Origin of the sequence: Streptomyces sp. NRRL S-87 (assembly GCF_000719335.1) — a bacterium.
Classification (GTDB): domain Bacteria; phylum Actinomycetota; class Actinomycetes; order Streptomycetales; family Streptomycetaceae; genus Streptomyces.
Window position 1 is genome coordinate 1 of sequence record NZ_JOGB01000032.1, and the last position, 57,517, is coordinate 57,517.

Consider the following 57,517-nt stretch of genomic DNA (forward strand, 5'->3'; position numbering starts at 1 on the left):
TGGCCGCAGGCCAGGGGCGGAGCCCCCTTGCCCCAGGGGTGGGCCTGCCGCTGGGGGCACCTCCCAGCGGTAGCTGGGGGAGGCCTGCAGGCCATGACGCCTCAAGAGGCGAGGGGACCCACACACCACGGGACGGCCCCACGAAGCGAGAGCCCACCCCGACACCGGCCCACGAACCGCAGCCCCGGCCAGCCCGGCCCGCCCCGGCCGACCCCGCCCCCCCGCCCACCCCGGAGCGGCCCGCCCCGGTCAGCCCTGGTGGCCGTCGGCCTCCGCGGCGGCGTAGCCGCGGCGGAGGATGCGCTGGAAGGTGCGTTCGGCCAGGTCGTTGCCGGCCCGGTGCACCTGCTCGTCCTTCTTGGTGGCGTTCTTGTTGCCGGTGAAACCGGTGAGCGTGACGTACAGGTAGCGGCCGTAGGCGTTGGCCGTGCGCCGGCAGACGACCTTGGGGGCGCAGAACGGCTTGCTCTTGGACGCGGGCAGGGCCTTGACCCCGCCGTGCGCGTCGGCCTTGGCCGCGGCGGCCTCGGCGGCCGTGTCGAAGACGGCCACGCCCACGGTGACCTGGACGTCGGAGCGGGTGTAGTTCGCCCGCATGAAGAGCGTGCAGTGGTGTGCCGCGAGCACCTTGCCGAGGGTGGCGTCGGTGTTGCGGGTGCAGTCCTTGGTCGTGTCGCCGTCGCTCAGGGCGTACGTGCGGTCGGCGACCTCCGCGGCCCTGGTGCCGAAGAGCAGCCCGCCCCGCAACGGGGCGGTGTCCTTGCGGGCGTCGGACAGGTACACCAGCGGATCGGACATCGGAGAGGGGTCTCCGAAGGACGGCATGGCGTCGGCCGCCGCGGAGCGGTCGTCGGTCCCGTCCTTCGGCCCGGGGTCCTCCGCGCCGCCGGTGGCGAGCAGGACGGCCACCACGGCGGCCACGGCGGTGGCTCCGGCGGCCCCGCCGCCCCACAGCAGCCGCTTCCTGCGCCGGTGCTCGGCCGCGTTCGCCTCGGCCAGCGCCTCCCAGTCCGGATGCGGCGGCAGCGGCTCCGGAACCTGTCCCTCCCCATAGGTCATGCGGCGCATCCTAGGCGGCCGTCCGCGGGTGCCGGTACGGGCGGTGGGGGCCCGGACGGATATCGGGTTGGGCGGGAGCGGGGCGGCCCGTCAGAATGCCGGGCATGGGACATCTGGAAGCCGGCCACCTCGAGTACTACCTCCCGGACGGGCGCGTGCTGCTGCCGGACGCCTCCTTCCGCGTGGGGGAGGGCTCCGTGGTGGCCCTCGTCGGCGCGAACGGCGCGGGCAAGACGACGCTGCTCAAGCTGCTCTCGGGCGAGCTGCAGCCGCACGGCGGTTCGGTGACGGTGAGCGGCGGGCTCGGCGTGATGTCGCAGTTCGTGGGCTCGGTGCGGGACGAGACGACGGTGCGGGACCTGCTCGTGTCCGTGGCGCAGCCGCGGATCCGGGCGGCGGCGAAGGCCGTGGACGAGGCCGAGCACCTGATCATGACGGTCGACGACGAGGCCGCGCAGATGAAGTACGCGCAGGCCCTGTCCGACTGGGCGGACGTCCAGGGGTACGAGGCCGAGACCCTGTGGGACGTGTGCACGACGGCCGCGCTGGGGGTCCCGTACGACCGGGCCCAGTTCCGCGAGGTGCGCACGCTCTCCGGCGGTGAGCAGAAGCGGTTGGTGCTGGAGGCGCTGCTGCGCGGCCCGGACGAGGTGCTGCTGCTCGACGAGCCGGACAACTACCTCGACGTGCCGGGCAAGCGGTGGCTGGAGGACCAGCTGCGGGCCACGCGCAAGACGGTGCTGTTCATCTCGCACGACCGGGAGCTGCTCTCCCGGGCCGCACAGAAGATCATCGCGGTCGAGCCGGGCGTCGACGGGTCGGACGTGTGGGTGCACGGCGGCGGCTTCGACACCTTCCACGACGCCCGCAAGGAGCGCTTCGCCCGGTTCGAGGAGCTCAAGCGGCGCTGGGAGGAGAAGCACGCCCAGCTGAAGAAGCTGGTGGTCACGCTGCGGCAGGCGGCCGCGGTGAGCCACGAGATGGCCTCGCGGTACGCGGCCGCCCAGACGCGGCTGAGGAAGTTCGAGGAGGCGGGTCCGCCGCCGGAGCCGCCGCGCGAGCAGGAGATCACGATGCGGCTGCGCGGCGGACGTACCGGGGTACGGGCGCTGACCTGCGAGAAGCTGGAGCTCACCGGTCTGATGAAGCCCTTCGACCTGGAGGTCTTCTACGGCGAGCGGGTGGCGGTGCTGGGCTCGAACGGCTCGGGCAAGTCGCACTTCCTGCGGCTGCTGGCCGGGGACGCCGAGCGGCCGGTGCCGCACGAGGGCGTGTGGAAGCTGGGTGCGCGCGTCGTGCCGGGTCACTTCGCGCAGACCCACGCGCATCCGGAGCTGTTCGGCCGCACGCTCGTCGACATCCTGTGGACGGAGCACTCCAAGGACCGGGGCGGAGCCATGTCGGCGCTGCGCCGGTACGAGCTGGACCGGCAGGGCGACCAGCCCTTCGACCGGCTCTCCGGCGGCCAGCAGGCGCGGTTCCAGATCCTGCTCCTGGAGCTGGCGGGCACCACGGCGCTGCTGCTGGACGAGCCGACGGACAACCTGGACCTGGAGTCGGCCGAAGCCCTCCAGGACGGGCTGGAGGCGTACGAGGGCACGGTGCTGTGCGTGACGCACGACCGCTGGTTCGCGAAGTCCTTCGACCGGTACCTGGTCTTCGGCTCGGACGGGGTGGTCAGGGAGACCACCGAGCCCGTCTGGGACGAGCGCCGTGTCGAGCGCAAGCGGTGATTCCGGGGCGCCCTAGTCTCTGGCCATGCGCTGGGAGAAGAGGGGCGAGGGCGCCTTCGGGGCGTGGCTGCTGAGGCCCGCCCCGCTGATCTGGCAGCTGGCCGGGGCGGGCGTGCTGGTGGCGGTGGCCGTGTCGGTCTCGGTGCGCACCGCCGACGGGGGCATGGACAACGCCTTCGTCGTCCGGGCGGCTGACGCGCTGCTGGACGGCAGGTCCCCGTACGCCGACAAGCGCTTCCTGTACTTCCCGAGTGCGGTCCTCATGGCCGTGCCGGAGGCGCTGGTGCCGGTGGGCGCCCTGCGGGTCCTGGTTCCGCTGGGGACGTCGGCGCTGCTCGCCGTCGGATGGTGGGGGGCGCTGCGGATCTTCTCGGTGCCGCTGCGCAGCCGGTTCGGGGTGCTGGGCCTCGCCGTTCTGGCGTCGGCCTACCGGCCGTACGCCAACCTGGTGCTGCTGGGGAACTGGACCTGCCTCGCCGCGGCCGCCCTGCCGCTGGCCCTGCTGGCCGCGCACCGGGGCCGCTGGGTGCGGGCCGGGCTGGTCGTCGGCGCGGCCGTGGCCGCGAAGCCGATGCTGGTGCCGGTGGGCCTGCTCTTCGTCTTCGCCCGGCGGTGGCGCGGGCTGGCCGCCGTGGTGCTGGTGCCGCTGGGGGCCTCGCTGCTGGCCGCGGCCCTGATGCCGCGGCCCTCGCTGTTCTTCACCAGGACGCTGCCTTTCCTGCTCCGTGGCCAGGACTCCTTCGCGCGGCCCTGGGACGCCTCGCCGGTCGCGGTCCTGCCGCGGCTCGGCGTACCCCAGCCGGCGGCGGTGGCGGTCGCCGGGCTGCTGGCGGCCACGGGGCTCCTGTGCGCGTGGCGGCGCTGGCGGCGTGCGGACGAGGGGCCCCAGCGGCTGGTGGAGACGGCCTGCATGGTGATGCTCGCCGCATTCCTGGTCTCGCGACCGTCCTTCGACCACTACCTCCTGGTGGTGCTCCCGCTGCTGCTGGCCTCGGGGGCCCGGGACGGCTCGCTGCCGCGCTCCCCTTGGTTCTGGCTGGCCCTGGTGCCCCAGACCGCGGGCATTCCGTGGCCCTCGGAGTTCGAGAACAATAAACGGGCATTCCGGGACATAGCGACCCTCTGTTCACTCGCAGGTCTGCTGGCCGGTCGTGCGCTGCGCGCGCGTCGGGTTACTCTGGAGCCCGTAACAACTGCGGGGTCCCCACCCAGGACCGAACCGGAGTGCGCCGCGACGCCAGTTCCATCGGCATCGCGGACCGCGTTTTGACCCGTTTGGGTCCTCATGGGTATCCTGCTGGTTTGTTATGCGTATGGGCTGTCTCATTCTCACGTGATAGGTCCTTACGCCGGTCCACCGGACCGATGACCAGCAGTTCAAGCCGTTCGTACGGGTTGCGTCCCCGATGCGAACGAGGGCTGTCGTGATCGTCCGTGGTGACCCTGTCAGGACCCGTCTCGCGGGGCTAGCGCCCCAGGGGCGACCCACCACTGAAGAAGCGAAGGCATACGCGTGCGTACGTTCAGCCCCAAGCCCGGCGACATCTCGCGCCAGTGGCTCGTCATCGACGCCCAGGACGTCGTCCTCGGCCGTCTGGCGACTCAGGCCGCCACTCTCCTGCGCGGCAAGCACAAGCCGACCTATGCCCCTCACATGGACATGGGCGACTTCGTGATCATCGTCAACGCCGACAAGGTCCACCTGTCCGGCAACAAGGCCGCGCAGAAGATGGCCTACCGCCACTCCGGCTACCCGGGCGGTCTCCGCAGCGTCCGCTACGACGACCTGCTCCGGGACAACCCGGAGAAGGCCGTCGAGAAGGCCGTCAAGGGCATGCTCCCGAAGAACTCGCTGGGCCGCCAGATGCTCTCGAAGCTGAAGGTCTACCGTGGCGCCGAGCACCCCCACGCTGCGCAGCAGCCGGTGGCGTTCGAGATCACCCAGGTCGCGCAGTAATCCCGGCCACCACCTAAGACCGTAAAGAATTCTGAGGAGCATCGTGGCCGAGACCACCCCTGAGACCCCCGTTGACGAGTTCGAGGGCGTCGAGGAGTACACCACCGAGACCGTCGTCGAGTCGGAGTACACCTCCGAGTCGCTCGCTTCCCGCTTCGGCGACCCGCAGCCGGCCGCCGGCCTGGGCCGCCGCAAGAACGCCATCGCCCGCGTCCGGATCGTCCCGGGCACCGGCAAGTGGAAGATCAACGGTCGCACCCTCGAGGACTACTTCCCGAACAAGGTGCACCAGCAGGAAGTCAACGAGCCCTTCAAGGTGCTCGAGCTCGACAACCGCTACGACGTTGTCGCCCGCATCGCGGGTGGCGGCGTCTCCGGCCAGGCCGGCGCCCTGCGCCTCGGCGTGGCCCGCGCCCTGAACGAGGCGGACGTGGAGAACAACCGCGGTCCGCTGAAGAAGGCCGGCTTCCTCTCCCGCGACGACCGTGCGGTCGAGCGCAAGAAGGCCGGTCTCAAGAAGGCCCGCAAGGCCCCGCAGTACAGCAAGCGCTAATCTCCGCCTGCTGCTCTGCACGTATCCGCCCCGGCGGCACGCTCTGTGCTGCCGGGGCGGTTCGTTTAGCGCCACAAGCGTCGTATATCTGTTCCAAGCTCCACAGCGCGAACTCGGAGGACAAAAGTGGGACGACTCTTCGGCACCGACGGTGTACGCGGCGTCGCCAACGCGGACCTGACGGCTGAGCTGGCGCTCGGCCTGTCCGTGGCGGCCGCGCACGTGCTCGGCGAGGCGGGTACGTTCGAGGGCCACCGCCCGACCGCCGTGGTCGGCCGCGACCCGCGCGCCTCCGGCGAATTCCTGGAAGCCGCCGTCGTCGCGGGCCTGGCCAGCGCCGGCGTGGACGTCCTGCGCGTCGGTGTGCTGCCCACCCCCGCGGTGGCGTATCTCACCGGTGCGCTGGGTGCCGACCTCGGCGTCATGCTCTCCGCCAGCCACAACGCCATGCCCGACAACGGCATCAAGTTCTTCGCCCGCGGCGGCCACAAGCTGGCCGACGAGCTGGAGGACAAGATCGAGGCCGTGTACGAGCAGCACCGCACCGGTGCTCCGTGGGAGCGCCCCACCGGCGCCGGCGTCGGCCGCGTCCGCTCGTACGACGAGGGCTTCGACCGGTACGTCGCCCACCTGATCGGCGTACTGCCCAACCGCCTCGACGGCCTGAAGATCGTCCTGGACGAGGCGCACGGCGCGGCCGCCCACGTGTCCCCCGAGGCCTTCGCCCGTGCCGGGGCCGAGATCGTCACCATCGGTGCCGAGCCCGACGGCCTGAACATCAACGACGGCTGCGGCTCCACCCACCTCGACCTGCTCAAGCGCGCGGTCGTCGAGCACGGGGCGGACCTGGGCATCGCCCACGACGGCGACGCCGACCGCTGCCTCGCGGTGGACGCCGACGGCAACGAGATCGACGGCGACCAGATCCTCGCGGTGCTCGCCCTCGCCATGCGCGAGGCCGGCCACCTGCGCGGGAACACGGTCGTCGCCACCGTCATGTCGAACCTGGGCTTCAAGCTGGCCATGGAGGCCGAGGGCGTCGAGCTCGTCCAGACCGCGGTCGGCGACCGGTACGTCCTGGAGTCGATGAAGGAGCACGGCTACGCGCTGGGCGGCGAGCAGTCCGGCCACGTGATCGTCCTCGACCACGCCACCACCGGCGACGGCACCCTGACCGGCCTGATGCTGGCCGCCCGGGTCGCGGCCACCGGCAAGTCGCTGGCCGAGCTGGCCGGGGTCATGTCGCGGCTGCCGCAGGTGCTGGTGAACGTCAAGGACGTCGACAAGTCCCGCGTCGCCACCTCCGGCGAGCTGGCCGCGGCCGTCGCCGAGGCCGAGCGCGAGCTCGGCTCCACCGGGCGGGTGCTGCTGCGCCCCTCCGGCACCGAGCCGCTCGTCCGGGTGATGGTGGAGGCAGCCGACATCGAGCAGGCCCGCTCCGTCGCCGGCCGGCTGGCGGACGTGGTGAAGTCGGCGCTGGGTTAGTCGGCTGGTCGGCCGGCCGACTGGCCGGCCGGTCGGGTCGGTCGGTCTGGTCGGTCCGGTCGCGTCGTCACGCGGCCACGCGTCCACGCTTCGTTCCGGCGCATCCAGCGGCCCCGCTGGGTGCGCCGGAGTCGTTTCCGGGCGTAGAAGGCCGGCCTGTCATCCGAAGGTGCGGCACGGCCGCACCCCCGGTGCTCCGGTGGTGCTCGGCGGCGCTCCGGTGGTGCTCAGAGCTTGCGCAGGCTCAGTCGTTGCACCTTGTGGTCGGGGCCCTTGCGGATGATCAGGTTGGCGCGGCCGCGGGTCGGGGCGACGTTCTCCAGCAGGTTGGGGCGGTTGATGGTGCGCCACATCGTGCGGGCGTAGTCCATCGCCTCCTCCTCCGACACCTGGGTGTACTTCCGGAAGTAGGAGAAAGGATTCTGGAAGGCGGTCTCGCGCAGCTTGCGGAAGCGGTTCAGGTACCAGCGCTCGATGTCCTCAGGACGGGCGTCCACGTACACGCTGAAGTCGAAGAAGTCGGCGAGCCCGACCCGGGTGCGGCCGTCCTTGCCGGGCAGGGCCGGCTGCAGGACGTTCAGCCCCTCCACGATCAGGATGTCGGGGCGGCGCACCACCAGGCGCTCGCCCGGCACGATGTCGTAGATCAGGTGCGAGTAGACGGGCGCGGTGACCTCGTCCTTGCCGGCCTTGATGTCGGCGACGAAGCGGGTCAGGGCGCGCCGGTCGTAGGACTCGGGGAAGCCCTTGCGGGACAGCAGTCCGCGCTCCGCCAGCTCCTTCATCGGGTACAGGAAGCCGTCGGTGGTGACCAGCTCCACGCGCGGGTGCTCCGGCCAGCGGGCCAGCAGCGCCTGGAGCAGGCGGGCGACGGTGGACTTGCCGACGGCGACGGAGCCGGCCACCCCTATGACGAAGGGGGTGCCCTGCTGGGCGCCGTGGCCGTTGCCGGCGTCACCGAGGAAGGTGTTCAGCGCCCCGCGCAGGTTGCTCGTCGCGCCGACGTAGAGGTTGAGCAGGCGGGACAGCGGGAGGTAGACGTCCCGGACCTCGTCGAGGTCGATGACGTCGCCGAGGCCGCGCAGCCGCTCGACCTCCTCGGCGGTGAGGGGGAGCGGGGTGCGCTCGCGCAGGGCGCTCCACTCGGCGCGGGTGAGGTCGACGTAGGGGGAACCCTCTGCCCGGCGCGCGGCGCTTCGTGGCGGCGAAGTGATCACACTCCATTGTCGGCGCTGCGGGGCCCGCGTGGGTGGTGGGCTCGGTCACGTGGGGCGGCTCCCGGGCGTACGGGGGAGCGGGTTTCGCGGGGCTGGTGGGGGTTCGTGTCACTCCGGGGGCCGGAGGGTTGTACGGGAACGTGTTGCGATCGGGCCCAGGTGCTGTGTCGCGGTGGTCACGATTGGCCGGAGCGGCCGGAAATCGCGGGCGGACCGGGCGCCGATTGGTGATCATTACGGGGTCCGCGTGGGGGAGCTCCACTCCGAAGCGTCACGCGGGGGGGATTTTTTCAGCACTTCTGGAGAGATGCAGCCATGCGCACCGCCATTCGCCGTACCGCCGCGCGCCGTAGCGCCGTTCGTCGCACCGCCGTCGCCGTCACCGTGGCCTCGCTTGCCCTGGTCGTCACGGCCTGCGGTTCCTCCGGCACGTCGACCGACGAGAAGGCCGAGGCCGGCACCGGCAAGGCGGCGGCCAGCAGCGCGCCGGCCGAGCCGGCGGCCCGTCCGCTGTCCGCCGCCGAGCTGGAGCAGCTCGCCGTCGCGCAGGCCGACCTGCCGGGTTACAAGGTCGAGGACAAGCTGAAGAACCCGCCGGCGGAGGCGGGCAAGGCCGTCTCGGACAAGCCGGCCTGCCAGCCGTACGCGGACGCGATCGCGGGCGTCATCGGGAAGCCCGCCGCCAAGGCGCTCCGCTCGGCCGTGGCCCTGCCCAAGGACGCCGGCACGGCGCAGACGCCGGAGCAGAAGGCCCTGGCAGGCCTGAACGCCCTCAAGTCGCCCGCGACCCGCGTGATCCTCGCTTCGTACGAGGGGGACAAGGCGGCCGAGCACGTACTGACCCTGAAGAACTCGGGCGCCGACTGCATGCAGGGCTTCACCGTCACCCAGGACGGCGAGAAGACCAAGATCAAGTCGATGACGCCGATGACGCTGGACGCCGGTGACGAGGACTCGTCCTGGTCCTTCGTCATGGACATGGACGGCCAGCCCGCCGAGTTCAACATCGCCCTGATGAGCAAGGGCACCACGCTGGCCAGCTTCTACACCTTCAGCCTCGGTGGCTCGGTCAAGGAGCTGCCGGAGCCGATCATCGACGCGCAGGAGAAGAAGCTCGCCTGAGCGATGCGTCGGATGTGATGCGCCTCATGCGCACGGCGCGCCGCGGGCCCACGGGGGTGGCTCGCGGCGCGCTTCGCGCAGGGGGCGCGTTTCGCGTGTGAGACGCGGGGGTCGGTCGGCGGGCGCTCGGGCGGTGGGTGCCCTGTCGGACGGCGCTCGGTTGGTGGGTGCTCGGGCGGTGGGTGCGCCCCGCGGGGGGGCAGCGAGGAGTGAGGGGCGCGTAACGGCGCACGGCGCGGGTCCGCGCGCTCCCCGGTGACGGCCCGAGCGCGGCGTAGGCTGCGGCCCATGTGCGGAATCGTCGGTTACGTAGGAGCGCAGTCCGCGCTCGAAGTCGTCATCGCAGGACTCAAGCGGCTCGAATACCGCGGCTACGACTCGGCCGGGGTCGCCGTGCTCGCCGACGGCGGACTGGCCGCCGCCAAGAAGGCGGGCAAGCTCGTCAACCTGGAGAAGGAACTGGTCAGCCGTCCGCTGCCGAGCGGCTCCACCGGCCTCGGGCACACCCGTTGGGCCACGCACGGCGCGCCCAACGACGTCAACGCCCACCCCCACCTCGACAACTCCGGCCGGGTCGCGGTGGTCCACAACGGCATCATCGAGAACTTCGCCGCCCTGCGCGCCGAACTCGCCGAGCGCGGCCACAAGCTCTCCTCCGACACCGACACCGAGGTGGTCTCCCACCTGCTGGCCGAGGCCTTCTCCTCCGCGGGCGACCTCGCCGAGGCCATGCGCCAGGTCTGCCGTCGGCTGGAGGGCGCCTTCACCCTGGTCGCCGTGCACGCGGACGAGCCCGACGTGGTCGTCGGGGCCCGCCGCAACTCCCCGCTGGTGGTCGGCGTCGGCGAGGGCGAGGCGTTCCTCGCCTCCGACGTGGCGGCCTTCATCGCGCACACCCGGTCCGCGATCGAGCTGGGGCAGGACCAGGTCGTCGAACTGCGCCGCGACGGCGTGGTGGTGACGGACTTCCACGGCGCGCCGGCCCACGTGCGCGCGTACCACGTGGACTGGGACGCCTCCGCCGCCGAGAAGGGCGGCTACGACTACTTCATGCTCAAGGAGATCGCCGAGCAGCCGAAGGCGGTGGCCGACACCCTGCTGGGCCGCATCGACGCCGACGGCGTGCTCTCCCTCGACGAGCTGCGGATCCCCGACTCGGTGCTCCGCGAGGTCGACAAGGTGGTCATCGTCGCCTGCGGTACCGCGTACCACGCCGGCATGATCGCGAAGCTGGCCATCGAGCACTGGACCCGCATTCCCTGCGAGACCGAGCTGGCGAGCGAGTTCCGCTACCGCGACCCCATCCTCGACCAGCGCACCCTGGTCATCGCCATCTCGCAGTCCGGCGAGACGATGGACACCCTGATGGCGCTGCGGCACGCCCGCGAGCAGGGCGCGAAGGTGCTCGCCGTCTGCAACACCAACGGCTCGACCATCCCGCGCGAGTCGGACGCCGTGCTCTACACCCATGCCGGTCCGGAGGTCGCGGTCGCGTCGACCAAGGCGTTCCTGACGCAGCTGGTGGCCTGCTACCTGGTCGCGCTGTACCTGGGGCAGGTGCGGGGCACCAAGTGGGGTGACGAGATCCAGGCCGTGATCCGGGAGCTGTCGGCCGTCGAGGGCGCGGTGGAACGGGTCCTGGAGACGATGGAGCCGGTACGGGAACTGGCCCGGTCGCTCGCGGACAAGGACACGGTGCTGTTCCTGGGGCGGCACGTGGGCTACCCGGTGGCGCTGGAGGGCGCGCTCAAGCTCAAGGAGCTCGCGTACATGCACGCCGAGGGGTTCGCGGCGGGCGAGCTCAAGCACGGGCCGATCGCGTTGATCGAGGAGGACCTGCCGGTGGTCGTGGTCGTGCCGTCGCCGCGGGGGCGGTCGGTGCTGCACGACAAGATCGTCTCGAACATCCAGGAGATCCGGGCCCGCGGTGCCCGTACGATCGTGATCGCGGAGGAGGGCGACGAGGCGGTGGTCCCGTACGCCGACCACCTCGTCCGGGTCCCGGCGACGCCGACCCTGCTCCAGCCGCTGGTGGCCACGGTGCCGCTGCAGGTGTTCGCGTGCGAGCTGGCGACGGCCCGGGGCAACGAGGTGGACCAGCCGCGCAACCTGGCCAAGTCGGTGACGGTGGAGTGATGTTGGCGGGTGGGGCTTTCGTGGGTCCGGCTTTTGTGGGTCGGGCTTTTGTGGGTCGGGCCTTCGTGGGTGGGGCGGGCTCGGGTGGGGTCTGCTCGGGTGGGGTGCGGGGGTGCCGCGCGTGATCATCGGCGTGGGTATCGACGTCGCGGAGATCGACCGGTTCCAGGAGGCGCTGAACCGTCATCCCGGTATGGCCACCCGGCTCTTCCTGGACCGGGAGCTCATGCTGCCCAGCGGCGAGCGGCGCGGGATCGCGTCGCTCGCCGCCCGGTTCGCGGCGAAGGAGGCCCTGGCGAAGGCCCTGGGCGCACCGCCCGGGCTGCTGTGGACCGATGCGGAGGTGTTCGTGGAGGACACCGGGCAGCCGCGGCTGCGCGTCTCGGGGACGGTGGCGGCTCGGGCGGAGGCGCTGGGGGTGAAGTCCTGGCACATCTCGCTCAGCCATGACGCGGGTGTCGCGTCGGCTGTGGTGATTGCGGAGGGGTGAGGTTCGGGGCGGGGTGAGGTTCGGGGTGGGGGCGGTGTGCCCTCCGCCGTGCGTGGCAGGCTGGCTGCCATGCGTACCGCTTACAGCGTGGAGACCGTACGGGCCGCCGAGCGCGTGCTGATGGACCGGTTGCCGGAGGGGACCCTGATGCAGCGGGCGGCCGCGGGCCTGGCCGCCGCCTGTGCCGGCCTGCTGGGACGGGTGTACGGGGCCCGGGTGGCCCTGTTGGTGGGGCCGGGCGACAACGGTGGGGACGCGCTGTACGCGGGCGCCCGCCTGGCCCGGCGGGGTGCCGGGGTGACGGCCGTTCTCATGGATCCGGAGCGCGTGCACGCGGGCGGGCTCGCGGCGCTGCGCGCGGCCGGCGGGCGGGTCGCGGAACGGGTGCCCGCGCGGGCGGACCTCGTCGTGGACGGCCTGCTGGGCATCGGCGGCAGGGGCGGACTGCGGCCGGCGGCCGCGGAGTTGGCCGGTCAGGCAGCCGCGGCCCGGGCGGCCGGGGCGACGGTGGTCGCGGTGGACCTGCCGAGCGGGGTGGACGCGGATACCGGCGAGGTGGCCGGGGCTGCGGTGACGGCGGACGCCACGGTCACCTTCGGGGCCTACAAGCCGGGCCTGTTGGTGGACCCCGGGGCCGGGCGCGCGGGCGCGGTACGGCTGGTGGACATCGGCCTCGTGCTGCCGGCCGCGGCGGCCCTGGAGGCCCTGCAGTACGCGGACGTGGCGGCCCGGCTGCCGGTGCCGGGGGCGGCCAGCGACAAGTACCGGCGGGGGGTCGTGGGCGTCGTCGCCGGCTCGGCCCGCTACCCGGGCGCGGCCGTCCTGGCCGTCGCGGGCGCGCTGCGCGGGGGCGCCGGGGCCGTGCGGTACGTCGGCCCGGCCGCGGACGCGGTGCTGGCGCGCTATCCCGAGACCCTCGTCCATGAGGGCCCCCCGTCCAGGGCGGGTCGGGTGCAGGCCTGGGTGGTCGGGCCGGGGCTCGGCGAGGACCGCTCGGCGGTCGCGGACGTGCTGGGTGCGGCGGACGTGCCGGTGCTGGTGGACGCCGACGGACTGCGCGGGCTCGACCCGGCCCTGCTGCGGGCCCGGCCGGCCCCGACCCTGCTGACTCCGCACGCGGGCGAGGCCGCGGCCCTGCTCGGGGTGGCGCGCGAGGAGGTGGAGGCGGGGAGGGTCCGGGCGGTCCGCGAACTGGCCTCCCGCTTCGGGGTGGTGGCCCTTCTCAAGGGGTCCACCACGCTGGTGTGTGAGGGCGGGGTGGGTGTGGTCGGTGGTTTGGGTGGTGTGAGGGGCGCATCCGGTTTGGGTGGTGGGGGTGGTGTCCATGGTGCGGGTGCTGAGGCGCGGTTGCGGGTGAATCCGACGGGGACCGCCTGGCTCGCCACCGCGGGTAGTGGGGACGTCCTGTCCGGGCTGGCCGGCTCGCTGCTGGCCGCGGGGCTGTCCGCACTGGACGCGGGATCGGTCGCGGCCCATCTCCACGGGCTCGCGGCGCGGCTGGCCGCGGTGGGGCGGGGGGTTCCGAGCGCTTCGAGTGCCTCGGCCGCCTCGGGGGGTGTGGCTGCTGGGGGCGCCGTCGGCTCCGTGCCCGGGGGCGGGCCGGTTCTGGCGCATCAGGTCGCGGAGGCGCTCCCGGACGCGTGGCGGGAGGTCGCGCGGGGCTGAGCCCGGCGCGGGCGGTGCCCCGAGTCGGGGCGGGCTCGCTTCGGGGGCGGGTCCCGTGGTGTGTGGGTCCCCTCGGCGCTTGACCAGGGGCGGCCTGCAGGTCCAGCGGCACGCCCACCCCAGGGGCAAAAGGGGCTTCGCCCTGGCCTTCGGCCACCCCTGGCCCGGGCCTGCCTCCGGTCCAGCCTGCCACCCCTGGTCAAGCGCCTCCCCCACACACCCCGGGACGGCCTGCCGGGGCTGCGCCGGTGTCGGGGAGCCAGTTGCCGTGGAAGCCGAAGGGGACGCGGGTCGGGAGGTGGACCACGGCGACCGGTGGCGCCCCGAGGTCGTCGGCGGCCAGGATCACGAGGTCGCTGCGGTCGGTGGCGGCGTCGTGGACGTACGTCATGAGCCAGCCCGTGGAGTCGGTGGACGCGGCGAAGGCGGCCTCGCCCGGGGTGCGGCCGGGGGCGAAGCGGTGGGTCGTGGGGACGCCCGTGCGGAGGTCGTAGCGGACCAGGGAGTCGCCGCAGGTCACGTGGCCGAAGCGGGACTCGTGGCCGGTCAGGCGGTCGTCGATGCGGGGGAACTCGCCGGGGCGGTCGTCGACCTGCTCCTCGCGCACGGTTGCGGTGGCCGGGTCGAGGGTCCACTTCCACAGGACGGCCCGGTGGGTGCGGTCGACGGTGCCCTCGGGGGTCCGGCGCCACAGCTCCGGGTAGCGCATGACGTGCAGGACGATCGTTCCGTCCGGGGCGTCGTACGCGTTGAGGGTGTGGAAGACGTAGCAGGGGAGGACCGGGAACCAGCGGACCCGGCCGTAGGGGTCGTCGCGGCGGAGCACGCCCAGGCGGGCGCCGTAGGCGTCGTCCCAGCGGTACGGCATCGTGTCGGCCAGGGCGGGGTCGAGGACGACGGGCAGGTCCATGAAGACCACGTGCCCGGCGGTGAGGCTGACGTCGTGCATCATCGTCGGTCCGGGCACCTCGATCGGGCGGCTGACGACCAGTTCGCCGTCCGCGTCGGCCCGGTGGTAGGTGAGGTGCGGGGCCTCGGTGGTGCCGTAGCCGAAGAAGTGCAGTTCCCCGGTGGCCGGGCAGGCCTTGGGGTGCGCGGTCATCGCCGTGGTCAGGCGGCCGCCGAAGGTGTGGGGGCCGAGGGTCTCCAGGTCGGGCGTGAGCTCGTAGGGCAGGGCCGTCTCGACGAGGGCGAGGGTGCGGCCCGCGTGCCGGACGACGTGGGTGTTGGCCGGTCCGGCGGTCAGGTCGCGGCGGCCGTGCGCGTCGTGGGCGCGGGCCCCGTCGGTGAGGGTCCGGGTGCGCACCCAGCGGTTGCGGTACGAGACGGCCCGGCCGCCCTCCAGGCGGACCCCGTGCACCATGCCGTCGCCGAAGAACCAGTGGCCTGAGGCCGCGGCGGCCGGGTTGGGGCCGTTGCGCAGGTACCAGCCGGTGAGCTCGGGCGGGACCGCGCCGGTGACCGGCAGGTCGTGGGCCGTCAGTTCCTCGTGCACGGGGGCGTAGTTGCCGGCGAGGTGGCGCGGGGGAGCGGTGCGGGCGGTCATCGGGTGGCCGCCGCGGCGACGTAGCGGACGGTGAAGAGCATCGGCAGGGCGAAGCCGGCCACCTGGACCAGCGTCGCCGTCGTGGAGTGGCCCTGGCCGGCGTGGGCCAGCAGGGCGAGCAGGAGGGCCGTACCGGCGAAGGCGGCGGTCCAGACGGCCGTGATGACGGCGTTCGCGCGGCGGAACGGCTTGAGTCCCCACACCTCGCGCGGCGTGGTGCGCTTGGCGATGCCCAGCGTGAACGGGCGGCCGATGAGCAGGGACACTCCCGCGATCAGGGCCAGCACGGCCGAGGACAGGGCCGCCGAGTACGCGTGCACGGCGGAGTGCGGGTCGGCGAGGGCCACGGCCGCCAGGGCCGCGAAGAAGGCCGCCGAGCCGAGTTCGATGACCAGGGCGTCGAAGCCCGTCCCCGCCCGGCGCTGCTGGGCGACGAGCGCGACGGCGACCACCAGGGCGGCGAGCGAGGCCGACTGCCACTGGGCGGACGGGAAGACCGCGAAGACGATCCACGGGAGGAAGGTGCGTACGTACGACATGGCGGGAGCCCCTCGGTTCGGCCTGGCGGATATTCCTGTTGTGACATGTCGAAAGTAGAAGCTGTGGGGGTGACATGTCAAGACTGGAAGGTAGGGTGGGGCCATGAGCCTTCGACACGCCCTGCTCGGCCTGCTGTCCGAACGCCCCGCCAGCGGATACGACCTGCTCAAGAGCTTCGAGACCTCGCTGGCCAACGCCTGGCCGGCCACGCAGAGCCAGATCTACACGGAGCTGACCAAGCTCGCGGACGCCGGACTGATCAGCGTCACCACGGAGGGGCCGCGCGGCCGCAAGGAGTACGCCCTCACCGAGGAGGGGCTGGCCGAGCTGCGCCACTGGCTGACCGGGACCGCCCCGCAGCGCAACACCCGCAGTGACGTCCTGCTGAGGGTGTTCTTCCTCGGCGTCCTCACGCCGGAGGAGGCCCGCGGCTACCTCGGCCGGCTGGTCGAGATGTCGGACCAGGGCAGCGAGCACCTGCGCGCGCTGGAGGCGTCCGTCGACTGGGGCGAGGACGGGTTGTCCGTGTACGGCCGGATCGCGCTGGAGTACGGGCTGCGGTTCAACGCCATGCGGCGCGAGTGGGCCGAGTGGGCCGCGACGCAGCTCCCGTAGCTGCGGTGACCGTGCCCGCAGGGGGTCGGGCACGCGGGGCGGCGGCCGGAGCCGGGCCCTCCGGTGCCCGGATGAGAGACTGGGCGCGATGAACGAGACACCGCCGCGCGTACGCGCCGAGATCGACCTGGCCGCCGTACGGGGGAACGTGCGCGCACTGCGCGAGCGGGCTCCCCGGTCCGAGCTGATGGCCGTCGTCAAGGCGGACGCCTACGGTCACGGGGCCGTCCCCTGTGCCCGCGCCGCCCTCCGGGCGGGCGCGACCTGGCTCGGCACGGCCACCCCGCAGGAGGCCCTCGCCCTCCGCGCGGCCGGCATCACCACCCGCACCCTGTGCTGGCTCTGGACCCCCGGCGGCCCCTGGCGCGAGGCGATCGAGGCGGACGTGGACGTGGCCGTGTCCGGCATGTGGGCCCTCGACGAGGTCCTCGCCGCCGCACGGGCGAGCGGCCGTACCGCCCGCGTCCAGCTCAAGGCCGACACCGGACTCGGGCGCAACGGCTGCCAGCCCGCCGACTGGCCCGAGCTCGTCCAGGCGGCGCTCGCCGCCCAGAGCGAGGGCGCGATCAAGGTCACCGGCCTGTGGTCGCACTTCGCCTGCGCCGACGAGCCCGGCCACCCGTCGATCGCCGCTCAGCTCGCACTCTTCCGCGACATGGTGGGCTACGCGGAGAAGGAAGGCCTGGAGCCGGAGGTGAGGCACATCGCCAACTCGCCCGCGACCCTCACGCTCCCCGATTCGCACTTCGACCTCGTCCGCACCGGCCTCGCCGTGTACGGCGTCTCGCCCGCACCCGAACTCGGCACGTCCGCCCAGCTCGGGCTGCGCCCCGCCATGTCCCTCAAGGCCTCGGTCGCCCTGGTCAAGGGCGTCCCGGCCGGCCACGGGGTGAGCTACGGCCACCACTACGTCACCGGGCACGAGACCAACCTGGCCCTGATCCCCGCCGGTTACGCCGACGGCATCCCGCGGCACGCCTCCGGACGCGGTCCGGTGCTCGTGGGCGGCAAGGTGCGGACGGCGGCCGGGCGCGTGGCCATGGACCAGTTCGTGGTCGACCTCGGCGCCGACACCGTGCGCACCGGCGACGAGGCCGTCCTGTTCGGTCCGGGCGACGCCGGGGAGCCCACCGCCGAGGACTGGGCCCGGGCCGCGGGCACCATCGCGTACGAGATCGTGACGCGCATCGGTCCCCGCGTTCCGCGCGTCTACCTGAACGAGGATCCCGGATCCGAAGCGACGTCCTGAACCGCCCGACGACCTGACCCTTCCCTGACGCCTCCCGGCAGCGGTCCGGTGGTCCAGGGCACGCAGTACCGCGTACCCCCGCACGGGGGCGCGCCGGCACGTGGCAAGGAACGCAGCTAAGCGACCCCCCGCAGAGGTGGCAGAGGTGAGTGCCGTGAGCGAGAACTGGCGCAAGGCCGGCCTGGCCGGCGCCGCGATCGGCGTCATAGCCGCCGGCGCGGCGGCCGGCGTGGCCGTGGAGCGGCTGACCGTCGGGCGCGGGATGCGCCGGCAGGCGCGGCTGGCGCTCGACGCCGCCGGCCCGTACGGGTCGCTGCGCGGCGCTCCCGGCCGGGTGCGCGCCGAGGACGGCACCGAGCTGTACTACGAGGTCGACGAGGCGCCGGAGCCCAAGCGCGGCCGGCTGCGCCGCAAGGCCGCGCCGGCGCCGACGGTGGTGTTCTGCCACGGCTACTGCCTCAGCCAGGACGCCTGGCACTTCCAGCGCGCCGCGCTGCGCGGGCTGGTCCGCACGGTCCACTGGGACCAGCGCAGCCACGGCCGTTCGGGGCGGGGGCTCGCCCAGGCCGACGGCGTACCCGTCAGCATCGACCAGCTCGGCCGCGACCTGGCGGCCGTCATCGGGGCCGCCGCGCCCGAGGGGCCGCTGGTGCTCGTGGGGCACTCCATGGGCGGTATGACGATCATGGCCCTGGGGCAGCAGTTCCCGGAGCTGGTGCGCGAGCGCGTGGCGGGCGTGGCCCTGGTCGGGACCTCCAGCGGGGGGCTGGGGGAGGTCACGTACGGCCTGCCGGCGGCGAGCGTGCCGGTCGTACGGCGCGTCCTGCCGGGGGTGCTGCGCGCGCTCGGCGCCGAGGTGGACCTGGTGGAGCGGGGGCGGCGGGCGACCGCGGACCTGTTCGCCGGGATGATCAAGAAGTATTCGTTCGCCGGGAAGGACGTCGATCCGGCGGTGGCGCGGTTCGCCGAGCGGATGATCGAGAACACCCCCATCGACGTGGTCGCCGAGTTCTACCCGGCCTTCCACGCCCACGACAAGACGGCGGCGCTGGACGTGTTCGACGGGGTGCCGGTCCTGGTGCTGGCGGGTGAGGGGGACCTGATCACCCCGCTCGCGCACAGCGAGGTCATCGCGGGCCGGCTCCCGGAGGCCGAGTTGGCCGTCGTCCCCGAAGCCGGGCACCTGGTGATGCTCGAGCACCCGGAGACCGTCACCGGGCGGCTGACGGGGCTGCTGGCGCGGGCGGGCGTGCTGCCGGCAGCGGCTAACGTTGGCACGTATGGAAGCACCGCACATCCGGCCCGCTGAGGCCGACGACCCCGTCACCGGGATGGAGCCGCTCACCGGGCCCGACCAGGAGCCCGCGCCCGCCGTGCGCGTCACCGTCGACTCCCCCGAGCGGATGCAGCGGCTCGGCCGCGCCCTCGCGGGTCTGCTGCGCCCCGGCGACCTCGTCCTCCTCACCGGCGAACTGGGGGCCGGCAAGACCACGCTGACCCGGGGTCTGGGCGAGGGGTTGGGCGTGCGCGGGGCCGTGACCTCGCCGACGTTCGTGATCGCCCGGGTGCACCCGTCGCTGGCCGACGGGCCGCCGCTGGTGCACGTCGACGCCTACCGGCTGGGCGGGGGGCTCGACGAGATGGAGGACCTGGACCTCGACGTCTCGCTGCCGGACTCGGTGGTCGTGGTGGAGTGGGGCGACGGGAAGGTCGAGGAGCTGTCGGACGACCGGCTGCACGTCGTCATCGCGCGGGCGGTCGGCCACGAGGAGGTCCTCGACGACGTGCGCGAGGTCCTCGTCACCGGTGTCGGCGCCCGCTGGGACGCGGCCGAACTGACGCGCCTCAGGGACGCGTAGGACCCGCCCGCTTCGCTCCGCCCTGCCCCGGCGCGCCTTACGCGGCTGCCGCGGGTGGGGCGGGGCGGGCGGTGCGGGCGGGGTGTCCGGGGGCGTCCGGCGGCCCGGGGCGTACGGCGGGCCCGTCGGACGGCGGCGTCGAGACCGCGGTCGCGGCGGCGCAGGAGGCCAGCAGGTCCCGCATGGACGGTGCTGACGTCACGGGGCGCGGCGGACGGCGGTGGGGGTCGTCTTCGTGCTCGCGCTGCGGTGCGGGCATGGTCGCCTCCTGCGCCCCGGAGAGCCGAGGTTAGGTATACCTAACCGGGTCGTGGATACCATGTCACCACGGGTGCGGGGCGCTGCGCAATATGTTGCCGACGAGTTGTCGGGAAAGGGCGCGGGCCGACGGGCCCTGCGGGGCGACCTCCCCGGTGCTCCGCGCCCGGGTGTGCTCGAACGCCCCGCGGGCCGGAGTGGCCTGGGGGCGCGGTTCGGACGCCGGGGGCGTCGAGGGGGTGGGGCGGTACTCCGTACGGGTGGACGGTGTTTACGGGTGGACAGTGTTTACGGGACCACGACGACCTTCGACGAGACCGTCGCGAAGCTCCACATCGCGTCACCGTCGGGCCGCGTCATGCGGATACCGCCCGTCTTCTGCCCGGCCTTCGGCGCCGGCAGCTTGCCGTCCAGCCGCGCGCTGAACCCGATCGCCACTCCGCCCACGCTGGTGAACCGCACGACGTGCTCGATCGGCACCCCGTCCGACCCCTGAACCTGCCCGGACCGCGAGGTCACGGCGTACGTGCCCGGCTTCGGGTGCACCGTCGAGGGCACCACCTCGAAGGTCCTCGGGGCCTTGGCGCCCGGACCGACCAGCCAGACCCGCTTGCCGCCGACCGAGTAGACGACCCGCACGCCCGTGCCGGAGTCCGCGGGAAGGGCGTCGGAGTGCCGCTTGTCGGTGCCCGCGCCCGTGCCCGCCCCCGTGCCGGTCGAGGCGTCCGGCTTGGGCTCGGTCTTCCCCGGCTGCTGCGGGGACGCGGCGCGCATGCGGGGGGCGCTGGCCTGGGCCTGGTAGGCGAGGAAACCGACGGCGGCGATCGCCGCGGCCGTGAGCCCGGCCACGATTCCCGAGCTGGTCCGTGCCACCCTGTCCCACCTTCGCGTTCACGCTCCGCCAATGCTTGGCCCGACGGTAGCAGCAGGGGCGCCGGACAGCGGGCCCGCCATGGCTCCCGCCCCGGAGTCGTAGGCTGTTCGCGTGCTCTTGCTCGCTGTGGATACCGCTACTCCCGCCGTCACCGTCGCCCTCCACGACGGCGAGTCCGTCGTCGCCGAGGCCAACCAGGTCGACGCCCGCCGCCACGGGGAGCTCCTGCTCCCCTCCGTCGACCGGGTCCTCGCCGAGGCGGGGCTGAAGCTCGACGCCGTCACCGGCATCGTCGTCGGCCTCGGCCCCGGCCCGTACACGGGCCTGCGGGTCGGCCTCGTGACCGCCGCGACCTTCGCGTCCGTGCTCGGCGTGCCGGTGCACGGCCTGTGCACCCTCGACGGCCTGGCGTACGCCGCCGGCCTGGAGGGCGGCATCGAAGGCCCCTTCGCCGTCGCCACCGACGCGCGCCGCAAGGAGGTCTACTGGGCCCGGTACGAGGACCCGCGCACCCGCGTCGGCGGTCCCGCCGTGGACCGTCCGGCCGACATCGCCGACCAGGTCGCGGGCCTGCCCGCGGTCGGCGCCGGCGCGCTCCTCTACCCCGAGGTGTTCAAGGACGCGCGCGGCCCCGAGCACCAGTCCGCCGCCGCCCTGGCGGCGCTGGCGGCCGCGAAGCTCGCCGCCGGGGAGGAGTTCCTGCCCGCGCAGCCGCTGTACCTGCGCCGCCCGGACGCCCAGGTGCCCAAGAACTACAAGGTGGTCACCCCCAAGTGACCGGCGCACCGGAAGCACCGCACGCACCGGATGCGCCGGGCGCCCCGGACGCACCGGGAACGGCCGTGCTGCGCGAGATGCGCTGGTGGGACATCGCGCCGGTGCTGGAGCTGGAGCACGACCTCTTCCCGGAGGACTCGTGGTCCGCCGGGATGTTCTGGTCCGAGCTCGCCCACGCGCGCGGCCCGCACGCCACCCGCCGCTACCTGGTCGCGGAGGACGGCGGCCGCATCGTCGGGTACGCGGGCCTGGCCGCCGCCGGCGACCTGGCCGACGTCCAGACCATCGCCGCGGCCCGCGACCAGTGGGGCACCGGCCTGGGCGCCCGGCTGCTCACCGAACTGCTGCGCGCCGCGACCGCCTTCGAGTGCGCCGAGGTGCTGCTGGAGGTACGGGTGGACAACACCCGCGCCCAACGCCTCTACGAGCGCTTCGGCTTCGAGCCCATCGGCTTCCGGCGCGGCTACTACCAGCCCGGCAACGTCGACGCCCTCGTGATGCGCCTGTCCGACCCCGCCCGATCCGTAAGTTCCGCTAGCTCCGTACGAAGTGAGACCCATGGCTGACGAACCGCTCGTCCTCGGCATCGAGACCTCCTGCGACGAGACCGGCGTCGGCATCGTCCGCGGCCACACCCTGCTCGCCGACGCCGTCGCCTCCAGCGTCGACGAGCACGCGCGCTTCGGCGGTGTCGTGCCCGAGGTCGCCTCCCGCGCGCACCTGGAGGCGATGGTCCCGACCATCGAGCGCGCCCTGAAGGAGGCCGGCGTCAGCGCCCGCGACCTCGACGGCGTCGCGGTCACCGCCGGCCCGGGCCTCGCGGGGGCGCTGCTGGTCGGCACCTCGGCGGCGAAGGCCTACGCGTACGCGCTCGGCAAGCCGCTGTACGGCGTGAACCACCTCGCCTCGCACATCTGCGTGGACCAGCTGGAGCACGGCGCGCTGCCCGAGCCGACGATGGCCCTGCTGGTCTCCGGCGGGCACTCCTCGCTGCTGCTGGCCCCCGACATCACCTCCGACGTACGGCCGCTCGGCGCGACCATCGACGACGCGGCGGGCGAGGCCTTCGACAAGATCGCCCGCGTGCTGAACCTCGGCTTCCCCGGCGGCCCGGTCATCGACCGGCTCGCCAAGGAGGGCGACCCGTCGGCGATCGCGTTCCCGCGCGGGCTGACCGGGCCCCGCGACCCGGCGTACGACTTCTCCTTCTCCGGCCTCAAGACGGCGGTGGCCCGCTGGATCGAGGCCAAGCGCAACGCGGGCGAGGACGTGCCGGTCCGGGACGTGGCCGCGTCGTTCCAGGAGGCCGTGGTGGACGTGCTCACCCGCAAGGCGATCCGGGCGTGCAAGGACGAGGGCGTCGACCACCTGATGATCGGCGGTGGCGTGGCCGCCAACTCCCGGCTGCGGTCGCTGGCGCAGGAGCGCTGCGACGACGCCGGGATCGTGCTGCGCGTACCGCGGCCCAAGCTGTGCACCGACAACGGCGCGATGGTCGCCGCCCTCGGGGCGGAGATGGTCGCGCGCGGCCGCCCGGCGTCCGACTGGGACCTGTCGGCGGACTCGTCCCTGCCGGTCACCGACCCGCACGTGCCGGGCACGGGCGGCCACGGCCACTCCCACGGTCACGGCCACTCCCATGACCACGACCACGTCCACGAGATGAGCAAGGACAACCTGTACTCGTGAGTGAGCCGGAGGCGGGCCGCACGACGACGCTGGCCCTGATGTGGGAGGCCCGGGCCACCGCCGGCCGGGGCGCCGAACTCCTGGAGTGGGCCCGGGCCCGCGCGGCGGAGCTGGCCGAACGCCCGTTGCACTGCGAGCTGTTCCGCGCCCCCCAGGACAGGGTGCTGGTCATCACCTGGTGGCCCGCCGCGGACTTCGCCGCGCCGCTGCCCGAACTGCCGGAACCGGCAGCGGACCTGATCACCCGTCCGGTGCACCGCTGGCGCTTCGAGTCGGTGGGCCGGGAGTGATCACCTCCCGCTAGGGTCGGGGCATGTTCCGCCGAGACCTGCCGCACCCGCCGCCGCCCGCGCACATACGGCCCCGGCCCGCCGCGCGCACGGCGGGCGGCGCGGGCGGCGCCGGTGGCGCGGGCGGTGCCGGTGGCCACGACGGCCACGGCGGCCCGGGCGGTACGGCCGCCGCGGTCGTCGCGCGGGAGGAGCGGGCCCGCGTCCTGGCGGAGCTGGTGCGGTGCAGCCTCGGCTACGGGCGGCTGCTCCTGATGTGGTGCGTGTCCGCGATCTCCGCGCTGGGCTGGTCGTTCCTCGGCATGGCGGGGATGTCCTTCGGGCGCGGCGGGGCCGAGGACGTCCTCGGGCTGTTCTTCGCCGCCCTCGGCGCCGGCGTCCTGGTGCCGGCCGGGTTCGGGCTGGCCGCGGCCGTCCGGCTGGATCGGGAGGCGCGCCGGCTGCTGTGCGCCTGGGCGGCGTCGGGGAGCGACCCGGCGGGCGACCCCCGGCACCGGGCGCCGGGGCGCAGCCTGGTGTGGCTGCTCTCCTCGCTCGCGGTGTGCGCGCTCGGGCTGTGGGTGTCCTTCGGGGTGGCGGTCCGGCCCCGGCCGGGCGGGACCTCGTACGGCGAGGTCGCGTACTTCATGGGGCTGGCGGTGATCCTGTGGACCACGGGACTGGCAGGCGTGGCGAAGGCCGCCGTGCACTACCGCTGGGCGGTACGGGCCTTCACCGGCCCGGGCCCGGGATGTGCCGGCGCCGGGCGCGCGGCGGCCACGGCGGACCGGCCGGCGGCGTACCCGGCGCTCGGCGCGCCTCCCCTCACGCGGGTGCCGGAGCAGGGTGACCGATCAGCATGGAGGGAGCACCCGCCACCCGGGTCAGGATGACGGTGGCCGCGTTCGGCCCCTGCGGCTTGACCTTCCGGCGCAGTTCCTCGGGCTCGATCGCGGAGCCGCGCTTCTTGACGGTCAGGTTCCCGACCCCGCGCTCGCGCAGCAGTGCCTTGAGCTTCTTGAGGTTGAAGGGCAGCACGTCGGTGATCTCGTACGCCGTGGCGTACGGCGTCGCGCGCAGCGCGTCGGCCGTGACGTACGCGATGGTGGGGTCGATCAGCCGTCCGTCCAGCTCCGCCGCGACCTCCGCGACCAGGTGGGCCCGGATCACGGCGCCGTCCGGCTCGTACAGGTAGCGTCCGACCGGGCCGGCCTCCGGGTCGGGCAGCGGGGCGGCCGTCACCAGCGAGGCACCCCGCGGCAGCAGCGTCGCGCGCACCGCGCCCGGTGCGGTGCCGAACCAGAGCACGGCCTCCTTCACGTCCCCCGCGTCGGAGATCCACTCGGCCTCGGCCTCGGTCGGCACCGCCTCGTGCGGGATGCCGGGGGCGATCTTGATGGCCGCGTGCTTCGCCGTACGGGCCGCCTCGACGGCCCAGGACAGCGGCGGGGAGTACGCCTCGGGGTCGAAGGTCCGGCCCCGCCCGCCCCGGCGCGCCGGGTCCAGGAACACCGCGTCGTACCCGTCGGTGTCCACCTCCGTCACGTCCGCCTCGCGGACCTCGACGAGCTCCGCCAGTCCCAGCGCCTCGGCGTTGGCCCGCGCCACGGCGGCCGTCAGGGGGTCGCGGTCCACGGCCAGCACCCGGATCCCGGCCCGGGCCAGGGCGAGCGCGTCGCCACCGATGCCGCAGCACAGGTCGGCGAGGCTGCGCACGCCCAGGGCGGCCAGCCGCTCGGCGCGGTAGGCGGCGACGGAGGCGCGGGTGGCCATCTCGACCCCGGCCGGCGTGAAGAACATCCGGAAGGCGTCCTCGGCCCCGAACTTGGGCACCGCGCGCTGGCGCAGCCGGGCCTGTCCGAGGGCGGCGGAGACCAGCTCGGCGGGGTGCTCGCGGCGCAGCCGGGTGGCGGTGGCGAGCTCCTGGGCCGGGTCGTAGTCGCGCAGGGCGTCGAGCAGGGCGCGGCCCTCGGGGGTGAGCAGGGCGGCGAAGGCGGCGAGGTCGTTCACGGGTTCATTGTCCTGCCCGCCGGTGCGGCCCCCGGTGTCGGCCAGGCGAAGGAACGTATCGCCGCGCGCCGCGGTGTCGGCCGGGGGCCGGGGGCCCGGGGTGACAAGATCCGGCGCCATGCAGCTAGTAGGAAAAACGGAACAAAACACGCACGCGTCGGGCCGTCGGCGGCGCCTCGGCATCGCCGTGGCCGCGCTCCTCGTCGCCGCTCTCGGCACCGCCTGCGGCTCGTCCGCACCGCACGGCGCGGCCCCGCACCCGAAGACGGCCAAGGAGCGGGAGAAGGGGAAGCCCGAGGCCCTCGGCGCCCCGGCCGCCCTGCCGGGCTCGTACGCCTACCGCGTCCAGCAGCCCCAGCAGGCCCGCGTCGCCGCCGCGCGGAAGTGGGGCCTGGCGGGCACGCCGCTGCTGCCGCCCGCTCCGCCGAAGGAGAAGCCGGAGATCTCCCCGCGCGAGGGGTTCGAGGTGGAGGACCAGCAGAGCCTCCAGCTGCCGCCGGTCTTCACCACCGTCCCCACCACGCAGAAGGTCGTCTTCCTGACGATCGACGACGGCGCCGAGAAGGACCCGGAGTTCCTCAGGATGATGGAGGAGCTGCGGATCCCGTACACGGCCTTCCTCAGCGACTACCTCGTGCGCGACGACTACCCGTACTTCCGCAAGATGCAGGACCTCGGCGTCACGCTGAACAACCACACCCTCAACCACCGCTACCTGCCCGCGCTCTCGTACGAGAAGCAGCGCGAGGAGATCTGCGGCCAGCAGGACACCATCGAGAAGCAGTTCGGCAGGCGCCCGAGCGTCTTCCGCCCGCCGTACGGGAACTACAACCAGGACACCCTGCGCGCTGCCAAGTCCTGCGGCATCAAGGCGGTCCCGCTGTGGAACTCCGAGGCCTTCGTCGACCACATGGAGTGGCGGGAGTACGACCAGGACCTGCACCCCGGCGACATCATCCTCACGCACTTCCGGGGGCGCGAGGACTGGAAGGGCACCATGCCTGACATGATCCGTCGCGTCATGAAGACCGTCACGGACAAGGGGTACGCCGTGGCCAAGCTGGAGGACTATCTGTGATCAAGGCGCGCCGGCCGGGGGCCGGGACGGCGAAGGCCGGTGCGCTCGCGCTCACGCTCGTGCTCGCGCTCTCGGGCGCCCTGGCGGGCTGCGCGAACAGCGTGGACCCGATCGAGCGGCTCGGACGCAAGGCCACGGCGGGAGTGCAGGACGGGCGGAACGGCCGGCCGGGCCGCCCGGCCGCCACCGCCACCCCGACGCCGTCGCCCGGCGGCTCGGCCGGGGCCGCCGCGTCGACCGCGTACCGCCGGTGGGGGCTGGCCCGGCCGCTGCGGTTCGCGCCGCGGCCGGCGCGGAAGGCCCAGCTGCCGCCGGCGGAGCCCGGGCGGATACCCGTCGTGGACCGAATACCCGTGCCCGCCGGGCAGAAGACCGTCTTCCTGACGTACGACGACGGCGCCGAGAAGGACCCGGCGTTCCTGCGGATGGTCGCCGACCTGAAGCTGCCGATCAGCATGTTCCTCACGGACGGCGTCGCCTCGTCGGACTACGGGCACTTCGCGGAGATCAAGAAGCTCGGACCGGGCAGCGAGATCAACAACCACACCCTCACCCATCCCAACCTCCGCACCCTCCCGTACGAGCGGCAGCGGGCCGAGATATGCGGGCAGCAGGAGCGCCTCGAGAAGCGGTTCGGAACGGCCCCGAGGCTCTTCCGCCCGCCCTACGGCAACTACAACGACGCCACGCTGCGCGCGGCCGCGGACTGCGGCCTCGAGAAGCTCGTGCTGTGGCGGGTCTCGATGCAGATCCACGACTTCCAGTACGCGGAGGGCGACGCCCTCCGGCCCGGCGACATCGTCCTCGCCCACTTCCGCGGCCCGAGCGAGCTCAAGGGCTCGACCATCACGCAGATGACCGCGCGCATGCTGCGGCGCATCCAGGACCAGGGCTACGCCATAGGCCGTCTGGAGGACTACCTCTGAGCCCCTGACGCGGACGCGGCGGCGACCACCGGGGTGATCGTGGTCTCGACCGGCCCCCGGGCGTCGGCCTCCCGCTGGCGTTCGGCGCTGTCCGAGATGCGCAGCAGGAGCGCCACCATGATCCAGTTGGCCACCAGGGACGAGCCGCCCTTCGCGAGGAACGGCAGCGCCTTGCCGGTCAGCGGGATCAGCCCGGTGACGCCGCCCGCGACGACGAAGACCTGCAGCGCCAGGGCCGCCGAGAGTCCGACCGCCAGCAGCTTGCCGAACGGGTCGCGGGCTCCCAGCGCCATCCGCAGCCCCCGCTGCACGAGCAGCGCGTACAGCACGAGGACGACCATCACCCCGGCCAGGCCCAGCTCCTCGCCGACGGTCGTCAGGATGAAGTCGCTGCGCCCGGCGAAGCCGATCAGCTCGGGGTGGCCCTGGCCGAGTCCGGTGCCGGTGATCCCGCCGCTGCCGAAGCTGAACAGCGCCTGCGCCGACTGGTCGGAGACCATGCCGGGCGGCCGCTGCTCCGGCGGCAGGTAGATGGCGAGCGGGTCCAGCCAGGCGGCCACGCGCCCCTTGACGTGGGGTTCGGTCGAGCCGACGACGAAGGCGCCGAGGGCGGCCATGAGCAGGCCGCAGACGATCCAGCTGGTGCGCTCGGTGGCGACGTACAGCATGACGACGAAGACGCCGAAGAAGATCAGCGAGGTGCCGAGGTCGCGTTCGAAGACCAGCACCAGCAACGAGATGATCCAGACGGTGATGATGGGGCCGAGCTGACGCATCGGCGGCAGCCGCATCCCCAGGAGCTTCCGCCCGGTCAGCGACAGCGAGTCGCGGTGGACCACGAGGTAGCCGGCGAAGAACACCGAGATCATGATCTTGACGAACTCGCCCGGCTGGAGCGACTGCCCGCCGATGATGATCCACCGCTTGGCGCCGTACATGTCCGCGCCGAAGAACACGGGCGCGGTCAGGAGGGCGAGGGCCACCAGCATCGTGATGTAGATGAACCGCTGGAGGTGCCGGTGGTCGCGCAGCAGCATCAGGATGCCGATGCAGGCGGCGGTGCCGACGACGGTCCACAGGAGCTGGTTCGGCGCGGTGGTGCCGGCCTTGGGCCAGCGCTCCAGGTACGTCGGGTCCAGTCGCGCGAGCAGCACCAGGCCGATCCCGGACAGCAGGAACGTCAGCGGGAGGACCAGCGGGTCGGCGTACGCGGCGAACCGGCGCACCGCCAGGTGTCCCACCAGCGCCAGCAGGGTCATGCTGATCGCGAACTTCGGCAGCTCCGCAGGCAGCTCGCCCGTCATGGACAGGCCCACGCAGGCGTGCCCGCCTACCGTGATCAGGACGACGAACGCCAGCAGCAGCGCCTCGGTCCGGCGCCGGGCGCCCGCCGCCGTCAGCGGCCTCAGTCCCCGCACGGGAGCCCGCTGCCGTCGGCGTAGGTGGAGGCAGTCCGTCCGTTCTGCTCGCCTATGAGGCGCTTTATCTTCATGTCTTCAACGACGTCGGGGTCCGCCGCGAGGTTCCTCCGGGGGGTGGCGAGGGGAAGTCTCACACCGGCGGGACGCCCGCACCGGGCTCCCGGAGGCGCCTCCGGCCGACACCGCCGCGCTGTGAATTGGCACTCCGCTTGACCGAGTGCTAATCGCCGGAATAGTCTCGGCCCTGGCACTCGCCACTGGGGAGTGCCAACACAGCGACGGGCAGGTCCGGCACCCGCGACGACGGATCCACCTGGTCGCCACCTCAGACAGTTAACCCCGTGAGATCTCCGAAGGGGGAGGTCGGATCGTGACGACCGCCAGCTCCAAGGTTGCCATCAAGCCGCTCGAGGACCGCATCGTGGTCCAGCCGCTGGACGCCGAGCAGACCACGGCTTCTGGCCTGGTCATCCCGGACACCGCGAAGGAGAAGCCCCAGGAGGGCGTCGTCCTCGCCGTGGGCCCGGGCCGCTTCGAGGACGGCCAGCGCCTTCCGCTCGACGTGACCGTCGGCGACATCGTGCTGTACAGCAAGTACGGCGGCACCGAGGTGAAGTACAACGGCGAGGAGTACCTCGTCCTCTCGGCTCGCGACGTGCTCGCGATCGTCGAGAAGTAATCACCCCGCAGCTCGCGAGTACGCGAAGCAGATGCTGTGAACGCGCCCTGGGCTCCCTGACCTTCATATCCGGGTGCCCGGGGCGCGTTCCGTTCTACGTAGAGGACTGAGAACGCTCCCATGGCGAAGATCCTGAAGTTCGACGAGGACGCCCGTCGCGCCCTCGAGCGCGGCGTCAACAAGCTTGCCGACACCGTCAAGGTGACGATCGGCCCCAAGGGCCGCAACGTCGTCATCGACAAGAAGTTCGGCGCCCCCACCATCACCAACGGCGGTGTCACGATCGCCCGCGAGGTCGAGCTCGAGGACCCGTACGAGAACCTGGGCGCCCAGCTCGTCAAGGAGGTGGCGACCAAGACCAACGACATCGCGGGTGACGGCACCACCACCGCGACCGTCCTGGCCCAGGCGCTGGTCCGCGAGGGCCTGCGCAACGTCGCCGCCGGCGCCTCCCCGGCCTCCCTGAAGAAGGGCATCGACGCCGCCGTCAAGGCCGTCTCCGAGGACCTCCTCGCCACCGCCCGTCCGATCGAGGACAAGAGCGACATCGCCGCCGTGGCCGCGCTCTCCGCGCAGGACCAGCAGGTCGGCGAGCTCATCGCCGAGGCGATGGACAAGGTCGGCAAGGACGGTGTCATCACCGTCGAGGAGTCGAACACCTTCGGTCTCGAGCTCGAGTTCACCGAGGGCATGGCCTTCGACAAGGGCTACCTGTCGCCGTACTTCGTGACGGACCAGGAGCGCATGGAGGCCGTCCTCGAGGACCCGTACATCCTCATCAACCAGGGCAAGATCTCCTCCATCCAGGATCTGCTGCCGCTGCTGGAGAAGGTCATCCAGGCCGGTGGCTCCAAGCCGCTCCTGATCATCGCCGAGGACGTCGAGGGCGAGGCCCTGTCGACCCTGGTCGTGAACAAGATCCGCGGCACCTTCAACGCCGTCGCCGTCAAGGCGCCCGGCTTCGGTGACCGCCGCAAGGCGATGCTGCAGGACATGGCCGTCCTGACCGGCGCCACCGTCATCGCCGAGGAGGTCGGCCTCAAGCTCGACCAGGCCGGCCTGGACGTGCTGGGCTCCGCCCGCCGCGTGACCGTCACCAAGGACGACACCACCATCGTCGACGGTGCCGGCAGCAGCGACGAGGTCCTCGGCCGCGTCAACCAGATCAAGGCCGAGATCGAGGCCACGGACTCCGACTGGGACCGCGAGAAGCTCCAGGAGCGCCTCGCGAAGCTGGCCGGCGGCGTCTGCGTGATCAAGGTCGGCGCCGCCACCGAGGTGGAGCTGAAGGAGAAGAAGCACCGTCTGGAGGACGCCATCTCCGCGACCCGCGCCGCGGTCGAGGAGGGCATCGTCTCCGGTGGTGGCTCCGCTCTGGTCCACGCCTCCAAGGTCCTCGCCGACAACCTGGGCAAGGAGGGCGACGAGGCCACCGGCGTCGCCGTCGTCCGCCGCGCCGCCGTCGAGCCGCTGCGCTGGATCGCCGAGAACGCCGGCCTCGAGGGCTACGTCATCACCTCGAAGGTCGCCGAGCTCGAGAAGGGCCAGGGCTTCAACGCCGCCACCGGCGAGTACGGCGACCTGGTCAAGGCCGGCGTCATCGACCCGGTCAAGGTCACCCGCTCCGCCCTGGAGAACGCCGCCTCCATCGCCTCCCTGCTGCTGACGACCGAGACCCTGGTCGTCGAGAAGAAGGAAGAGGAAGAGGCGAACGGCCACGGTCACGGCCACGGTCACGGCCACAGCCACTGACCTTCGCGCCCGCCGCGCCCCACGGCGCGGACGCGGACGCCGAGGCCGACGCTGACGCGCGAGGCCCCCGTCGCATCCTGTGCGGCGGGGGCCTTCCCGTGCGCGCCGACCGCCGGACACCGCCGCGCACGGCGGCCGGTGGCGGTCCGTCAGTTCAGCCGGTCATGCCCATCTGGCGCATCAGGCCCATGGCGTCGTAGTGCCACCAGCCCTCGGCGATCTTCCCGTTCTCGCAGCGGAAGGTGGTGGTGCCGGTCATCGTGCAGGTCTTGCCGGTGGCCGCCATCCCCATGAACTCGCCCTTGTGGACGCCCTTCCAGCTCCACACCGTGGTGACGCAGTCGTTCTGGGCCAGCTGCACGTCGACGGTGAACTCCATGTCGAAGGCGCCGCGCCACATCTCCACGTCCTTGCGGATCTCCTCGCGCCCGACCACGGTCTGCTGCTCCTTGCCGATGTCGTGGTCGATGTAGTTGGGGGCGTAACACTCCTCCAGGAGGCTCATGTTGCCCTGCTGGATGAGCCCCTCGAACATGCGGTTCACCAGCATGGTGTTGAGGGACTCGTCGCGGATCACGTCGAGGTTGGTGAACGTCGGCATGCCGTCGCACAACGCCACCATCTCGTTGAACATCCGGTCCGTCTCGGGGAGGTTGGAGTTCTTCATCGCCTCCTCGTAGGACGGGAACTCGACCACGTCGACGTAGTGCTCGGAGTTGTCGCGGTCCTTGCCCACGACGGTGTGCGTCACCGTGCGCCGGCCCTGGCTCTGCGAGACGTACTTGTCGAGCAGGCTGTTCATGGCCTCGGGCTGGTGCGTCGTGTAATCGACCAGTTGTACGAATGTCATGGCGGTCTCCCGGGCTGGAAGGAACAGTCCCAATTTTAGTGAGAAACCACCCGTTCAGCGGCTTTTCGGGCATTGGTTGACGGTTGACCCACCCGCCCCGCCGAGGGGCTACTGGGGCCCGTACTTGCGGCCCGTCCGCGACGACACGCCGCCCAGCACACCGCGCGGCATCATCTTCACGATGCCCATCAGCGCCTTGTAGCGGGGGTCCGGCACGGAGACCGTACGCCCCCGGGCCAGGTCGTCCAGGGCGGCCGCCACCAGCTTGTCCGCGTCCAACCACATCCAGTTCGGGATGTTGTCGGTGCCCATCCCGGCCCGCTCGTGGAACTCCGTCCGCACGAAGCCGGGGCACAGCGCCATCATCCGCACGCCCGAGCCGGCCAGGTCCTTGGCCGCGCCCTGGGTGAACTGCACGACCCACGCCTTGCTCGCCCCGTACGTACCGCGCGGTAGGAACGCCGCCACCGAGGCGACGTTGACGATCCCGCCGCGCCCGCGCGAGCGCATGGACTCCGCGGCCGCCGAGGTCAGCCGCAGCACCGCCTCGACGTGCACCTTGAGCATGGTGAGCTCGTCGGCCATGGGCACGTCGAGGTACCGGCCCTTGTTGCCGAACCCGGCGTTGTTGACCAGCAGGTCGACCGGGTCCCGACGGTCGCGCAGCCGCTCCTCGACCACCGTGATGCCCTCCTCCGTCGACAGGTCGGCGGTCAGCACCTCCGCCTCGATGCCGTGCCGGTCGTGCAGCTCGGTGGCCTGTTCGCGCAGCCGTCCGGTGTCGCGGGCCACCAGCACGAGGTTGTGTCCCTGGGCGGCCAGCTTGCGCGCGAAGGCGGCACCGATGCCCGCCGTGGATCCGGTGATCAGAGCAGTCGTCATACGCGCAACCTAGCCGCCGTGGGTTTCGTCCCGCGCCCGTGTCCCCGCCGCGGGTCCGTCAGGCGTCCCCGTACGCGTCCGCGTAGGCCTGCGCCTTGGCCCGGGCCTGCGGGTCCAGGGCGTTCCCGGCGGCCAGGGTGCGCGGCAGGAGCGACCGCTCCGTGGTGAAGGCGCGGAACCAGAACGCCACCGTGACCTCGTGGTCCGGGCGGTGCACGATCTCGACGGGGTCGCCGGGGGAGACCTCGCCCGGTTCCACCACCCGCAGGTACGCCCCCGGCCGGCGCTCCCGGGTGAACCGGCGGACCCAACCCTGCTCGTCCAGGTGCCCGGCGAAGGTGCGGCACGGGATGCGCGCCGAGGACACCTCCAGGACCAGGTCCCGGCCCACCCGCCAGCGCTCGCCGAGCCGCGCGCCGTTGACGTCGATCCCCGTGGTGGTGAGGTTCTCGCCGAAGATCCCGCCCGGCAGTTCCCGCCCCAGCTCGCGCTCCCAGTGGTCGAGGTCCTCGCGCGCGTACGCGTAGACGGCCTGGTGGTCGCCGCCGTGGTGGCGGAGGTCGCCGACGGCGTCGCCGGCCAGGCCGCTGCCCGCGACGCCCTTGGCGCCCGGGGCGGTGACCTTCACCGGGCCGGGGACGGGCTGCTTGCCGATGCCGGTCCAGCCGTCGGGCGCGTCCGTGTACGGGACGGGGACGGGACGGCCGAGGTTCACGGAGATGAGCTGCATGGCCGCCACGCTAACCCAGCACTCCCAAAGTGGGCTCGGGAATATTGGCTGGGGCTCAAAGGGGGGCTTATGCTCGAAAGGTGATCGAGGCACGTCATCTGAGAGTCCTGCGCGCGGTGGCCGCGACCGGATCCTTCTCCGCCGCGGCCCGCGAGCTGGGCTGCACGCAGCCCGCCGTGAGCCAGCAGATGAAGGCGCTGGAGCAGTCCGCCGGCACCCCGCTGCTGATCCGCACCGGCCGCGAGATGCGGCTGACCCAGGCGGGCGGGGCGCTGGTCCGGCACGCCGTCGGCATCCTGGCCGGGCTCACCGCGGCCGAGGAGGAGGTGGCCGCCATCGCCGGGCTGCGCGCCGGGCGGGTGCGGCTGGTGTCCTTCCCCAGCGGCAGTTCGACGCTGGTGCCCACCGCGCTCGCCGCGATGCGGAAGGCGAACCCGGGCACGCGCGTCTCACTGGTGGAGGCGGAGCCGCCGCGCTCGGTGGAGATGCTGCGAGAGGGCGACTGCGACGTGGCGCTGGCCTTCCGCTACACCGGCGCGGGCGGCGCCGACCCGGCGGAGTGGGCGGACCTGGTGGTGCGGCCGCTGCTGACCGACCGGCTGATCGGGCTGGTCCCCGAGGGGCACCGGCTGGCCGGGGCGGCGAAGGTGGAGATGGCGGAGCTCGCCGGCGAGCCGTGGATCGCGGGTTGCCCGCGCTGCCGCCGGCACCTGGTGGAGGTGTGCGAGGCGGCCGGGTTCACCCCGCGCATCGACTTCGCCACCGACGACTACCCGGCCGTGGTCGGACTCGTCGGGGCCGGGCTGGGCGTGGCGGTGCTGCCGCAGCTCGCCGTGGAGTCCGTACGGACCAAGGCGGCGCGCACCGTCACCGTGGAGCCGGCCGTCGAGCGCGAGGTGGTGGCGCTGACGCTGCCGGACCTCGCGCGCGTGCCCGCGGTGGCGGCCACGCTCGACCAGCTGGAGCGGGCCGCGGCACGCTGACCGGCCTGCCGGGCGCGCCGCACGCCGTCCGGCGTGCGGCGGCCCGTGGGACACGCCCGGGCGGGGTCATGTCCCCAATGAGTAGAGAAAACGTTTCTTCCAGTGCCCTTCGCGCACTGGTGTTCAGTGCGCGGCAGTGCCGCCCACGCCGGAGGCGGAGATGAGGCGGTGGCGGGCGCGACCCATGAGCTCCTCGCGCTCGTCCTCGGTCAGGCCTCCCCACACGCCGTAGGGCTCGCGTACGGCCAGCGCGTGCGCGGCGCACTCCGAGCGCACCGGGCATCGCATGCAGACCTCTTTAGCCGAGGCCTCGCGCGCGCTCCGGGCCGCGCCCCGCTCGCCCTCCGGGTGGAAGAAGAGGGAGCTGTCGACTCCCCGGCAGGCGGCCAGCAGCTGCCAGTCCCAGAGGTCGGCGTTCGGTCCGGGGAGGCGGGAGAAATCTGCCATTGCTAGTCCTCTTCAAGCCGGTACTGAAGCGGATACGGTCCGTGTCTCCACATCTACTATCCGAGTAGATGTAAATATGACTCATTGGGAATCTAGCCTCAGACACGTGCCAGATGGAAGGAAAGCCGCCAAATAGGGCATAGCTCCAGACGGAGGACAGTTGGGTTGTGGCTCCAGCGCTGTGTTCGCTTCCTCACGTAGAGTGCCGAAGGTGTCCGTCCGACCCGTAACTCTTTCGAGTGACCATCGTTGAGAGAGCGAAGGCGGTTGAAAGAACAAGTTCCCGGACAGGTGTCCGAGAGCATCGACCGCACAGGTGACGATACGTACCAGCCTGGAGGCTCAAGGTGACGCGCATCAGCAGCTGCGGAGGGCGGTCATGACTTCCGTCCTCGTCTGCGACGACTCCCCGCTTGCCCGAGAGGCGCTCCGTCGCGCGGTTGCCACCGTGCCCGGCGTCGAGCGTGTGACGACGGCGGCCAACGGCGAGGAAGTCCTCCGCCGCTGGGGTGCCGACCGCTCCGACCTGATTCTGATGGACGTACGGATGCCGGGCCTCGGCGGCGTGGAGACCGTGCGCCGACTGCTCTCGGCCGACCCCGGCGCCCGCATCATCATGCTCACGGTGGCCGAGGACCTCGACGGGGTCGCTCTCGCGGTCGCCGCCGGCGCCCGCGGCTACCTCCACAAGGACGCCTCGCGCGCCGAACTGCGGGCCACCGTGACGCAGGCGCTGGCCGACCCGACCTGGCGGCTCGCCCCGCGGCGGCTGCGCTCGGCCGAGATGGGCGCCGCACCCACCCTCACCGCGCGCGAGATCCAGGTGCTGGAGGGCATGAGTCACGGCCGCTCCAACGCGGAGATCGGCCGTGAGCTCTTCCTCTCCGAGGACACGGTCAAGACGCACGCGCGCCGGCTCTTCAAGAAGCTGGGTGCCTCCGACCGGGCGCACGCCGTGGCGCTCGGGTTCCGCTGGGGACTGGTCCGCTGACCTTCAGGGTGCCGGTCCACCGACGGGTCCGCCGTATCCGAACCTGACCACAGCCCCCTCGACTCGGCCGGATCCGGTGTGCGCGAGGGGGTTGGCGGGGCAGAATCCGGGGGACGTGTCGCTTCGTGCGCGATGCCGCATCCTTGAAGGTGTGCCGCATTCTGGAGATGTGGCGGTTCCTCGGGGACTGATTCGGCCGAGCGGGAGGGGAGGGCGACGACGATGACTTCCGGCGCGCCCGCTCATAACGCTTCGATGCACAACCCGGCCCGTGGTGCGGCATCACCCACCGAGCCGGGGCACCATGGACCGATGCGCGACGACGAGGCCCTGGGGTCCCCCACGGCCACCGGCCCTGCAGGGCCCCCGAAGGACGGCGGCCAGGGGGCCGTCGGCGCGCTGGTACGCCGGGCCGTCGAGGGCGACGAACAGGCCACGCACGACCTGCTCGCCCACGTCCATCCGCTCGCGCTCCGCTACTGCCGCACCCGCCTCTCCCGGTTGCCCGGGGACGCGCGGCATTTCGTCGAGGACCTCGCGCAGGAGGTCTGCGTCGCCGTCCTGATGGCCCTGCCGCGGTACCGGGACACCGGGCGCCCCTTCGAGGCCTTCGTCTTCGCCATCGCCGCGCACAAGGTCGCCGACCTCCAGCGCGCGGCGATGCGCCATCCGGGCAGCACGGCCGTACCGAGCGACGAGATGCCGGAGCGTCCGGACGACTCGCTCGGCCCGGAGGAGCGGGCGCTGCTGAGCAGCGACGCCGCCTGGGCCCGCAAGCTCCTCGCCAACCTGCCCGAGACCCAGCGCGAACTGCTGGTGCTCCGGGTGGCCGTCGGGCTCACCGCCGAGGAGACCGGGCAGATGCTGGGGATGTCCCCGGGTGCGGTGCGGGTGGCACAGCACCGCGCGCTCAGCCGGCTCCGCGCGCTCGCCGAGCAGTGACGGGCGTCCGTCGGACCCCTCCGCCCGGCCGTCGGGCCGTTCCGCCTGCGCGCCGGGCCGTTCCGCCTGTGCGTCGGGGCGTTCACCAGGATTTCCCGGCCGTGGCGTGTTCGTCGAACAGTAATTCCGGACGCGGTAATTCTTACGTTCAAACTTGTAGCAAGGTACGAAAATTGCGGTCGATCTTCATCGTGGAATGAGACGCGTCGCGATCCCGTTAGCATGGACATCCGCGCTGAGCAAGACCATCTGGGAAGGTGTCATGACTGTCAACGTCGACGGAGTGCCCGACAAATTTGCCTCGCTCGGGCTGACCTACGACGACGTGCTGCTGCTTCCCGGCGCGTCCGACATGGCCCCTGATGAGATCGACACCAGCTCCCTGATCTCCCGGAACGTCCGAGTCAACATCCCGCTGCTCTCGGCCGCGATGGACAAGGTCACCGAGGCGCGCATGGCCATCGCCATGGCCCGCCAGGGCGGTGTCGGTGTCCTGCACCGCAACCTCTCGATCGCCGACCAGGCCAACCAGGTCGACCTCGTCAAGCGCTCCGAGTCGGGCATGGTCACCGACCCGATCACGGTCCACCCGGACGCCACCCTCCGCGAGGCCGACGACCTCTGCGCGAAGTTCCGCATCTCCGGCGTGCCGGTCACGGACCCCGCGGGCAAGCTGCTCGGCATCGTCACCAACCGCGACATGGCCTTCGAGTCCGACCGCAGCCGCCAGGTGCGCGAGGTCATGACCCCGATGCCGCTGGTCACCGGCAAGGTCGGCATCTCCGGCGTGGACGCCATGGAGCTGCTGCGCCGCCACAAGATCGAGAAGCTGCCGCTGGTCGACGACGCGGGCATCCTCAAGGGCCTCATCACCGTCAAGGACTTCGTCAAGGCGGAGAAGTACCCGAACGCCGCCAAGGACAAGGACGGCCGCCTGCTGGTCGGCGCCGCGGTCGGCGTCGCCGGCGACGCGTACGAGCGCGCCCAGGCGCTCGTCGAGGCGGGCGCCGACTTCATCGTGGTCGACACCGCGCACGGCCACTCCCGCCTCGTCGGCGACATGGTCGCCAAGATCAAGTCGAACTCCTCCGTCGACGTCATCGGCGGCAACGTCGCCACCCGCGACGGCGCCCAGGCGCTGATCGACTCGGGCGTCGACGGCATCAAGGTCGGCGTCGGCCCCGGCTCCATCTGCACCACCCGCGTGGTCGCCGGCATCGGCGTCCCCCAGGTCACCGCCATCTACGAGGCCTCGCTGGCCGCCAAGGCCGCGGGCGTCCCGGTCATCGGCGACGGCGGCCTGCAGTACTCCGGCGACATCGCCAAGGCCCTGGTGGCCGGCGCGGACACGGTCATGCTCGGCTCGCTGCTGGCCGGCTGCGAGGAGTCCCCGGGCGAGCTGCTCTTCATCAACGGAAAGCAGTTCAAGTCCTACCGCGGCATGGGCTCGCTGGGCGCCATGCAGTCCCGCGGCGACCGCAAGTCGTTCTCCAAGGACCGCTACTTCCAGGAGGGCGTCGGCGGCGACGACAAGCTGATCCCCGAGGGCATCGAGGGCCAGGTGCCCTACCGCGGCCCGCTGTCCGCGGTGGTCCACCAGCTCGTGGGCGGCCTGCGCCAGTCGATGTTCTACGTCGGCGGCCGCACGGTGCCGGAGCTGCAGGACCGCGGCCGGTTCGTCCGGATCACCTCGGCGGGTCTCAAGGAGAGCCACCCGCACGACATCCAGATGACGGTCGAGGCGCCGAACTACTCCCGCAAGGGCTGAGTACGGCCTCGAGAACGACCGCGAGGGGCGGGTCCGCACGGCGGGCCCGCCCCTCCGCCGTGCGTCCGTACAGCGGTCACGGGAACGCGGCCGTCCGCCCTTCGGGGATACTGGACGGGCAGTAGCCGAGTAGGGAAAGGCCACCACACGTGACTGAGATCGAGATCGGGCGCGGCAAGCGCGGCCGCCGGGCGTACGCGTTCGACGACATCGCCATCGTCCCGAGCCGCCGGACGCGGGACCCGAAGGAGGTCTCGATCGCCTGGCAGATCGACGCCTACCGCTTCGAGCTGCCCTTCCTGGCCGCCCCCATGGACTCCGTCGTCTCCCCGCAGACGGCCATCCGCATCGGCGAGCTGGGCGGCCTCGGCGTCCTGAACCTCGAGGGCCTGTGGACCCGGTACGAGGACCCGCAGCCGCTGCTGGACGAGATCGCCGAGCTCCCGGAGGAGGCCGCCACCCGCCGCCTCCAGGAGATCTACGCCGCCCCGATCCAGGCCGACCTCATCGGCCAGCGGATCAAGGAGGTGCGCGACTCCGGCGTCGTGACCGCCGCCGCGCTCTCCCCGCAGCGCACCGCCCAGTTCTCCAAGGCCGTCGTGGACGCCGGCGTGGACATCTTCGTCATCCGAGGCACCACGGTCTCGGCCGAGCACGTCTCCGGCGCCTTCGAGCCGCTGAACCTGAAGCAGTTCATCTACGAGCTCGACGTCCCGGTGATCGTCGGTGGCTGCGCCACCTACACCGCGGCCCTGCACCTGATGCGCACCGGCGCGGCGGGCGTCCTGGTGGGCTTCGGCGGCGGCGCCGCGCACACCACCCGCAACGTGCTGGGCATCCAGGTCCCGATGGCCACCGCCGTCGCGGACGTGGCCGCCGCCCGCCGCGACTACATGGACGAGTCCGGCGGCCGGTACGTGCACGTGATCGCCGACGGCGGCGTGGGCTGGTCCGGTGACCTGCCCAAGGCCATCGCCTGCGGTGCCGACGCCGTGATGATGGGCTCCCCGCTGGCCCGCGCCACCGACGCGCCCGGCCGCGGCCACCACTGGGGCATGGAGGCCGTCCACGAGGACGTGCCGCGCGGCAAGAAGGTCCACCTCGGCACGGTCGGCACCACCGAGGAGATCCTCACCGGTCCGTCCCACACCCCCGACGGCTCGATGAACCTCTTCGGTGCGCTGCGCCGCTCGATGGCCACCACCGGCTACAGCGAGCTGAAGGAGTTCCAGCGCGTCGAGGTCACGGTCGCCGACTCCCAGCACCGCCGCTGACCCCCGCGTACGGGTCCCGTACGCACCGACGGCCCGGCTCCCGCGCGATCGCGGGGGCCGGGCCGTCGGCGTACCGGGCTCTCGGGGCACCGGCCGGGGGCCTGCGGCGGCCGCCGGGCCGGGTCGGCGGGCGCGGGCGGCGCCCCCGGGTCAGCGGGCGGACTTCTGCGCGGTGCGGAAGGCCGTGTAGGCGCCGAGGGCGAAGAACAGGAGGTCCATGCCGCCCAGGGACTCCTTCCAGGCCTCGTTCAGGTGGCCGAAGCCGATGGTGGAGAAGGCCTCGGAGGCGGTGGTGTGCAGTTCGTCGGCGACGAGCATCGTGACACCGAGCAGCTGGCCGGCGTACACGGCGCCGAGCGCGAGGAGCGCGCCGACGACCGGGGCGACCGGGTTGGCGGCGCCGCCGAGGCGGCCCGCGGCGAGGCCGATCAGGAGGCCGACGCCGACGGCCGCGTAGCCGACCTGGTAGCCGGTCTTGCCGATGATCACGCCGTAGACCACGGCGGTGACCAGCGCGGCGACCGCGGCGGCGGCCAGGCCGAGCCCGAGGTTGCCGGGGCGGGCGGCGGGCGCCGGGACGACCGGGGCCTGCGGCAGGGCGAAGCCCTCCGGGGCCGGCGCGGCCGGGGCTTCGGGCGTGGCCGGGACCTGGCCGGATACCGACGGGTCGGCGGTGGGCGGCTGCGTGTCGGCAGGCTGCGGAGCGGGCTGGCTCATGGGTGAAATCCCCCCCCAGGGATGTGTGGGCACGGCAGTTTTCAGACATCCGTGCGAAGAAATGTCGCCGAAGGCTAGCAGCCTCCGGCGACAGCGGAAGAGGGGATTTCGCAGCCGCGGGAGCGGCCCTCAGAGGCGGTGTGCGGAGCCGGCCGGGGTGGCGCCCCGGGTGTCGAGGAGCAACTGGGCCTTGACCGCGAGGCCTTGGAGGTCGTACGTGCGGTGGTGCTGGAGCAGGATCGTCAGGTCGGCGTTGGCGGCGGCCTCGTAGAGGGAGTCGGCCTTGGGCACCGGCCGGTCGCGGACGCGCCAGCCGGCCACGTACGGGTCGTGGTAGCTGATGAGCGCGCCGAGGTCGAGCAGCCGGGAGGCGATCTCGCGGGCCGGGGCGCCCTCCTGGTCGGCGAGGTCGGGCTTGTAGGTGACGCCCAGCAGCAGGATGCGCGCGCCGCGGGCGGACTTGCCGTGCTCGTTCAGCAGGGTGGTGCAGCGCTGGACGACGTACTGCGGCATGCGGCCGTTGACCTCCTGCGCCAGGCCCGCCATGCGCAGCGGGGGGCCTGGGGTGCGGGTGGGCAGCGGCAGGTGGCCGGGGTCCACCGCGACGCCGTGGCCGCCGACGCCGGGGCCGGGCCGGAAGGCCTGGAAGCCGTACGGCTTGGTCTCGGCGCAGCGGATGACGTCCCACAGGTCGACCCCGAGGTCGTGGCAGAACACCGCCATCTCGTTGACCAGGGCGATGTTGACGTGCCGGTAGGTGGTCTCCAGCAGTTGCACCGTCTCGGCCTCGCGCAGACCGCGGGCCCGGACGACCTTGTCGGTGAGCCGGGCGTAGAAGGCCGCGGCGGACTCGGTGCAGGCGGGGGTGAGGCCGCCGATGACCTTGGGGGTGTTGGCGAGGGCGTGGGTGCGGTTGCCCGGGTCGTGGCGGCTGGGGGAGTAGGCGAGGTGGAAGTCCCGGCCGGCGCGCAGCCGGGAGCCGGCCTCCAGGATCGGGCGCAGGTAGTCCTCGGTGGCGCCGGGGTAGGCCGGGGACTCCAGGACGACGGTGGTGTGCGGGCGCAGCCGGGCGGCCAGGGCGCGGGCGGCCTCGCCGACGGCCGACAGGTCGGGGGTGCGGTCGGCGCCGAGGGTGGTGGGTGCGCAGATGACGGCGGTGCGGACCCGGCCGAGTTCGGCCGGATCGGTGGCGACGCGGAAGCCGGCCGCCGACATCCGGCGGATCTCCGCGGCCGTGAGGGAGCTGTCCGTGGCGGGACCGGTGTCGTATCCGACGGTCTCGATCCCGGCGGCGACGGCGGCCTGGGCGAGCGGCAGGCCGAGGTGGCCGAGGCCGATGACGGCGAGATCTGCGGGCATGGGGGTGGCCGTCCTTCCCTAACCGGAGGTGGCGGGACGCGCAAGTCCTGTGGACAGGGCGAGCTGGCGCTATGTCAGACTAGGCGTATATATGACCGATCTGCGGCATTGTGATGTGGCGGCCACCTTTGTGTTGTCCACAGCCGGTGGCCGGGTGGGGAGGACCCGGTCAGAATCGATGCGGCGGACACGGACGTCACGGACGGACACGGACGTACGGGCGTACGGACACGGACGTGGTGCGACCGACGGGAGGCAGCGGTGAGGACAGCGACACTCGGACCCGCCCAGCGCACCGAGGACCTCGCTCGGATGGCCGAGCGGGAACTCGACGTGCTGGTGGTGGGCGCGGGCGTGGTGGGGGCCGGCACGGCGCTCGACGCGGTCACCAGAGGGCTCTCGACCGGCCTCGTCGAGGCACGGGACTGGGCCTCGGGCACCTCCAGCCGGTCCAGCAAGCTCATCCACGGCGGCCTGCGCTACCTGGAGATGCTCGACTTCGCGCTGGTCCGCGAGGCCCTCAAGGAGCGCGGCCTCCTCCTGGAGCGGCTGGCGCCCCACCTGGTCAAGCCCGTGCCGTTCCTGTACCCCCTCCAGCACCGGGGCTGGGAGCGGCTGTACGCGGGCTCCGGCGTGGCGCTGTACGACGCCATGTCCGTCTCCAGCGGGCACGGCCGCGGACTGCCCGTCCACCGGCACCTCACCCGCCGCCGCGCCCTGCAGGTGGCCCCCTGCCTGCGCAAGGACGCCCTGGTGGGCGCGCTGCAGTACTACGACGCCCAGATGGACGACGCGCGGTACGTCGCGACGCTCGTGCGCACGGCCGCCGCGTACGGGGCGCTGGCCGCGAACCGGGCGCGGGTGACGGGCTTCCTGCGCGAGGGCGAGCGGGTGGTCGGCGCCCGGGTGCAGGACGTGGAGGCCGGTGGCGAGTACGAGATCCGGGCCAAGCAGATCGTCAACGCCACCGGGGTGTGGACGGACGACACCCAGGCGCTGATCGGGGAGCGCGGACAGTTCCACGTCCGGGCGAGCAAGGGCATCCATCTGGTCGTACCGAAGGACCGGATCCACTCCGGCACCGGGCTGATCCTGCGGACCGAGAAGTCCGTGCTGTTCGTCATCCCCTGGGGCCGCCACTGGATCGTGGGCACCACCGACACCGACTGGGACCTGGACAAGGCCCACCCGGCCGCCTCCAGCGCCGACATCGACTACCTCCTGCAGCACGTCAACTCGGTGCTCGCCGTCCCGCTCACGCGCGAGGACGTCCAGGGCGTGTACGCCGGCCTGCGGCCGCTGCTGGCGGGCGAGTCGGACGCGACGAGCAAGCTGTCGCGCGAGCACACGGTCGCCCACCCGGCGCCGGGGCTGGTGGTGATCGCGGGCGGCAAGTACACGACGTACCGGGTGATGGCGAAGGACGCCGTGGACGAGGCGGTGCACGGCCTCGACCAGCGGGTGGCGGCGTGCGTCACCGAGGACGTCCCGCTGGTGGGCGCCGAGGGCTACCGGGCCCTGTGGAACGCCCGGGCCCGGATCGCGGCCCGGGCGGGGCTGCACGTGGCCCGGGTCGAGCATCTCCTCAACCGGTACGGGGCCCTGACGGAGGAACTGCTCGAGATGATCGCGGATGATCCCGGACTCGCGCAGCCGCTGGGCGGTGCGGACGACTACCTGCGCGCGGAGGTGGTCTACGCGGCCTCGCACGAAGGCGCGCGGCACCTGGACGACGTCCTGACCCGGCGGACCCGGATCTCGATCGAGACCTTCGACCGCGGGACGCGCAGCGCGCGGGAGTGCGCGGAGTTGATGGCACCGGTGCTGGGGTGGGACCAGGGGCAGGTGGACCGGGAGGTGGAGCACTACGAGAAGCGGGTGCAGGCGGAGCGGGAGTCGCAGCGCCAGCCGGACGACCAGACGGCCGATGCGGCGCGGCTCGGCGCGCCGGACATCGTCCCCCTGTAGTCCGGCTGTAGTACGGAGGGGGTGTCTTACGGTCGGTCAGGAGCGCGTGCCGCGGCCCTCGTGCTGCCCGGGTACGGGCACGACACGGGCCTCCGGAGCCCGGAACGCGGGGCATGGGAGCGGGATGTGACGTGAGGTGAACCAGGGGTAAGGGGTGCGCCATGGGTTGGCGGGAACCGCGGACCCGGGACACCCGTCCGTGCCGGAGTGAGGAACAATAAGGTTCCTGCCGGGGCGGGTTGCCGAGCGCCCCGGAGACCACGCCGGGCCCCGCCGGGGGAGGCCCGGGAGCAGGCGGCACGATCGTTGAGGGGACGCATGTCGAAGCCGGAGCACACCCAGGACTCCCTCGCGGGCGGTGCCGGCTCCGCCGGTGCGGCCCCCGAGGCGAAGCCGGCCCCGACGGAGACCGAACGTGCGGCGAAGCCGGCGTCGGCCGGGCCGGTGCGTTTCGCCAAGAGCGACGCCGTCAGGGCCGAGGCGGCCCGGGCCAAGGCCGAGCCGGTCGAGCCGGCAGCGCCCGCTGCGCCCGCCAGGGGCGGGGCCGAGGCCGACGCGGCCGCACCGGGCAGCACCGGGGCCGCGGAGGACGCGCCCGCCGGGGACGCGCCCGCCGGGGCCGAAGCCGCGAAGACGGAGCTCGCGAAGACGGAGCTCGCGAAGACGGAGCCCGTGAAGACGGAGCCTGCGAAGACGGAGCCCGCCAAGGCGGTCCCCGCCAAGGCGGAGCCGGCCAAGGCGGAGCCGGCCAAGGCCGAGGCGGCACCGGCCGAACCGGTCGCCGCGCCCACGAAGGCGGAGGCCACCCGCGTCGAGGCCACGAAGATCGACGCCACGAAGGTCGACGCCGTGAAGGACGAGCCGTCCCGGGCCCCGGAGGCCAAGGGCGGCGCGACCGACAGGGCGCCGCGCACCGGCCGCGGCTCGTCCGCCGCGGGCACGGCCGCCCGCAAGGCGCGCGAGCGGGGCGAGGGCGACCTCGAAGGGCACCTGCTCGCCGGCCGCTACCGCCTGGAACGCGTCCTCGGCAAGGGCGGCATGGGCACGGTCTGGCGGGCCGTCGACGAGACCCTCGGCCGCACCGTCGCCATCAAGGAGCTCCGCTTCACCTCCGGGGTCGACGAGGACGAGAAGCGCCGCCTGGTCACCCGCACCCTGCGCGAGGCCAAGGCCATCGCCCGGATCCGCGGTACCGGAGCCGTCACCGTGTTCGACGTCGTCGACGACGACGGCCGCCCCTGGATCGTCATGGAGCTCATCGAGGGCGCCTCCCTCGCCGAAGTCATCCGCGAGAAGGGCACCCTGACGCCCCGCCGGGCCGCCGAGGTCGGACTCGCCGTGCTCGACGTGCTGCGCGCCGCGCACAGCCAGGGCATCCTGCACCGCGACGTGAAGCCCTCCAACGTCCTCATCGCCGACACCGGCCGCGTCGTCCTCACGGACTTCGGCATCGCACAGGTCGAGGGCGACCCCTCGGTCACCTCCACCGGCATGCTCGTCGGCGCCCCCTCGTACATCTCGCCCGAGCGCGCCCGCGGCCAGAAGCCCGGCCCGCCCGCCGACATGTGGTCGCTGGGCGGCCTCCTCTACGCGGCCGTCGAGGGCACGCCCCCGTACGACAAGGGCTCCGCCCTGGCCACCCTCACCGCCGTGATGACCGAGCAGGTGGACCCGCCCAAGAACGCGGGCCCCCTCACCGACGTCATCTACGGCCTGCTGGTCAAGGACCCCGCGCACCGCCTCGACGACCAGGGCGCCCGCGCGCTGCTGAGCGCCGTCGTCGACATGCCCGAACCCGAGCCGGAGCCGCCGGCGGACGAGACCCGCGTGATCGCGCTGCCGCCCGTACCCGAGCTCGCCGACCTCGCGTCGGTCGCGGCGGCGCCCGCCACCGCGAAGCCCAAGGGGCGGCCGAAGGGCAAGCCCCAGGAGGGACCCGCGGCCGTCGCCCAGCCGACCGCCAAGGCGAAGGCCAAGGGCAAGGGCAAGGCAAAGGAGCGCCCGCAGGCCGTGCTCGCCGCTGCCGCTGCCGCTGCCGGGACCGCGGCCGCGCCCGCCGTACCGGGCACCCGCCAGGGCGCGGTGCAGCCGAAGGGCCAGGCCCAGGAGCCGGTCCAGCCCGCGTCCAAGCCGCGGCCGGTGGCCGCGCCGCTCACCGACGTGATGTCCCGCCAGACGATCGCCCTCGCGATCGCTGCGGTGGTCGCCGCGCTGGCGCTCCTCGGCGGTGCGATCGTGTGGGCGATGAGCGGTGACGACGAGCCGCACGACAACAAGAACAACAGCAAGGGCCCGGGCTCGAGCGCCGCCCCCGCGACGGGCGGCACCGGCGGGACCCCCGCGACCGGCAAGCCCGGCACGGCCGCCGGCGGCACCGAGACCGGGACCGCCGGCAAGGGCGCGACCGCGGGCACGGGCACCGAGCAGAACGACGGCGGCGCCAACGGCACGAACGGCAACGGCGCGGGCGACGGCGGAGCGAACGGCGCTGCCGGGGCCAACGGCTCGAACGGGTCCAACGGGTCGGGCGGCACGGCCGGCAGCGCCGGCCAGGGCGGCACCGGCCCCGGCACCATCGGCGCCCTGCCGGCCGGCTACGTCATGGTCACCGACGCCCACTTCCACTTCTCCATGGCCATGCCCTCGGACTTCAAGCGCAACGCCATAGCGGGCGACGACTCCGGCGGGATATACAACCGCGACGGCGGCTACCCGCGCGTCCAGGTCGACTACAACGACAGCCCGAGCGACGACGCCCGCCTCGCCTGGGCCCAGCTCGCCGGCGCCGTGTCCAGCTCCAGCAACGGCTACAAGCTGCTCGGCCTCTCCGAGGTCGAGTACCGCGGCTACCCGACCGTCGCCGACTGGCAGTTCGAGCGCACCGAGAAGGGGCAGCGGGTCCGGGTCCTCAACCGCGGTTTCAAGGTGGACGCCACCCACGGCTACGCCATCATGATCACGTGCCCGGTGGACGGATGGGACGGCGCGGAGTGCAAGACCCTGCGTGACACCGCGTTCGCCACCTTCAAGGTCCGCGACTGACGTCAGGTCAGGCCCGCCCGGGCCGCCGGCCCGTCCCCGGCGGCCCGCCGACCGGCCAACTCCGTGGCCGATAAGGCGGCTGACCTCGCCCGACCCGGCGACGCGCGTGCGCCCCTCGACGTATCGTGAGGGAGCGGTGACGGGGGAACGGCACTAGGGGGTAAGGGTCGTGCAGGAGTACGCGGGCAGGGTGTTGGCCGACCGCTACCGCCTGCCGCTGCCACCCTCCGACGAGTACGACCTGGTCGAGACCCGCGCCTTCGACACCTACAGCGGCCAGGAAGTCCTGGTCAGGCAGGTGCCGTTGCCCGAGGTGGTGGACGCCGAGCTGCTCGACGGCGAGACGGCCGCCGACGGTCCGGCGCACACCGGCCACGGGCGGACGGCCACGCCCGCGCCCCGCGGCGGATCCGCCGGCGGCGCGACCCGGCGCCCCGTCGACCCCGTCGTGCGGCGGGCGCTGGAGGCGGCCCAGGCCGCGGCCCGGATCCCCGACCACCCGCGGCTGGACCAGGTCTTCGACGTCTTCGCCGAGGGCGGCTCGCTGTGGATAGTGAGCGAACTCGTCGTCGCCCGGCCGCTGGCGGCCCTGCTCGCGGACCGGCCGCTGAGCCCGTACCGCGCGGCGGAGGTGGCCGCCGACGTGCTCACCGCGCTGCGCGCGCTGCACGCGCACGGGTGGGTGCACCGGAACATCACGATGCGGACCGTGCTGGTCTGCGAGGACGGCCGCGTGGTCCTCACCGGCCTCGCCGCCGGCGCCGCGGAAGAGGCCCTGTGCGGCTACGACCCGGTCCCGCCCCCCGATCCGGACGGCGCCGCGCACGAGGGCTCCGGACCGGACCCGGGCCCCGCGGACCCGCCCGCCGGTCGTGCGACGACGCAGGCGCCCCGGCCCCGCTACGCGGACGAGCCCGGGCACCTGCCCTCCGCCACGGCCGGCAGTGGCCGGCCGACGGCGAGCCCGGGCGCGGCCGACGAAGCGGTCCGCCGCGCCGCGGCGACCGGAGGGGCCGGCCGGCCCCCGCTCCCGGCCCCCGCCGACCCGGCGGGTGCGCCGGCGAGCACCGCGCCGCCGTACGCCGGCGGCCCCGCGGGCGCGGCCCCGCCCGGCGGCTCGGACCCGTCCGGTGCCGCCGCAGCGTACGGGGCGGGCCCGGCCGCGACCGGGGACCTGCAGGCCGCGCACCGGCCGCCGGTGGCACCCGGGTACGGGACGCCCGGCGGGGCCGACCTCAAGGCCGCCGCCCGGGCCGGGGCCGTCGCCGCGTACCGGGCCGGGAGCCGGGCCGCCGTCACCCAGCGCCTCGCCGGGACCGAGCCCGTCCGCGCGCAGGGCTCCAACGTGCCCGAGGGGTACGCGTATCCGTACGGCGGCGGCCCGGACACCGCCCGTCCCCGCACCCCCGGAACCCCGGACGCCCTCGACGCCCCGGCCCGGCCCGCCCTGCCGAGCGGTGACGACGCCCTGCCGAGCGGTGCCGACGCCCCGCCGGACCCCGCCGCCTCCGGCCCGGCCGACGCCCTTCCGGGCGCTCCGACCCCCGCCGCCGCTCTTCCGGGCGCTCCGACCCCCGCCGCCGCCCCGCCGGACGGCTCGACCGGCGACGCCGCACCGGGCTCCGACGGCCGGGCCGCCACCTGGCACGGGGCCACGCCCCGGAACCATCCGCCCACCGGGGGCCGGCCCGCACTGCCGGCGCGGCCCCCGCTGCCCGAGGGCTACGCCCCCGCCGTCCCGGACGGGGCGGACCCCGCCCCGCAGCCACCGCACCCGGCCCACCCCGCCCCGGGCGCTCCCGCCCCGCAGGGCGGCACCCCGCGGGCTCCGCACCACCCGGCCGCTCCGGTCCCGCACCACCCCGCCCCGCGAGCCCCGCACCACCCCGCCCCGCCGCCCGGCGGGCCGCAGCCCGGTGCCTCCCGGACCCCGGCGGTACCCGCCCGGCCCGGACCCGAGCGGTCCACGTCCGCCCCCCGGTCCCCGCAGCAGCCCGCGGGCCCCGTGCCGCCGTCCCCGCAAGGCGGTTGGGACCGGCCCGGCGGGCCGGGCCGGGCCGGACGCGGCGGGCCCGGTACCCCGCTGGCCGCGGAGCGGGCGCGGCAGACCCGGATCCAGGTCGTCGGTGCCGTCACCGAGCGGTGGGCCCCCGAACAGGCCCACCCCGTCCACGAGAACTGGCAGCTCGCCGCACCCGTCGGCCCGGCCACCGACCTGTGGGCCCTCGGCGCGCTGCTCTACCGCGCCGTCCAGGGCCACGCCCCCTACCCCGAGGACAGCGCCGCCGAACTGGTCGAGATGGTCTGCTCCGAGCCGCCCGCCTTCGCCGAGGAGTGCGGCCCGCTGCGCCCGGTGGTGGAGTCGCTGCTGCGCCAGGACCCCACCGAGCGCCCCGAGTTCGAGGAGCTCCGCGGCTGGCTCCGGTCGCTCGTACGGTCGGCCCCCGAGCCGGACGGGGCCGGCCGGACCCTCCCCGAGCCGCCCCCGGACGCGGCCAGACTGCCCATCGTGCGCCGCCGCGGCGAGCTCGTGCGCCGGCGGCGCGCCGCGCGTGAGCGGGCGAAGCGCGAGCAGCAGCAGGCCAAGGCCCGGGCCCGGTCCGAGGCCCGGTCCGAGGCCCGGGAGGAGGCCCGGGCGGAGGTCCGGGAGGAGGCGCTGGCCAGGTCCCGGGCCCAGGAGGAGGCCCTGGCCCGGGCCGAGGCCGAGGTCCGCACGCACGCCCCACCGCCGTCCTCCGCGCGGCACGGCCGGCACCGCCAGCCGCCCCCGCCGAAGGCCAAGCGCCAGGCACGTCCCGCCGGTTCGAGCCGTCCGGCCGGACCGCGCGCGCCCGCGCGCGCCCCCGGGACCGGCCGGCCCGCCCGGGCGCTGGGCCGGACCCTGCTGCTGGTCGTACTCGTCGGGCTGGCCGGCTTCGTGGCGTACGCGATGGTGTTCATGCCGGAGGCCGAACCCACGGCCAAGGACATCGAGTCGCCGGGCCCCGCCCCGACCGCAACGGCCCCGTCGACCGCCGCGCCCACCACCCCGGGGCGCACCACGTCGCCCACCGCGTCTCCGTCCCGGTCCCCCGCGCGCCCCACCACCGCCCCCGCCACGGACGTCGGCCCCGGCTACACCCTCGACCGGGACCGCGAGGGCTTCCAGGTGGCCGTCCCGCAGGGTTGGCAGCGGCGCTCGCTCAACGACGCCGGCCAGGTCCGCTTCTCCGACGGTGACTACGAGCTGATCGTCGTGCCGGGCCGTGATCCGGCCTCCGGAGGCGCCGGCGACCCGCTCGGCTACCAGCGCGACAAGGAGCGGGAGCTGGAGCCCGTACGGACCAGCAGTTGGAGCACCCAGACCGGGGTCCGCGAGATCACCGTCGGTCAGCGCAAGACGGCCGAGGGGCAGTACACGTGGACCGACGGCAGCGGCCGCTCCGTGTACGTGCGCAACCGGGTCTACGTACTGTCCGGCCGGTATCACATCCTGATGGTCATCGGTCCGGATTCCGGACGCGACAAGGTCACCGAGATCTATGAGCACGCCACTGCCAGTTACAAGTTCGCGCTCTAGCCCCACAGTTCCGTCACAGTGCGGTCTCACCGGGCCCTCGCGGTACACGGAGAGCTACTTCGCTCCGTAATCTTTCCCCGAAAGTACAGAGCGGCGGGATTTTGTGGAACACAGGACAGGCGCGGGCTCGGTGCTCGCGGGCCGGTACCGGCTCGGAGAGCCCATCGGCAGCGGCGGCATGGGCAAGGTGTGGCGCGCGCACGACGAGCTGCTGCACAGGACCGTCGCGGTCAAGGAACTGACGGCGGGTCTGTACGTCGCCGAGGCCGACCGGGCGGTGCTCGTCGAGCGGACGCGCAAGGAGGCCCGGGCCGCCGCCCGGATCCAGCACCCGGCCGTGGTCACGGTCCACGACGTCCTCGAGCACGACGACCGGCCCTGGATCGTCATGGAGTACGTCGACGGCCCCTCGCTCGCCGACGCGGCCAAGGCCGCCGGGCGCATCGAGCCCCGCGAAGCCGCCCGCATCGGACTGCACGTCCTGGGCGCGCTGCGCGCCGCGCACGCGGTGGGCGTGCTGCACCGCGACGTGAAGCCCGGCAACGTGCTGCTGGCCAAGGACGGCCGGGTGCTGCTCACGGACTTCGGTATCGCGGCCATCGAGGGCGACTCCTCCATCACGCGCACCGGCGAACTCGTGGGCTCCATCGACTACCTGGCGCCCGAGCGCGTCACCGGCGGTGCCCCGGACCCGGCCTCCGACCTGTGGGCGCTGGGCGCGACGCTGTACACGGCCGTCGAGGCGCGCTCGCCGTTCCGCCGTACCTCGCCGATCTCCAGCCTGGCGGCCGTGGTCAACGACGAGCTCCCGCCGCCGCGCCAGGCCGGTGCGCTGGGGCCGGTCATCACGGCGCTGCTGCACAAGGACCCGTCGAAGCGGCCGTCCGCGGCCGAGGCCGAGCGGATGCTGCTGGAGGCGATGGAGGGCCGCGAGCCGCGGGCCGCCCACGCGTACGTGCCCACGCAGCGCATCACGGGACCCGCGCCGGCCGACCTCGTCGCGCAGGCCCCGCACGGCCCCACCGGCCACTCGAACCACCCAGGTCATCCGGGTCATCCGGGCCACCCCGGTCACGCCGGCGCCACCGGCCCCTCCGGTACGGCCCCGCTCCCCGAGCAGCACCAGTTCGTCCGCTCCGACGCCGGGCCGGCCGGTCCCGGTCCCCGCGGGCGCGCGGGGCGCCGCCGTGACGGTGACGGCGGCCGGACCCGCCGCGTGGCGATCGTGGCCCTGGTCGCGGCGCTGCTCGGCGGCGGGCTCGCGTTCGGGGCGCTGAAGTACATGAACACGCAGGACGACGACCGCTCGGGCGCCGGCGGCACCACCGGCGGCCCGGTGTCCCGGTCGACCAAGGACACCCTCCCCGCCGGCTGGGTGCGGGTCACCGACCCGGCCGGCTTCACGCTCGCGGTGCCGAAGGGCTGGAAGCGCCGTACGGACGGCGACCAGATCGACTACACGCCGGACGAGGGCAAGCACCGCATCCGGATCAGCCGCGACACCACGCCCGACTTCGAGAACCCGTACATGCACCTGCTGGACGTGGAGAAGTCGGTCAGCAGCCGCCTGCCGAAGTACCACCGCGAGACGCTGCACGCGAACACCTACCGCGGCCAGACCCAGGCGGGCGTCTGGGAGTTCACGTGGACGGAGAAGAAGGACCACCCGGGCGCCAAGCGCGCCATCGACCAGATGTACGTCACGCCCGGCGGCACCGAGTACGCGATCTACATGTCCAGCCCGGCCAAGGACTGGGACACCACGCGGGAGCAGTTCGACATCGTGCTCAGCCACTGGCAGCCCGCCCCCTGACCGGCTCCGCCCGCCCCCGGGCGGCCGGCCGCGCGAGCGGCGCGGAGGCGGCCCGGAGGGGGTCTGCAGGCCCCTGATCAGGCACCTTCCGGACATCGCGCCAGTGAACGCTGGCGCGATTGGCAAAATCTGGTTACCGGCGGGTACCCAAAGGTGCCCGATCGGCATACCCTCACCGCCATGACGGACTCGCAGGCCCCCGCCCCCACCAATCCCGTGGCACCGACCCCGGCCGGCGTACGCACCGCAGCCGACGTCGTCACCCCCGAACTGGTCGCCCGCCTCACCCGCGGGGTGGCCGGCTCCGGCCGCACCGCCAACCACACCCCGTTCACCGGCGAGAAGCTCGCCGACCTGCCCGAGTCCACCCCCGAGGACGTGGCCGAGGCCTTCGGCCGCGCCCGCGCCGCGCAGCCGGCCTGGGCCGCCCTGCCGGTCCGGCAGCGCGCCGGGGTCCTGCTGCGCTTCCACGACCTGGTCCTGGCCCGCCAGGCCGAGGTGCTCGACCTCATCCAGCTGGAGACCGGCAAGGCCCGCCTGCACGCCCACGAGGAGGTCCAGGCCGTCGCGGTCGGCGCCCGCCACTACGGCCGCAAGGCGCCCGCCTACCTGCGCCCCAAGCGGCACGGCGGCGCCATGCCGACCCTCACCAAGGTCACCGAACTGCGCCAGCCCCGCGGCGTGGTCGGCCAGATCGCCCCGTGGAACTACCCGCTGGAGCTGTCCGTCGGCGACGCCCTGCCCGCCTTCGTCGCCGGCAACGCGGTCGTCATGAAGCCCGACACCGAGACCGCGCTGACCGCCCTGTGGGCCCGCGACCTGCTCATCGAGGCGGGCCTGCCGGCCGAGGTCTTCCAGGTCGTGCTGGGCGAGGGCCCGGTCGTCGGCCCCGAGGTCGTCCGGCACGCCGACTACGTCTCCTTCACCGGCTCCACCCGCACCGGGCGCGAGGTCGCCCAGGGCGCGGCCGCCCGCCTGGTCGGCGTCTCCCTCGAGCTCGGCGGCAAGAACGCGATGCTCGTGCTGCACGACGCCGACGTCGAGAAGGCCGCCGCCGGAGCCGTACGGGCCTGCTTCTCCTCCGCCGGCCAGCTGTGCATATCCATCGAGCGGCTGTACGTGCACGAGGCGGTCGCCGACGAGTTCGTCGCCCGGTTCGCCGCCCGCACGAAGGCGATGCGGCTCGGCAGCGCCCTCGCGTACGGCGCGGACATGGGCTCGCTGGTGGGCGAGCGCCAGCTGGAGACCGTACGCCGGCACGTCGAGGAGGCCGTCGAGAAGGGCGCCAAGCTCGTCGCGGGCGGCGCCCACCGGCCCGACATCGGCCCGCTCTTCTACGAGCCGACCATCCTCGACGGCGTCGAGGCCCCCATGGCCGTCTGCGCCGAGGAGACCTTCGGCCCGGTCGTCTCGATCTACCGCTTCACCGACGAGGACGAGGCGATCGCCCAGGCCAACGCCACCCCGTACGGCCTGAACGCCAGCGTGTGGACCAAGGACGCCCGGCGCGGCCACCGGGTCGCGGCCCGGCTGCGCACCGGCACGGTCAACATCAACGAGGGGTACGCGCCCGCGTACGGCAGCGCCCAGTCGCCCATGGGCGGCATGAAGGACTCCGGCCTCGGCCGCCGGCACGGCTCGGAGGGCATCCTCAAGTACACCGAGGCCCAGACCGTGGCGCACCAGCGGCTGCTGCCGATGGCGCCCTCGCTGGGCATGGACGACGACGCGTACGCGGCCTTCATGACCCGCAGCCTGCGGATCATGAAGGCGCTGCGGATGCGCTGAGGGGTCCGCCCGATGTCCGACGACCGCGCGTACGACAAGAAGGAAGCCGCCCCCGACATGACCGAGACCCCCGCCGACGCGACCGGGACCCCCGCCGACGAGGCGTACGACTACGACGTGCTCGTCATCGGCTCCGGCTTCGGCGGCTCCGTCTCCGCCCTGCGCCTGACCGAGAAGGGCTACCGGGTCGGCGTCCTGGAGGCCGGCCGCCGCTTCACCCGCGACAGCCTCCCGCGGAACTCCTGGGACCTGCGCAACTACCTGTGGGCCCCGGCCCTCGGCCTGTACGGCATCCAGCGCATCCACCTGCTCGGCAACGTCATGGTGCTGGCCGGCGCCGGCGTCGGGGGCGGCTCGCTCAACTACGCGAACACCCTCTACGTCCCGCCGGAGGCCTTCTTCAAGGACCGGCAGTGGGCCGCCATCACCGACTGGCGCGAGGAGCTCGCCCCCTACTACGACCAGGCCAAGCGCATGCTCGGGGTGCGGCTCAACCCGACCATGACCCCCTCCGACGTCCACCTGCGGGCCGCCGCCGAGAAGATGGGCGTGGGCGACACGTTCCACATGGCCCCCGTCGGGGTCTTCTTCGGTGACGGCGACGACGCCGAGGGCGCCTCGCGGGCCCGGCCCGGCGAGGAGGTCGCCGACCCGTACTTCGGCGGGGCCGGCCCCGCCCGCAAGGCCTGCACCGAGTGCGGCGAGTGCATGACCGGCTGCCGGCACGGCGCCAAGAACACCCTCAACGAGAACTACCTCCACCTCGCCGAGCGGGCCGGGGCCGTCATCCACCCCATGACCACCGTCACCGCGCTCGCCGAGCACCCGGACGGCGGCTACCGGGTGCGCACCGTGCCCACCGACCGCCGCCGCAAGGGCAGGGCGAAGGTGCTGCGCTCCCGGTACGTGGTCGTGGCGGCCGGCACGTACGGCACCCAGACCCTCCTCCACACCATGAAGGACCGCGGCGAACTGCCCCGGATCTCGGCCCGGCTCGGCGACCTGACCCGGACCAACTCCGAGGGCATCGTCGGCGCCCAGACCGACGACCGCCGCTACCGCAGGAAGTACGGGCAGCACGCGCGCGCCGACTTCACCAAGGGCGTGGCCATCACCTCGTCCGTGCACCCCAACGCGGACACCCACATCGAACCCGTCCGCTACGGCAAGGGCTCGAACGCGATGGGCGCCATGACGGTCCTCCAGGTGCCCTACCACCGGCACCGGGTGGCGGCCTGGTTCGGGCGCACCGTCCGGCACCCGGTCCAGGCGGTCCGCTCGCTGTCCAACCGGCGCTGGTCGGAGCGGACGATCATCGGGCTGGTGATGCAGTCCCTCGACAACTCCCTGACCACGTACCGCAAGCCCGGCGGCATCGGGAAGGGCCTGCTCACGGCCCGGCAGGGCCACGGCGCGCCCAACCCGACCCAGATCGCGGAGGCCACGCAGGCCGCGACCCTGCTGGCCGAGGAGATCAACGGCTTCGCCGGCAGCAACGTCGGCGAGCTGATGGGCACCCCGCTGACGGCCCACTTCCTCGGCGGCTGCCCGATCGGCGGCTCGCCGGAGGAGGGCGTGGTCGACCCCTACCACCGGCTCTACGGCCACCCGGGGATCCTCGTCGTCGACGGCGCGGCCGTCTCGGCGAACCTGGGCGTCAACCCGTCCCTGACCATCACGGCGCAGGCGGAGCGGGCGATGTCGTTCTGGCCCAACAAGGGGGAGGCGGACCCGCGTCCGGAGCAGGGCGCGGCGTACGTGCGGCTGGCGGCGGTCGAGCCGGTGCGGCCCGCGGTGCCGAAGGACGCCTTCGGGGCGCTGCGGCTGCCGTTCCTCGCGGTGCCGGAGGTGCCGAAGCGGGCCGCGGCCACGGACTGAGTGATGCGTAAGGGGCTGCACCCCCCTCCTGGTGCAGCCCCTCGCGCATGCGTGGCGTCCACGCCGGAGCGTGGGTTCCGCACAAGGTGACCCGCGGCCCCGGCGGATGGTTGCACCCCGGTGAACGTGACCTGCGTCACAGGCTCTCGGTGCGGCGCCGGGCATCGTCGTCAATTCGTGATCCACGAGGAGGCAACTCCGTTCGGCTTTCGCAAGTCGAAGCGGACATGAGACGAATCTCCCTGCTGGCCGCGGCGGGCCTGATGGCCCTTGGGCTGACCACCCCCGCACACGCCGCCGGTCCCGACTACGCCGTGAGCGGCCCCACCGAGGTCGGCCTGAACCCGTACCCGGCGAAGGGCAGCCCGAAGAAGACCACCGTCGACATCGGGATCACCAATCCCACGTCGAGGGACTTCCACGGCACGTACACGCTCACGCTGGACCTGGCCGGGCTGAAGGGAGTCGCCGACGTCGCGCTCGGCGAGGTCGGCGACGACTGCGAGCGCACCGCGGACACGCTGGTCTGCGAGGGCTCGTCCCTCTGGGCCGGCGGGCGGACCGTCGTACAGCTGCGGCTGACCGCCGCCAAGGGGGCGGAGGACGGCGCGCACGGCACGGTCGCGGTCACCGGCAAGGCCGCGGGCATCCGCATCAGCCCGCGCACCACCACGGTCACGGTCGGCGGCCCCGACCTGGTCATGCAGCGCCTGCACCTGAAGAACCGCATGGAGGTCGGCGACCGGCAGGCCACCCCGATCTCCTTCGTGAACAAGGGCACCCGCCCCGCCGACGGCGTGGTGCTGGAGCTCCTGCACACCCGGGGCCTGGAGTTCGTCGAGAAGTACGACAACTGCACGTTCCACCCGAACGGCCCGCAGCAGCGCGGCTGGGGCACCACCGTGTGCACCTTCGAGGGCTCCTTCGAGCCCAAGTACGTCTACGAGCTCGACGCGCCGCTGCACCTGAAGGCCACCCAGCGGGCCTGGTACGACTCGTTCATCTACCGGATCAAGGAGACGGGCGCGGCCTCCACCGCCCTGAACGACTCCAAGGCGGGCCCGAAGTCCGGGGTCAGGATCGGTGCGAAGCGGGTCCTCGCGCAGCCGTACTCGTCGGACCTGAATCCCTGGGACAACCAGCAGGAGTTCGACTTCCAGACCACCAACACCGCCGACTTCGCCGCCACCCCGCTCGCGTTCGACGGCACGGCGGGCGAGACGGTGAAGGCCCGCTTCGGGTTCCGCAACCAGGGCCCGGCCTGGATCGGCAACATCCGCTCCGGCGAGCCCGTCGCCACCGTCGACGTCCGCGTCCCGGCCGGCGCCTCGGTCACCCGCAAGCCCAAGGCCTGCGCCGCGCTCAGCGCCGACGGCACGCCGCGCGAGCGGCAGCTGGGCGCCCCGCGCTACCGCTGCCAGAGCGGGTACGCCGTGCTCGACGGCGCGACCGTCACCTTCCCGTTCGAGCTGCGGGTCGACCGGGTCGTCCCCGACGCCAAGGGTTCCGTCGCGGTCGGCACCTGGGCCCCCGACGGCCGCCTGGGCCGGCTCGCCTTCGACCCCAA

General features: G+C 73.4%; 48 protein-coding genes (1 of these 48 cut by a window edge). 34 read left to right on the forward strand and 14 right to left on the reverse strand.

What is annotated here, in order from left to right:
- Positions 1–249: 249 nt before the first annotated feature.
- Positions 250–1,059: a hypothetical protein gene (locus IF43_RS0121040; protein WP_030202799.1), complete on the reverse strand. Its 810-nt coding sequence runs from the start codon at positions 1,057–1,059 to the stop codon at positions 250–252.
- A 95-nt stretch (positions 1,060–1,154) separates the two neighbouring features.
- Here IF43_RS0121040 and IF43_RS0121045 point away from each other — a divergent pair, with 95 nt between their 5' ends.
- The 5 genes from IF43_RS0121045 to glmM all read left to right on the forward strand — a co-directional run bounded on the left by IF43_RS0121045 (position 1,155) and on the right by glmM (position 6,787).
- Complete coding sequence (locus IF43_RS0121045) at positions 1,155–2,792, forward strand: ABC-F family ATP-binding cassette domain-containing protein (protein ID WP_030202801.1); 1,638 nt, start codon at positions 1,155–1,157, stop codon at positions 2,790–2,792.
- Between the two features lie 25 nt (positions 2,793–2,817).
- Positions 2,818–4,062, forward strand: coding sequence for a glycosyltransferase family 87 protein (locus IF43_RS0121050; protein ID WP_051795746.1), 1,245 nt, complete (start codon positions 2,818–2,820; stop codon positions 4,060–4,062).
- Between the two features lie 243 nt (positions 4,063–4,305).
- Positions 4,306–4,749 (forward strand): 50S ribosomal protein L13, encoded by a 444-nt coding sequence (gene rplM / locus IF43_RS0121055; protein WP_030202804.1) that lies wholly within the window; start codon positions 4,306–4,308, stop codon positions 4,747–4,749.
- Between the two features lie 43 nt (positions 4,750–4,792).
- Positions 4,793–5,302, forward strand: coding sequence for a 30S ribosomal protein S9 (rpsI, locus tag IF43_RS0121060; protein ID WP_030202807.1), 510 nt, complete (start codon positions 4,793–4,795; stop codon positions 5,300–5,302).
- Between the two features lie 126 nt (positions 5,303–5,428).
- The gene (gene glmM / locus IF43_RS0121065) at positions 5,429–6,787 is read left to right on the forward strand and encodes a phosphoglucosamine mutase (RefSeq protein WP_030202810.1); all 1,359 of its coding nucleotides are present in this window, start codon (positions 5,429–5,431) and stop codon (positions 6,785–6,787) included.
- Positions 6,788–7,014: 227 nt separating this feature from the next.
- Here the strand turns inward: glmM and coaA are convergent, their stop codons facing one another.
- Entirely contained in the window at positions 7,015–8,004 is a 990-nt protein-coding gene (gene coaA, locus IF43_RS0121070) for a type I pantothenate kinase (RefSeq protein ID WP_030202817.1), read from the reverse strand.
- Positions 8,005–8,319: 315 nt separating this feature from the next.
- On the opposite strand from coaA, the gene IF43_RS0121075 reads away from it, so the two are divergent.
- From IF43_RS0121075 to IF43_RS0121090, 4 genes are all read left to right on the forward strand, one after another.
- Positions 8,320–9,126: a hypothetical protein gene (locus IF43_RS0121075; RefSeq protein WP_030202820.1), complete on the forward strand. Its 807-nt coding sequence runs from the start codon at positions 8,320–8,322 to the stop codon at positions 9,124–9,126.
- A gap of 288 nt (positions 9,127–9,414) precedes the next feature.
- Entirely contained in the window at positions 9,415–11,262 is a 1,848-nt protein-coding gene (glmS, locus tag IF43_RS0121080) for a glutamine--fructose-6-phosphate transaminase (isomerizing) (RefSeq protein WP_030202823.1), read from the forward strand.
- Between the two features lie 121 nt (positions 11,263–11,383).
- Positions 11,384–11,752, forward strand: a complete 369-nt coding sequence (locus IF43_RS0121085) for a holo-ACP synthase (RefSeq protein WP_030202826.1) — start codon at positions 11,384–11,386, stop codon at positions 11,750–11,752.
- A 69-nt stretch (positions 11,753–11,821) separates the two neighbouring features.
- Entirely contained in the window at positions 11,822–13,417 is a 1,596-nt protein-coding gene (locus IF43_RS0121090; protein WP_030202829.1) for an NAD(P)H-hydrate epimerase, read from the forward strand.
- A 199-nt stretch (positions 13,418–13,616) separates the two neighbouring features.
- On the opposite strand, the gene IF43_RS0121095 is transcribed toward IF43_RS0121090, so the two are convergent.
- Together IF43_RS0121095 and IF43_RS0121100 are read right to left on the reverse strand one after the other, a co-directional pair.
- Positions 13,617–14,963: a carotenoid oxygenase family protein gene (locus IF43_RS0121095; RefSeq protein ID WP_051795748.1), complete on the reverse strand. Its 1,347-nt coding sequence runs from the start codon at positions 14,961–14,963 to the stop codon at positions 13,617–13,619.
- Positions 14,960–15,502: a hypothetical protein gene (locus IF43_RS0121100; protein ID WP_030202837.1), complete on the reverse strand. Its 543-nt coding sequence runs from the start codon at positions 15,500–15,502 to the stop codon at positions 14,960–14,962. The genes IF43_RS0121095 and IF43_RS0121100 overlap by 4 nt, the downstream gene beginning before the upstream one ends.
- A 103-nt stretch (positions 15,503–15,605) precedes the next feature.
- On the opposite strand from IF43_RS0121100, the gene IF43_RS0121105 reads away from it, so the two are divergent.
- From IF43_RS0121105 to tsaE, 4 genes are all read left to right on the forward strand, one after another.
- The gene (locus tag IF43_RS0121105; protein WP_030202839.1) at positions 15,606–16,118 is read left to right on the forward strand and encodes a PadR family transcriptional regulator; all 513 of its coding nucleotides are present in this window, start codon (positions 15,606–15,608) and stop codon (positions 16,116–16,118) included.
- An 88-nt stretch (positions 16,119–16,206) separates the two neighbouring features.
- Complete coding sequence (alr, locus tag IF43_RS0121110; protein WP_030202843.1) at positions 16,207–17,367, forward strand: alanine racemase; 1,161 nt, start codon at positions 16,207–16,209, stop codon at positions 17,365–17,367.
- Positions 17,368–17,512: 145 nt separating this feature from the next.
- Positions 17,513–18,676, forward strand: a complete 1,164-nt coding sequence (locus tag IF43_RS0121115) for an alpha/beta fold hydrolase (protein ID WP_234332398.1) — start codon at positions 17,513–17,515, stop codon at positions 18,674–18,676.
- A gap of 22 nt (positions 18,677–18,698) precedes the next feature.
- Positions 18,699–19,226, forward strand: coding sequence for a tRNA (adenosine(37)-N6)-threonylcarbamoyltransferase complex ATPase subunit type 1 TsaE (gene tsaE / locus IF43_RS0121120; RefSeq protein ID WP_107048555.1), 528 nt, complete (start codon positions 18,699–18,701; stop codon positions 19,224–19,226).
- Between the two features lie 37 nt (positions 19,227–19,263).
- Here tsaE and IF43_RS36705 read toward each other — a convergent pair whose 3' ends face one another.
- Positions 19,264–19,485: a hypothetical protein gene (locus tag IF43_RS36705; protein WP_037889393.1), complete on the reverse strand. Its 222-nt coding sequence runs from the start codon at positions 19,483–19,485 to the stop codon at positions 19,264–19,266.
- 287 nt (positions 19,486–19,772) lie between these two features.
- Positions 19,773–20,357: a hypothetical protein gene (locus IF43_RS0121130; protein ID WP_078910333.1), complete on the reverse strand. Its 585-nt coding sequence runs from the start codon at positions 20,355–20,357 to the stop codon at positions 19,773–19,775.
- A 112-nt stretch (positions 20,358–20,469) separates the two neighbouring features.
- On the opposite strand from IF43_RS0121130, the gene tsaB reads away from it, so the two are divergent.
- The 5 genes from tsaB (at position 20,470) to IF43_RS41740 (ending at position 23,986) form a co-directional block, all read left to right on the forward strand.
- Positions 20,470–21,135 carry a tRNA (adenosine(37)-N6)-threonylcarbamoyltransferase complex dimerization subunit type 1 TsaB gene (gene tsaB, locus IF43_RS0121135; protein ID WP_030202875.1) on the forward strand — a complete coding sequence of 222 codons (666 nt, stop codon included), beginning with the start codon at positions 20,470–20,472 and terminating at the stop codon, positions 21,133–21,135.
- Positions 21,136–21,212: 77 nt separating this feature from the next.
- Positions 21,213–21,701 carry a ribosomal protein S18-alanine N-acetyltransferase gene (rimI, locus tag IF43_RS36710; RefSeq protein WP_037889414.1) on the forward strand — a complete coding sequence of 163 codons (489 nt, stop codon included), beginning with the start codon at positions 21,213–21,215 and terminating at the stop codon, positions 21,699–21,701.
- Complete coding sequence (gene tsaD, locus IF43_RS0121145; protein ID WP_030202881.1) at positions 21,694–22,824, forward strand: tRNA (adenosine(37)-N6)-threonylcarbamoyltransferase complex transferase subunit TsaD; 1,131 nt, start codon at positions 21,694–21,696, stop codon at positions 22,822–22,824. Before rimI ends, tsaD begins: the two co-directional genes overlap by 8 nt.
- Before the next feature lie 38 nt (positions 22,825–22,862).
- A complete protein-coding gene (locus IF43_RS0121150; protein WP_030202883.1) occupies positions 22,863–23,114 on the forward strand; it encodes a hypothetical protein in 252 nt (83 codons plus the stop codon).
- Between the two features lie 23 nt (positions 23,115–23,137).
- Positions 23,138–23,986: a hypothetical protein gene (locus IF43_RS41740; RefSeq protein WP_051795773.1), complete on the forward strand. Its 849-nt coding sequence runs from the start codon at positions 23,138–23,140 to the stop codon at positions 23,984–23,986.
- Here the strand turns inward: IF43_RS41740 and IF43_RS0121160 are convergent.
- A complete protein-coding gene (locus tag IF43_RS0121160) occupies positions 23,919–25,103 on the reverse strand; it encodes a class I SAM-dependent methyltransferase (protein WP_030202887.1) in 1,185 nt (394 codons plus the stop codon). The genes IF43_RS41740 and IF43_RS0121160 overlap by 68 nt on opposite strands.
- A 118-nt stretch (positions 25,104–25,221) precedes the next feature.
- Between IF43_RS0121160 and IF43_RS0121165 the strand changes: the two genes are divergently transcribed.
- Positions 25,222–26,181: a polysaccharide deacetylase family protein gene (locus IF43_RS0121165; RefSeq protein ID WP_037889398.1), complete on the forward strand. Its 960-nt coding sequence runs from the start codon at positions 25,222–25,224 to the stop codon at positions 26,179–26,181.
- Positions 26,178–27,107, forward strand: a complete 930-nt coding sequence (locus IF43_RS0121170) for a polysaccharide deacetylase family protein (protein ID WP_078910335.1) — start codon at positions 26,178–26,180, stop codon at positions 27,105–27,107. Before IF43_RS0121165 ends, IF43_RS0121170 begins: the two co-directional genes overlap by 4 nt.
- Here IF43_RS0121170 and IF43_RS0121175 read toward each other — a convergent pair.
- Positions 27,098–28,525: an FtsW/RodA/SpoVE family cell cycle protein gene (locus IF43_RS0121175; protein WP_030202896.1), complete on the reverse strand. Its 1,428-nt coding sequence runs from the start codon at positions 28,523–28,525 to the stop codon at positions 27,098–27,100. The two genes, IF43_RS0121170 and IF43_RS0121175, sit on opposite strands and share 10 nt — an antisense overlap.
- A 373-nt stretch (positions 28,526–28,898) precedes the next feature.
- On the opposite strand from IF43_RS0121175, the gene groES reads away from it, so the two are divergent.
- Positions 28,899–29,207: a co-chaperone GroES gene (gene groES, locus IF43_RS0121185; RefSeq protein WP_030202899.1), complete on the forward strand. Its 309-nt coding sequence runs from the start codon at positions 28,899–28,901 to the stop codon at positions 29,205–29,207.
- A gap of 120 nt (positions 29,208–29,327) precedes the next feature.
- Positions 29,328–30,959: a chaperonin GroEL gene (gene groL, locus IF43_RS0121190; RefSeq protein ID WP_030202902.1), complete on the forward strand. Its 1,632-nt coding sequence runs from the start codon at positions 29,328–29,330 to the stop codon at positions 30,957–30,959.
- Positions 30,960–31,113: 154 nt separating this feature from the next.
- On the opposite strand, the gene IF43_RS0121195 is transcribed toward groL, so the two are convergent.
- From IF43_RS0121195 to IF43_RS0121205, 3 genes are all read right to left on the reverse strand, one after another.
- A complete protein-coding gene (locus tag IF43_RS0121195) occupies positions 31,114–31,809 on the reverse strand; it encodes an ester cyclase (RefSeq protein WP_030202904.1) in 696 nt (231 codons plus the stop codon).
- Between the two features lie 108 nt (positions 31,810–31,917).
- Positions 31,918–32,691: an SDR family oxidoreductase gene (locus tag IF43_RS0121200; RefSeq protein ID WP_030202907.1), complete on the reverse strand. Its 774-nt coding sequence runs from the start codon at positions 32,689–32,691 to the stop codon at positions 31,918–31,920.
- A 58-nt stretch (positions 32,692–32,749) separates the two neighbouring features.
- Complete coding sequence (locus IF43_RS0121205; RefSeq protein ID WP_030202909.1) at positions 32,750–33,421, reverse strand: MOSC domain-containing protein; 672 nt, start codon at positions 33,419–33,421, stop codon at positions 32,750–32,752.
- Between the two features lie 80 nt (positions 33,422–33,501).
- Between IF43_RS0121205 and IF43_RS0121210 the strand changes: the two genes are divergently transcribed.
- Complete coding sequence (locus IF43_RS0121210) at positions 33,502–34,404, forward strand: LysR family transcriptional regulator (RefSeq protein WP_030202913.1); 903 nt, start codon at positions 33,502–33,504, stop codon at positions 34,402–34,404.
- A 123-nt stretch (positions 34,405–34,527) separates the two neighbouring features.
- On the opposite strand, the gene IF43_RS0121215 is transcribed toward IF43_RS0121210, so the two are convergent.
- Positions 34,528–34,851, reverse strand: coding sequence for a WhiB family transcriptional regulator (locus IF43_RS0121215; RefSeq protein ID WP_030202916.1), 324 nt, complete (start codon positions 34,849–34,851; stop codon positions 34,528–34,530).
- Between the two features lie 379 nt (positions 34,852–35,230).
- Between IF43_RS0121215 and IF43_RS0121220 the strand changes: the two genes are divergently transcribed.
- From IF43_RS0121220 to IF43_RS0121235, 4 genes are all read left to right on the forward strand, one after another.
- Positions 35,231–35,842: a response regulator transcription factor gene (locus IF43_RS0121220; RefSeq protein WP_003948568.1), complete on the forward strand. Its 612-nt coding sequence runs from the start codon at positions 35,231–35,233 to the stop codon at positions 35,840–35,842.
- A gap of 312 nt (positions 35,843–36,154) precedes the next feature.
- Positions 36,155–36,784 carry a sigma-70 family RNA polymerase sigma factor gene (locus IF43_RS0121225; protein WP_030202922.1) on the forward strand — a complete coding sequence of 210 codons (630 nt, stop codon included), beginning with the start codon at positions 36,155–36,157 and terminating at the stop codon, positions 36,782–36,784.
- Positions 36,785–37,046: 262 nt separating this feature from the next.
- On the forward strand, positions 37,047–38,552 hold the full coding sequence (gene guaB / locus IF43_RS0121230; RefSeq protein WP_030202923.1) for an IMP dehydrogenase: 1,506 nt from the start codon (positions 37,047–37,049) through the stop codon (positions 38,550–38,552).
- A 149-nt stretch (positions 38,553–38,701) separates the two neighbouring features.
- Positions 38,702–39,826 carry a GuaB3 family IMP dehydrogenase-related protein gene (locus tag IF43_RS0121235; protein ID WP_030202925.1) on the forward strand — a complete coding sequence of 375 codons (1,125 nt, stop codon included), beginning with the start codon at positions 38,702–38,704 and terminating at the stop codon, positions 39,824–39,826.
- A gap of 150 nt (positions 39,827–39,976) precedes the next feature.
- On the opposite strand, the gene IF43_RS43535 is transcribed toward IF43_RS0121235, so the two are convergent.
- Together IF43_RS43535 and IF43_RS0121245 are read right to left on the reverse strand one after the other, a co-directional pair.
- Positions 39,977–40,543, reverse strand: a complete 567-nt coding sequence (locus tag IF43_RS43535; protein ID WP_030202929.1) for a hypothetical protein — start codon at positions 40,541–40,543, stop codon at positions 39,977–39,979.
- A 129-nt stretch (positions 40,544–40,672) separates the two neighbouring features.
- Positions 40,673–41,902, reverse strand: a complete 1,230-nt coding sequence (locus tag IF43_RS0121245) for a nucleotide sugar dehydrogenase (protein ID WP_030202932.1) — start codon at positions 41,900–41,902, stop codon at positions 40,673–40,675.
- Between the two features lie 261 nt (positions 41,903–42,163).
- Between IF43_RS0121245 and IF43_RS0121250 the strand changes: the two genes are divergently transcribed.
- The 7 genes from IF43_RS0121250 to IF43_RS0121280 form a co-directional block, all read left to right on the forward strand.
- Complete coding sequence (locus tag IF43_RS0121250) at positions 42,164–43,870, forward strand: glycerol-3-phosphate dehydrogenase/oxidase (RefSeq protein WP_030202935.1); 1,707 nt, start codon at positions 42,164–42,166, stop codon at positions 43,868–43,870.
- 318 nt (positions 43,871–44,188) lie between these two features.
- The gene (locus IF43_RS0121255) at positions 44,189–46,912 is read left to right on the forward strand and encodes a serine/threonine-protein kinase (RefSeq protein ID WP_030202950.1); all 2,724 of its coding nucleotides are present in this window, start codon (positions 44,189–44,191) and stop codon (positions 46,910–46,912) included.
- Between the two features lie 169 nt (positions 46,913–47,081).
- Positions 47,082–50,471: a protein kinase gene (locus IF43_RS43540; protein ID WP_037889400.1), complete on the forward strand. Its 3,390-nt coding sequence runs from the start codon at positions 47,082–47,084 to the stop codon at positions 50,469–50,471.
- Positions 50,472–50,574: 103 nt separating this feature from the next.
- Complete coding sequence (locus IF43_RS0121265; protein WP_030202956.1) at positions 50,575–52,284, forward strand: serine/threonine-protein kinase; 1,710 nt, start codon at positions 50,575–50,577, stop codon at positions 52,282–52,284.
- Between the two features lie 180 nt (positions 52,285–52,464).
- Positions 52,465–54,072: a succinic semialdehyde dehydrogenase gene (locus IF43_RS0121270; RefSeq protein WP_030202957.1), complete on the forward strand. Its 1,608-nt coding sequence runs from the start codon at positions 52,465–52,467 to the stop codon at positions 54,070–54,072.
- A 57-nt stretch (positions 54,073–54,129) separates the two neighbouring features.
- Positions 54,130–55,950 carry a GMC oxidoreductase gene (locus IF43_RS0121275; RefSeq protein ID WP_030202960.1) on the forward strand — a complete coding sequence of 607 codons (1,821 nt, stop codon included), beginning with the start codon at positions 54,130–54,132 and terminating at the stop codon, positions 55,948–55,950.
- 227 nt (positions 55,951–56,177) lie between these two features.
- Positions 56,178–57,517, forward strand: partial view of a hypothetical protein gene (locus IF43_RS0121280; RefSeq protein WP_030202962.1) — the 5' portion only. Its footprint extends 289 nt past the window's final position; only the first 1,340 of its 1,629 coding nucleotides appear in the window; the start codon lies at positions 56,178–56,180; its stop codon lies beyond the right edge, outside the window.

Bases quoted from the DNA above. Each gene is read 5' to 3' on its own strand.
- IF43_RS0121040 (WP_030202799.1), bottom strand. From the start codon at position 1,059: ATGACCTATGGGGAGGGACAGGTTCCGGAGCCGCTGCCGCCGCATCCG.
- IF43_RS0121045 (WP_030202801.1), top strand. From the start codon at position 1,155: ATGCCGGGCATGGGACATCTGGAAGCCGGCCACCTCGAGTACTACCTC.
- IF43_RS0121050 (WP_051795746.1), top strand. From the start codon at position 2,818: ATGCGCTGGGAGAAGAGGGGCGAGGGCGCCTTCGGGGCGTGGCTGCTG.
- IF43_RS0121075 (WP_030202820.1), top strand. From the start codon at position 8,320: ATGCGCACCGCCATTCGCCGTACCGCCGCGCGCCGTAGCGCCGTTCGT.
- glmS (WP_030202823.1), top strand. From the start codon at position 9,415: ATGTGCGGAATCGTCGGTTACGTAGGAGCGCAGTCCGCGCTCGAAGTC.
- IF43_RS0121090 (WP_030202829.1), top strand. From the start codon at position 11,822: ATGCGTACCGCTTACAGCGTGGAGACCGTACGGGCCGCCGAGCGCGTG.
- IF43_RS0121095 (WP_051795748.1), bottom strand. From the start codon at position 14,963: ATGACCGCCCGCACCGCTCCCCCGCGCCACCTCGCCGGCAACTACGCC.
- IF43_RS0121100 (WP_030202837.1), bottom strand. From the start codon at position 15,502: ATGTCGTACGTACGCACCTTCCTCCCGTGGATCGTCTTCGCGGTCTTC.
- IF43_RS0121105 (WP_030202839.1), top strand. From the start codon at position 15,606: ATGAGCCTTCGACACGCCCTGCTCGGCCTGCTGTCCGAACGCCCCGCC.
- alr (WP_030202843.1), top strand. From the start codon at position 16,207: ATGAACGAGACACCGCCGCGCGTACGCGCCGAGATCGACCTGGCCGCC.
- tsaE (WP_107048555.1), top strand. From the start codon at position 18,699: ATGGAGCCGCTCACCGGGCCCGACCAGGAGCCCGCGCCCGCCGTGCGC.
- IF43_RS36705 (WP_037889393.1), bottom strand. From the start codon at position 19,485: ATGCCCGCACCGCAGCGCGAGCACGAAGACGACCCCCACCGCCGTCCG.
- rimI (WP_037889414.1), top strand. From the start codon at position 21,213: ATGCGCTGGTGGGACATCGCGCCGGTGCTGGAGCTGGAGCACGACCTC.
- tsaD (WP_030202881.1), top strand. From the start codon at position 21,694: ATGGCTGACGAACCGCTCGTCCTCGGCATCGAGACCTCCTGCGACGAG.
- IF43_RS0121150 (WP_030202883.1), top strand. From the start codon at position 22,863: ATGTGGGAGGCCCGGGCCACCGCCGGCCGGGGCGCCGAACTCCTGGAG.
- IF43_RS41740 (WP_051795773.1), top strand. From the start codon at position 23,138: ATGTTCCGCCGAGACCTGCCGCACCCGCCGCCGCCCGCGCACATACGG.
- IF43_RS0121165 (WP_037889398.1), top strand. From the start codon at position 25,222: ATGCAGCTAGTAGGAAAAACGGAACAAAACACGCACGCGTCGGGCCGT.
- groL (WP_030202902.1), top strand. From the start codon at position 29,328: ATGGCGAAGATCCTGAAGTTCGACGAGGACGCCCGTCGCGCCCTCGAG.
- IF43_RS0121195 (WP_030202904.1), bottom strand. From the start codon at position 31,809: ATGACATTCGTACAACTGGTCGATTACACGACGCACCAGCCCGAGGCC.
- IF43_RS0121200 (WP_030202907.1), bottom strand. From the start codon at position 32,691: ATGACGACTGCTCTGATCACCGGATCCACGGCGGGCATCGGTGCCGCC.
- IF43_RS0121205 (WP_030202909.1), bottom strand. From the start codon at position 33,421: ATGCAGCTCATCTCCGTGAACCTCGGCCGTCCCGTCCCCGTCCCGTAC.
- IF43_RS0121215 (WP_030202916.1), bottom strand. From the start codon at position 34,851: ATGGCAGATTTCTCCCGCCTCCCCGGACCGAACGCCGACCTCTGGGAC.
- IF43_RS0121220 (WP_003948568.1), top strand. From the start codon at position 35,231: ATGACTTCCGTCCTCGTCTGCGACGACTCCCCGCTTGCCCGAGAGGCG.
- IF43_RS0121225 (WP_030202922.1), top strand. From the start codon at position 36,155: ATGCGCGACGACGAGGCCCTGGGGTCCCCCACGGCCACCGGCCCTGCA.
- guaB (WP_030202923.1), top strand. From the start codon at position 37,047: ATGACTGTCAACGTCGACGGAGTGCCCGACAAATTTGCCTCGCTCGGG.
- IF43_RS43535 (WP_030202929.1), bottom strand. From the start codon at position 40,543: ATGAGCCAGCCCGCTCCGCAGCCTGCCGACACGCAGCCGCCCACCGCC.
- IF43_RS0121245 (WP_030202932.1), bottom strand. From the start codon at position 41,902: ATGCCCGCAGATCTCGCCGTCATCGGCCTCGGCCACCTCGGCCTGCCG.
- IF43_RS0121255 (WP_030202950.1), top strand. From the start codon at position 44,189: ATGTCGAAGCCGGAGCACACCCAGGACTCCCTCGCGGGCGGTGCCGGC.
- IF43_RS0121270 (WP_030202957.1), top strand. From the start codon at position 52,465: ATGACGGACTCGCAGGCCCCCGCCCCCACCAATCCCGTGGCACCGACC.
- IF43_RS0121275 (WP_030202960.1), top strand. From the start codon at position 54,130: ATGACCGAGACCCCCGCCGACGCGACCGGGACCCCCGCCGACGAGGCG.